This window comes from Nocardia sp. NPDC004151, from assembly GCF_042874235.1.
GTDB lineage: Bacteria > Actinomycetota > Actinomycetes > Mycobacteriales > Mycobacteriaceae > Nocardia.
In genome coordinates, this window is the sequence record NZ_JBIAMR010000014.1 from 1 (window position 1) to 56,230 (window position 56,230).

Consider the following 56,230-nt stretch of genomic DNA (forward strand, 5'->3'; position numbering starts at 1 on the left):
TCCCGGAGGACCAGGCGGCCATTCTCCTGGAGCCCTCGAGGGCAGAAACCCATCAGCCACACCCGGTCCTCCTGGACCGCCTAAATCTTAAGGAAACACATGAAGAACCAAATCCGTTACAGCGTCCTCGCTCTCGGCGTCCTGGCCATCGGCTACTACCTGTGGCACGGCCTCACCGCCGACGACGTCTTCGGCTGGGTGGGCCCGCAGATGGCCCTGCCGATCATCGCCCTGACCATCATCCCGATCGTCTTCGCCTTCACCGGTGACGGCATCATGTCGGCCTTCACCGGCACCAACAGCTCCCAGTTCCGCGACGGCCTGGTCGGTCTGGGCACCGTCGAGAGCGTCCGCCAGACCGGCGTGTACCTCAACGAGCAGCCGCAGGTGCGCATCGACTTCCGGGTCGAGGGCGCCGACGGCAAGGTGTTCGCCTCGCACGCCAAGCTGATCGTGCCGCTCACCCAGCTGGCCCTGCTGCGGCCGGGCGTAGTGCTGCCGGTCCGCTACCTGCCCGACAACCTGGACAAGGTGGAGGTGGACCTGTCCGGCGACACCTCGGCGGCCCAGGACGCCATGAACGCGGCCATGATTCGCAAGGGTTTCACCACGCCCGCCAAGCTCGATATCGCCCGGCGCGGCACCGCGGCGCAGGCGGTGGTCCGGTCGCTGTCGGTGCCCGGCGAGATCCGTGACGGCTACACCCGCCTGGACCTGGTCCTGGTGATCACCCGCCCGGACGGCACCACCTTCGAGACCCGCACCGAGAAGTTCCTGCCCCCGACGGCGGTCTCGCTGGTCCAGGTCGGCCGCATCGTGGGCGTCCACTACCTGCCGGAGAACGAACAGGAGGTGGTGCTGTCGCTGCCCGTCAACGCCGCCGGATGATGAACGACCGGATCGAATTCCCCAGAGCCGCAGGCCTTGCCGCCCGCGGCTCTCGTGCTGTGTCAGGAACGTTCGTAGAACCCGTCGATCCGTCCGCGCCCGCAGGCCCGCGCGGCGTCGAGCACCCGGTGCGGTGTGGCGGCGTCGAGCGCCCGGCCGCCGGGCAGGGTGATCGACTCGGCCAGCGCGAACACCTGGAAGACGTAGCGGTGCGGCCCGTGCCCGGGAATCGGCGCGGGCCCCAGGTATCCCCTGCCCCAGCTCGACCGCAGCAGCCGGACACCCTCGGTGTCGGAGCCGGAACCCAGTGCACCCGTCGCTAATTCGCCGATTCCCGGTTCGATCAGCGCGAGCGCGTGCACGAACGGCCCGCCGAACGGCGCGTCCTGGTCCTCGACGACCACCAGCAGCCCGGCATGTCCGGCCGGTAGTCCCGACCAGGCCAGCGCGGGCGAAAGATCCTGCCCTCCGACTCTTCTCATGGTGTGCCGGATGTCCAGCCGCGCCTCGTGCGCGAAGTCCGTGCTCGTCACCTCGAAGACGTCGCCCGCGGCCAGATTCGCCCGGCCCCAGGCCAGCTCCGCGGCCGTCGCGCGCCGATTCCGGAGTATCCTCCCGATGACCGCCATCGTCTTCTCCTAGCTCGGCCCGTCACGCCCCCATTGCCCAGCGATCACAATAGTCCGGAAACGAACTGACGGGTCTTATCTTCTGGTACCTATGAGTCAGCGACCAGGTTGCCTAATTGAATTCGAAATGCACTTCTACCAGCGCGGAAGAAGAAGCGATGAGAATCAGGCGATTTACCGCAACCGCCGTGCTCGCAGTCGGAGCAACGGGGTTGACGGTCGGCACCGCGGTGGCCGACCCGCCCGGACCGCCGTTGGGCTGCTGGCAGCCCGCGCCTCCGGCCTGACGGCCGCGGCGGTTCACCCCGGCGTCACCCAGGGGACGCCGGGGTCGCGCCCTGCTCACCGAGTTCGAGCCGGAACCCGGTGGGGGTGGTCGCGGTGTGGGCACGGAAGAACTTGGTGAAGTTGGCCGGGTCGTCGAAGCCGAGGTGACGGGCGCAGTCGGCAGTGGTGGCGGAACTCCGCGCGAGCAAGCGTTTCGCCTCCAGGGTGACGCGCGCGTTCACGTACTGCTTGGCGGTGACCCCGGTGGCGGCTTGCACGGCGCGTGAGAGGGTGCGCGGCGAGTAGCCGAGTTGCGCCGCGTACCAGGACACTTCGCGGGTGTCGGCGTGACAGCGTTCGACCAGGCGCGCGAACCGGCCGAAGAGGTCGGTGGATTCCGGCGGCGCCGGCAGAGCCGCCGACAGCCGCAGGGTGACCGCGCCGAGCAGGTGCCCGAGGATGGCGGCGTCGGGCGGATCGGCGGCGTATTCCCCGGCCAGGTGATCGAAGGCGCTGTCGGTCAGGGCATTCGCGGCCACGATCGGAGGTGTGGACGGCAGCCGTCCGAGCACCGCGGCCGGAACCAGGTCGGAGCGCACCAGCACGAGATCGCCCTTCAGGTCGGCGATGTCGTCCCAGCGGTGCGTCCAGCCGGGATGAATCCAGGCGATGGTGTCGGCGGTGAGCTCGTGTGCCGCGAAGTCGACGGTGAGCCGCCCGCTGCCCGCGGTGCACCGGGCCAGCACGTGGAAATCGCCGCGAATGGTCTCCCGGCCCAGGGCGACGGACATGCCGCGGAGCCGGTCGAAGTCCAGCAGTTCGAGGCCGGTGGGGGCACCGGCCCTCGGCGCGTACCGCGGTGTTCGGCTGGGTTTTCCGCTTTCGACCATGAGCGTTGCCGAATCTACCGGCCACCGATCCTATTTGATGGCGATCGGGCTGATCGGGGTCCCCACCGCGCCGGGAATTCGCAATGCGGGCGCGCAGAGCAGGAAGTCGTAGACGCCGTCCTCGGCGCAATCATGGGACAGCGCTTCGAGATCCCAGATCTCGCCGAGCGGCATGCCCATGTCCCGCAGCGCGATCATGTGCAGCGGCATCATGACCCCGTCCTCGGGCCGGATCACCTCGACGGCCGGGTTGTCGGCGGCGACGGCCGCGATGTCGTGTTCGTGGAACCACTCCGCGCACCGCCAGCTCAGGCCGGGGCTGCCCGCGAACCATTCGCCGTGCCTGCGGGTTTCGAGGAAGCGGGTCCACCAGCCGGTGCGCACCACCAGGATGTCGCCGGGCCGCAGCTCGACATCCTGGGCCTCGGCGACCGCGGCCAGCTCCTGCGGGCTGATGACGGCGGCCGGTTCGAGCCGGTCCACGTTCCGGTGCCGGGCCACGTCCAGCAGGACGCCGCGGCCGACCACGCCGCCGCCCTCGGCGATCCGCTCGATGCCCAGTTTCGTCGCACCGAAGCTGGTGACCGAACCGGCCGGGTACCCGTTGTAGAGCAGTCCGTCGTAGTACACGTGCGAGATGGCGTCCCATTGCGTGGACGATTGCAGCGGCATCATCAGGTAGTCGTCGTTGAAGCGCATCGGGCCGTGCCCGTACAGTCCGGCGACCTGGGCTTCGGTGGGTCCGCCCCAGCCTTCGAGGTAGCCCGCGAGCTCGGCGTCGCCGCCGTCGAGGGACATCAGGTGGATGGGGTTGCGCCGGTAGCCGCTGGAACCCTGCGGGCCGTAGGCGTCGATGGGGATGCCGAGCTGGATGGTGCGCCCTCGCAGCGCCCGGGTGGCGGCGTAGGCGATGCGGTCCGGCGTGAGGTGATTCAGCGCCCCGAGCTGGTCGTCGTCGCCCCAACGGCCCCAGTTCCGCACGCGGTCAGCGGCTTTGCGCCATTCCTCGGTCACCGGGCACCTCCATGTCGATCGGTCGCTCGATATCTACCTGGTGCGGCGGAACCTGTCGAGTGAGAGTCCCGGCCGGTCTGGTTGGATGGGCGCGGTGACCAGCGTTCCCTTCCGCCTCATCGGCGACCTGCGTATGGACCGGGTGATGCCGGCGTGGGCCGAGCAGTACCCGCCGTACGACACGGTGGTCGGCTACTCGGATCTGGGGCACGCGTTCCTGATGAGCACCCGCACCGGCGAGTACGGCATCTTCGATCCGTACAGTCCCGGCGTGAAGGATTACGGCGTCTTCACCGAGGTCACCGATTTCGTCAGCCGGGTCCTGTTCGATCCGAGCGTCGTCACCTATGTGCTGCAGCCGGGTCACGTCGCCGAGATCCGCCGACGCCTCGGCCCGCTCGACGACGGCGAGGTCTACATCGCCACCCCGTACCCGTTCCTCGGCGGTTCCGAGACGCCGGACGCCTATCAGAAGGGCGGCGTCTGGGTGTTCTTCGATCTGGTGGCGCAGGCGCACGAACAGGATTCGTGAGCGAACTCTCCGGCTAGCCGGGCCACACCTGTTCGCCGCGCTGCCAGACCGACCGGGTCAGCGGGACACCGGGGCGGTACGCGAGGTGGATGGCGGACGGGGCGTCGAGCATGTGGAGGTCGGCCGCGGAGTCCGGGCGCAGCACTCCCACCGCGCCGGGCGCCGACAGATCGTGGGCGAGCGCCTCGGCACCGCCCGCGGTCGCGGCCCGGATCGCCTCGGCGACAGTCAGATTCATCTGCAGGACCGCGGTGGCCACGCAGTAGGCCATGGAGGTCGTATAGGAACTGCCGGGGTTGGCGTTCGTGGCGAGCGCGATGCGGGCGCTGGCGTCCAGCAGGCGGCGAGCGGGGGCGAGCGGCTGGCGAGTGGAGAGGTCGCAGGCCGGCAGCAGGGTGGCGACGGTGGTGGAATCGGCCAGCGCGTCGATATCGGCGTCGGTCAGGTGGGTGCAGTGGTCGACACTGGCCGCGCCGTGCTCGACGGCCAGCCGGACACCCGGCCCGGGGCCCAGTTGATTGCCGTGGACGCGAAGACCGAGGCCGCGTGCGCGGCCCGCCGTCAGCACCCGGGCCGACTGATCGGCGTCGAAAGCGCCTGTCTCACAGAAGACGTCGGTCCAGCGGACATACGGCGTGACCGCGTCGAGCATGGGTCCGCAGACCAGGTCGAGGTACTCGTCGGCGGACAGTTCGGGCGGGACCACGTGCGCGCCCAGGAACGTGACCTCGTCCGCGATGTCGGCGGCCACCATGGCGCAGCGCTGTTCGTCGGCGACGGTCAGCCCGTAACCGGTCTTGGTCTCCAGGTAGGTGGTGCCCTGCCGCAGGGCTTCGGCCCGCAACCGGCGCAGGTTCGCGGCCAGGGCGGCATCGCTCACCGCTCGGGTGGCGTCGACCGTGGTGCGAATACCGCCCGCGGAGTAGGGGATTCCGCTCATCCGGGCCCCGAATTCGGCCGTGCGATCCCCCGCGAACACCAGGTGGGTGTGGCTGTCCACCCAGCCGGGCAGTACGGCCCGGCCTCCGGCGTCCACGTGACGATCGGCAGCCGGAGCCGACGCGGTGGGGCCGATCCAGCGCACGAGGTCGTACTCGATCACCAGGGCCGCGTCGCGCAGGACGCCGTACTCCGCCGTATTGGTGGTGAGTTCGCCGATGCCGGTGATGACCGTGGCCGCCGGGTTCATCGCCATAGTGCTCCGATCTCGGTGTCGAGGGCCGCGGCGACATCGCCGAGGGTGCCGTGGACGCGATCGCGGACCACCCAGCGGCCCGCGACCATGACATCGGTGACGTCGGATGCCGTGGCCGCGAACAGGATTCCGTCCCCGGTCACGCCCGCGGTGCGCGGCGACGCCGTGTCCACGCACACCAGGTCGGCATCGCGGCCGGGGGCGATCACGCCCGGGCCGGTCCACCCCGAGGCCGCGTGTGCGGTGGCGGCGGACAGCAGTTCGCCCGCCCCGAATCGTCCCCGCACGCCGCTGCGGAGCCGTTCGTGCATTTCCAGGGCCCGCGCCTCGAACCAGGGGTCGATGACCGACTGCCCGTCACTGCCGAGTGCCAGCCGCGCCCCGCCATCGGCCAGCGCCCGGGCGGGCCCGATGCCGTCGCCGAGATCGGCTTCCGTACCGGGGCACAGGCACGCCCAGCACTCCCCGAGGGCGGTGATATCCCCGGGCGTCAGGTGGGTGGCGTGCACGGCGACAGTGCGCGAGCCGAGCGCCCCGGCGGCCGCCAGCAGTTCGGTGGGCGTGCAGCCGTGGACGGCGAGGCATTCCTCGTTCTCCCGCGGCTGCTCGGACAGGTGGACGTGCAGGGGCCGGTCCCCCGCGCCGCGTACCACGGTGGGCAGCTGATCCGCGGGAACGGCCCGCACCGAGTGGATCGCCGCCCCGACCTGAACCAATCCCCGTGCCGGGGAGAAGGATTCGAGCCGCTGCGCCCACGCCTCCGCATCGCCGTCGTCGAACCGCTGCTGCGCTCCGGTCGTCAGCTGACCGAAACCCCCTGCCAGATAACACACGTCGAGCAGCGTCAGCCGGATCCCGGCATCGGTGGCCGCCGCGACCAGCGCGTGCGAGAACTCGTTGGAGTCGGCGTACCGCTGCCCGTGGGCCGCGTGATGCAGGTAGTGGAACTCCGCGACGCTGGTGTAACCCGCGAGCACCATCTCGGCGTACACCGCGCGCGCCAGCCGGTAATAGGAGTCCGGTTCCAGGCGTGCGGCGACCGCGTACATGCGGTCCCGCCAGGTCCAGAAGGTGCCCCGACCGGACTGCGCCCGTCCGCGCAGCGCCCGATGGAAGGCGTGTGAGTGCGCGTTGGCGAACCCCGGCACCACCATGCCGGGCAGCCGGGTCCCGCAGGGCTGTTCACCGCTGGCCACCGCCACGATGACGCCCTCGGCGACATCGATGCGCACCCGCTCCGCCACCCCTGACGGCAGCCACGCGTGTTCACACCAGTAGGTGGTCAATTCACTCCTCCCCCATCGGAATTCGGAGGCCCTTCGCCCGCGCGACGGCATCGGCCTCCGGGTATCCGGCGTCGACGTGCCGGAACACCCCCGTGGCCGGGTCATTGGTGAGCACCCGGTCGAGCTTCCGCGCGGCCAGCGGCGTCCCGTCCGCGACGGTCACCTGTCCGGCGTGGATGGAGCGCCCCATGCCGACCCCGCCGCCGTGGTGGATGGACACCCAGCTCGCCCCGGAGGCCGTATTGACGAGGGCGTTGAGCAGCGGCCAGTCGGCGATGGCGTCGGAACCGTCGGCCATGCCCTCGGTTTCGCGGTACGGCGAGGCGACCGACCCGCAGTCGAGGTGGTCGCGCCCGATCACCAGCGGCGCGCTGACCGTCCCGTCCGCGACCAGTTCGTTGAAGCGCAGTCCGGCGGCCTGCCGTTCGCCGTAGCCGAGCCAGCAGATGCGGGCGGGCAGGCCCTGGAAGGCGACCCGGTCGCGGGCCAGCCGGATCCAGCGGGCCAGGGATTCCTGTTCCGGGAACAGGTCGAGGACGGCCCGATCGGTGGCGGCGATATCGGCCGGGTCGCCGGAGAGCGCGACCCACCGGAACGGTCCCTTGCCCTCGCAGAACAGCGGGCGGATATAGGCGGGCACGAAGCCGGGGAAGTCGAAGGCCCGCTCGTACCCGGCCAGTTTCGCCTCGCCGCGAATCGAGTTGCCGTAGTCGAAGACCTCCGCGCCCCGGTCCAGGAACCCGACCATCGCCCCCACATGGATGGCCATGGATTCCCGTGCGCGGCGGGTGAATTCGTCGGGTTTGCGGCGCGCGTAGTCGTCCCAGTCCTCGACGGCGACGCCGATCGGCAGGTACGTCAGCGGATCGTGGGCGGAGGTCTGGTCGGTGACGATGTCCACCGGGACCTCCCGGCGCAGCAGTTCCGGCAGTACGTCGGCGGCATTGCCGATGAGCCCCACCGACAGTGGCCGCCGTGCGGCCTTGGCGGCGAGCACCCGGGTCAGGGCGTCATCGATGTCGTCGGCGATCTCGTCGAGGTAGCGGGTCTCGACCCGCCGCCGGGCATGGCGCGGATCGCATTCGACGCACAGCGCCACGCCGCCGTTCATGGTGACGGCCAGCGGTTGCGCCCCGCCCATGCCGCCCAGACCGGCGGTCAGGGTGAGGGTTCCGGCGAGGGTGCCGCCGAAGCGCTTGGCCGCCACCGCCGCGAAGGTCTCGTAGGTGCCCTGCAGGATGCCCTGGGTGCCGATGTAGATCCAGGATCCTGCGGTCATCTGCCCGTACATGGTCAGCCCAGCCGCCTCCAGCCGCCGGAATTCCGGCCAGTTCGCCCAGTCCGGCACCAGATTCGAGTTGGCGATCAGGACCCGGGGCGCCCAGTCATGGGTGCGCAGCACGCCGACCGGCTTGCCGGACTGCACCAGCAGCGTCTCGTCGGCGCGCAGGTCGACGAGGGTGCGGGCGATGGCGTCGAAGCAGCGCCAGTCGCGGGCGGCTTTGCCGGTCCCGCCGTAGACGACCAGGTCGCCGGGCCGTTCGGCCACGTCGGGATCGAGGTTGTTGTGCAGCATCCGCCAGGCGGCCTCGGTCTGCCAGGTGCGGGCGGTGAGGGCGCTGCCGCGTGCGGCGCGAACCGTTCTGGTCATGACGAAACCCCTTGCCCGAGGAAGTGGTCCATCGCCCCTGAATGCAGGAGGTCGGTGACGGCGGCGATATCGGGTGCGAGATGGCGATCGGGTCCGGGTCCGGGGACCCGCGTGCGGACGAGGTCCCGCAGGGCACCGGTCACCGGGGCGGGCCGCAGCGGCATGCGGAAGTCCAAGGCCCGTGCGGCGGTGAGCAGTTCGATGGTCAGCACGGTCGTCAGTCCGTCCACGGCACGGCGCAGTTTGCGGGCCGCCGACCACCCCATGGACACGTGGTCCTCCTGCATGGCGCTGGAGGGTATGGAGTCCACGGACGCCGGGACCGCGCATCGCTTCAGCTCCGACACCACCCCGGCCTGCGTGTACTGCACGATCATGTACCCGGAGTCGACACCCGGGTCGGCCGCCAGGAACGCGGGCAGCCCGTGCGAGCGGTGTACGTCGAGCATCCGGTCGGTGCGCCGTTCGGCGATCCCGGCCACGTCGGCGACGGCGATGGCCAGGAAGTCGAGCACATAGCCCACCGGCGCCCCGTGGAAGTTGCCGTTGGACTCCACCCGGCCGTCGGCCAGCACCACGGGATTGTCGATGGCGGAGGCCAATTCGCGTTCGGCGACGGTCTCGGCGTGGGTGAGGGTGTCGCGGGCCGCGCCGTGCACCTGCGGTGCGCACCGCAGCGAATAGGCGTCCTGGACGCGCGGGCAGTCCTCGCCGCGATGGCTGGCCACGATCTCCGATCCGGCCAGCGCCGTCCGCATGCGCTCGGCCGAGACCGCCTGCCCCGGATGCGGGCGCAGCGCCTGGAGGTCGGCGGCGAAGACGCGGTCGGTGCCGAGCAGCGCCTCCACGCTCATGGCGGCGGTGAGGTCGGCCAGGTCGAAGAGCCGGTGCAGGTCCTCGATGGCCAGCACCAGCATGCCGAGCATGCCTTCGGTGCCGTTGGTGAGGGCCAGACCTTCCTTCTCCGCCAATATGATCGGGGTCAGTCCGTGCTCGGCCAGCGCGGGCGCGATGGGTCGCGCGCCGTCGGGGCCGAGCACCGAGCCCTCCCCCATGAGCGCCAGCGCGACCGCGGCCAGCGGGGCCAGATCGCCCGAGCAGCCCAGCGAACCGTATTCCGGCACCACCGGAATCAGTCCGCTGTCCAGGAGCGCGGCCAGGGCGCGGGCGGTCTCGGGCCGGACGCCGGTGTGCCCGGACAACAAGGTGCGCAGCCGCAGCAGCATCATGGCGCGCACCACCTCGGGTTCGACGGGCGCTCCGGCCCCCGCGGCGTGCGAGCGAATCAGTGAGCGCTGCAAGTCGGTTCGCCGATCCGCCGGAATGTGCCGCAGGGCCAGCGCCCCGAATCCGGTGGACACCCCGTAGACGGGCCGGTCGCTGTGCGCCAGCTCGTCGATGTCGCGGCGCCGGCGTTCCAGGTCCGCCAGTGCCCGCGCGTCGACGTCCACCCACGCGTGGCGGCGGGCTACCGCCACCACCGCCGCCCGCGTCAGGGGCCCCGCTCCCACCGGTACCCGCTCGGTTCCGATTCGCGTCATGGGCACCATTCTGGCGGCTTGCGGGTAAGCTGCGCGTTTCCCTCTGGCGCGCGCCGCCGATTGTTACCATCGGCGTGGATCTCGAGGGAGGTGCGGTGTCTGAGAACAATCGAGCACCGATTGGCGTGGACCCGTTCCGGCCCAACCCTGCTCGGGTGTACAACTACATGCTCGGCGGCAAGGACAATTACGACGCCGATCGCGAATACGGCGATCGGATGCTCGAAGTCGCGCCCGATACCCGGGTGACCGCCTGGCACAGCCGGCGTTTCCTGCTGCATGCCGTCGAGCTGGCCGCCGACGCGGGTATCCGCCAGTTCGTGGATATCGGCGCGGGCATTCCGATCTCGCCGAATGTGCACGAGGTGGCGCAGGAGGTCGAGCCGACCTCGATCGTGGCGTCCATCGACTTCGATCCCGTGGTCTTCGCCCACAGCAATGCCTTGCTGACCGGTGCGCCGGGCGTGACGCCGATCCTCGCCGATATTCGCGAACCGGACAAAATTCTCGAATTAGCGCGTATCGAGGGCGGAATCGACTTCTCGCAGCCGGTCGCCTTCCTCATCGTCGGCGTCCTGCATTTCGTCATGGACGACGAGAAGCCGTTCGAAGCGGTGGCCCGCCTGCGCGAGGCCATGACCCCGGGCAGCCTGCTCGCCATCCAGCACGCCTCCACCAATACCCATCCGTTCTTCAAGAACACCGCCGCCACCAATGCCGCGAACAGCCCCGCCCAGCCCGACTTCCGCCCGCCGGAACGGGTGCGGGAGTTCTTCGACGGCTTGGAGATGCTGCCCCCGGGTCTGGTCCCCGCCAACGAGTGGCTCGCGGTCGACCCGGGCCCGACCAGTCTCGTCGTCCTCTGCGGTATCGGCCGGAAGAACTGAGCCGCAGCCCATCCCGATCGCCGGAAGGGAATTACCCACGTGCACACCAAGTTCCGGGCGCTGGCCGTGAGCGCCGCCGCGACGCTGTTGTGCTTCACCCCGGGCGTCGCCCAGGCCGACGACTCGACAGCCGGCCGGTGCCAGGACGTCAGCTTCCCGGTGTCGCAGGGCACGCTGGCGGGGACACTGTGCCGGCCCGACGGTCCCGCCGACGCGGTCATGGTCTTGATGTCTGGCTCCAACTACAACCACGTCTACTGGGACTTCCCGTACCAGTCGGAGACCTACAACTTCCGCCAGGCCATGAACAAGGCCGGATACGCGACACTGGTGGCCGACCGGCTCGGCAACGGCGCGAGCACCCGACCGCCCAGCCTCTCGCTGACGGCCACCGCCACCGCCGACGCCCTGCACGTCATGGTGCAGTCCCTGCGGGCCGGACTCGCGGGCAATGCCCCCTTCGCCAAGGTGGTCACGGTCGGGCACTCGCTCACCTCCAGTACCTCGGTCATGGAGGCCATCGGCTATCACGACGTGGACGGCGTCGTGCTCACCGGCTACTCGCACACGCTCAGCGTCCCCGACGTGCTAGGGGTGATCAGCAGCTACTATCCGGCCGCGGAGGATCCCGGATTCGCCGGGCACGGTTACGATTCCACGTATCTGGTCACCCGCCCCGGGGCCCGCGCCGCCGACTTCCACGGTCTGAACCCCGATCCGCAAGTGGTCGCCCTCGACGAGGCCACCAAGGAGACCTTCTCCCTCACCGAGTATCCCGACGGCCTGCTCGCCACCCTGCCCGGCGAGTCCAGTCTGATGACCGCCCCGGTGCTGTTGGTGGACGGGAGCCGCGACCGCATGGTGTGCGGTCCGGGCTTCAGTGTCTGCGCCGACAGCGCCACCCTCCAGGCCGCCGAGAGTCCCTACTTCCCACCGGCCGCGAAGTTGCGCGCCTACGTGCTGCCCGACAGTGGTCACGCCATCAACCTGGCCCCGAACACCCGCGACTATCACGCGGTCGTCGTCGATTGGATGAAGTCGGTCGTCGGCTGAGGCCGAATCAGCGTGGGCTGATGCCGAATCAGCCTGCGGCGGTGAGGAAGTCGGCGCGGGCGACCAGAGCATCGGCGATCGGGCGCGGTCGGCGGCCCAGGCCACACGCACTGGCCACCCCGTCGACCGGACGACCCAGCGCGTTCTCGACAATGCGCAGCGTCTCGATTTGCTCTGCCTCGGTCGGGCTTTCGTGGACCAGCCCGGCGTAGAAGCGGGTGCCGGCAGGCAGGTCCAGGCCCGCGAGAGGCGCGTAGAAGGCGGGAGCCACGGACGGCGGGATGTCTCCGGCCGCCAGCGGGCCGTGGATGAATTCCAGTGTTCTTCCCGACGGCCACTGCCGGGCAATGGAATTCGCCAATGCCACCAGCGGTCTGGTGTCCCGCAAGGTGGTCCGCGCTTTGTTGTTCATGCTGCCCAGGCACAAATGGACGCCGATGCGGGTCCCCGGCGGTGTCGCCGCGGCCATCTCGGCGATGCCGCGGCCCAGGCCGACCGCCGCGTCCACCTGCCGGTGCAGGGGTTGGGTCGTGGCCATCAGCACCATCTCGGCGGTCGCCTCGAACTGCACGACCACGTCGCCATCGGCCAGCGCGCGAATGGCCTCGATATCGCGAATACTGGCATCCTGGAATGCTTTCCGATGCTTGCGCACCCCGCACCGGCCCACGGCGATGAACGCCAGGGTGAAGGCGGTGGGCATCCCGATCTGCAGCGACAGTTCGGGCAGATCCCGTTCCGCGCGCAGGGCACGGAAGATCGGCAGCGCCTCCTCGGCCTCGGCCAGGTACCCCAGTTCCATCGTGTCGCCGGTCAGCTCGACGTCCCGGGCCGCACGGTGGATGGTGCGTTCGTGACTGGACAGCCAGGTGCCGCTCCTCTTCACCTCCAGCGCACCCTGGGCGACCAGGTCGTCGATGATGGGCTGGATGTACCACTCGTAGCGGCGGGTCTCCCCGGTGGGCAGGGTGCGTAGCCGCGAGCCCGCACCGTCCAGCATCGCCCGCATCGCATCGCCGGTGCTCTCGGCCGGAAAGCTCCCGACGAAGTGCACATTTCGCGCGCCCATACCGTGCATCGTAGATCTTCGATCGCGTTTCCCGATGGGAAGGTCGCGGATCTTGGTGTGGAGTATCGGCATTCGCCCGAGGCCACCACAGAGACCTTCTCGCCCGCCGCGCGACTGCGCACCCACGTGGTGCCCGACAGCGGCCACGCCGTCAATCTGGCCCCGAATACCGGCGGCTACGACGCCGTGGTCCTGGACTGGATGCGGTCGATCGCCGGCCGCTGAAACGGCGGCCGCGGAAATCAGCGATGAGATTCGCGGAGGCGATGGCTAGCATCGGCGTTCGTGCGTTCAGTTTCCGGGGGAAGTTTTCACATTCGACTGATCGCCCTCGTGGCGGGGGTGCTCGGTGTTCTGCTGGCGGTGCTGGTGCCGCTGCTGCCGGTCCGGCAGGATCGGGCGAGTATCGATTGGCAACCGGCGCAGGCGGTTCAGCTGACCGCGCCACTGGTGGACTATGTGCCGCTCACGCTCGATCTCCGGGTGCCGTGCGCGGCGCTGCGGGAGCTGCCCAGCGGCACGGTGCTGTCGACGGTGCCGGCCCAGGCCCCGGGCGGGTCCGCCACGGGGTTGATCGCGCGGATCGAGGAACTGCCGGGCAGCGGGCGCACCCTGTCGGTGACGCTGCGCAACAAGCCGCTGATCACGGCGTCGGTGTTCCAGATGACGGGCGTAGGAACAGCTTCCGAGACCGCGATCACCACGCCTTCGGGCGTCACGCCGCAAGCCGTGCCGCCCGCACCGGGTTCGACCCCGGCAGCGGTCCCGCCATCCACGACCAGCGCTCCGCCCGCCGGCGCCAAACTGCCCCAGGGCGGGACGACGCCCGCCGGCCCCATTCCATCCGACGGTCCGACGCCGCCCGCGGGCGCCACGCCGCCTGCCGGATCGACGCCGCCGCCGGGCCCCACGCCACCAGCGGGTCAGACGCCACCGGGAGGCGCGACTCCGCCTGCCGGACCCACACCCCCAACCGGGCCGACGCCGCCCGCGGGCACCACTCCCCCGGCCGGATCCACACCGGCCGCTGACGCACCGCTGCCGCCCGCCGGTTCCGGAAGCAGCACCGCGCCCGGACCCGGCATCGGCGCCGGCTCGACTCCGAATATCGTGCCGCACAATGGTTGCGACGCTCTGGTCGTGCACTCGACCGCGAGCGGGACGACCGCCGAGCTGACCGGACTCGGGACCCCGGAAGGTAAGCCGTTCCGGTCCATGGTGGCCGAGGATGTACGGCCGCAGATCGTGGGCGTGTACACCGATCTGGATCAGGCTCGGCTGGGCGATGCGACGCTGCACGCCGAGGTGGACGCGCGGTTCTCGTCACGGCCGAGCCTGTGGAAACTGGCGGCCATGGCGGGCGCGGGACTGTGCACGCTGGTGGCGCTGGTCTGCCTGTACTTCCTCGATGCCGCCGACGGGCGGCGCGGACGGCGGTTCCTGCCCGCGCGCTGGTGGCGGTTCACCGGCACCGACGCGGTGGTGCTCGCGACGCTGGGCGTCTGGCATGTGATCGGGGCCAATACCTCCGATGACGGCTACATCCTCACCATGGCCCGGGTGTCGAAGCACGCGGGCTACACCGCGAACTACTACCGCTGGTACGGGGTGGCCGAGGCACCGTTCGGGTGGCCGTACGAATTGCTGGCCCAGATGACCCGGATCAGTGACGCGAGCGTCTGGCTGCGATTGCCCGCGCTGCTGGCCGGGGTGCTGTGCTGGTGGGTGATCAGCCGGGAAGTGCTGCCGCGCTCGGGTTCCCGGGTGCGGTCGGCGGGACCGCGATGGACGGCGGCACTGGTGTTCCTCGCCGTGTGGTTGCCGTACGACAACGGCCTGCGTCCCGAACCGTTCATCGCCCTGGGCGCGCTCCTGACCTGGTGTTCCATCGAGCGCGCCATCGCGACGCGGCGCCTGCTGCCCGCCGCGGTGGCGGTCCTGATCGCGGCGTTCTCCCTGGCGGCCGGTCCGTCCGGATTGATCTGCCTGGCAGCGCTGTTCGCCGGTTCGCGGCGGGTGCTGTTCGTGCTGGCCGCCCAGGTTCGGGCCGCATCCGGCGGGGTGCTCGAACATCTCGCGCGCATCGCCCCGGTGCTCACGGCGGGCACCCTGGTGCTGACGGTCGTCTTCGCCGATCAGACCCTGGCGTCGGTCGCCGAGGCCACCCGGGTGCGGAAGCTCGTGGGCCCCGACTTCTCCTGGCCCGATGAGCCGACCCGCTGGATCTCACTGCTCTCGCTGACCCCGGACGGATCCCTGGCCCGCCGCTTCGGCGTGCTCGCCATGCTGCTGTGCCTGGCCGTCTGCCTGGCGGTGGCGCTGCGCAAGGGCGGACGGATTCCGGACACCGCGCGTGGCCCGGTGGCCCGGGTGCTCGGCATCGCCGTGATGTCGCCGCTGCTCATGGCCTTCACGCCGACCAAATGGACCCACCACTTCGGCGTCTATGCCGGTCTGGCGGGGGCGCTGGCCGCGGTGACCGCGGTCGCGGTGGGCGGCAACGGCATTCGACTACCGTACTTGCGCACCGCGTTCGCGGCGGCGGTCCTGTTCCTGGTGGCGTTCAGCTTCACCGGCTCCAACGGCTGGTGGTACGTCTCCGGCTACGGCGTGCGCTGGCCCGATCGCGCACCGCTGGCGGGTGGCGTCGGCGTCGCGTCGCTGATCTTCGGGCTGGGTGCGTTGTGCCTGGCCGTGGCCGCCTGGCAGTACTGGCGCGAACCCTATCGATCGGCCGGAAACAGCAGGGCTGCGGCGCCTTTCGACAGAATCGCCGTTCGACCGCTGACCATCGCCGCCGCCGCGCTCGTGGCCTTCGAAGTGGCGACCATGGCTTCCGCCGCCTGGTCGCAATATCCGGCGTACTCCGTGGCGCTGTCGAATATCCGCGCACTGGAGGGCAAACCGTGCGCGATGGCCGACGACGTCCTGGTGGAGACCGCGACGGCCGACTCGGTCCTACAGCCTTACACGGGCGCACCGGCGGATGGACTCGCCGCCGAAAACAGCGGATTCACCGCCAACGGGGTCGGCGACCTCGCTCCCGAAGGCGGTCCGGGCGGTGGCACCGGGAACGGCGGGAAGCAGTCCACTCCCCCGCCCGGCGGCGGCCGGGCCGGCAAACCCAAGTCCGATCCCGGCATCAATGGCAGCACCGTCGCCCTGCCCTACGGCCTGGATCCCGAACGCACACCGGTGCTGGGCAACTACACCGCCGATCACCCTCGGCCCAGTCGCCTGACGACCCAGTGGTATCGCCTGGATCCGGATGCGGCGCAACCGGACTCGGGTTTCAAGGCCCTGATCCTGACCGTCGCCGGTCACATCGCGGGCGAGCAGCAGGGCCACCGGGTCGACGGAGCCGCCCTGCGTGTGGAGTTCGCGTATCGCGCCGACGACGGCGCCCTCCAGCCCCGCGGCGAGCTGACCCCGCCCACGGTCGGCGGCGCACCGGGATGGCGCAACCTGCCCATCCCCTTGGACCGAATCCCTGTCGGCGCCAATGCCATTCGCCTGATAGCCACCGCGGACGACCCCACCGGTAAGCAGTGGCTGGCCGTCACACCGCCACGCCTGCCGCGCCTGGCCACCCTGGACGCGGTGGTCGGCCACGACGCCCCGGTGCTGACGGACTTCCATGTCGGCCTGGCCTTCCCGTGCCAGCGTCCCTTCGACCACCGCGACGGCGTCGCCCAGCTCCCGGCCTGGCGAATCCTGCCCGACAAGCTCAATGCCCAGGTCGCCACCACCTGGCAGGGCGATTCGGGCGGCGGCCCACTCGGCTGGTCGGATCTGCTGGTGCGTTCCGAGCCCGTCCCCGCCTACCTGGACCACGACTGGACCCGTGACTGGGGCGAACTGCGGCGCCTCACCCCGTACGTCGAAACCCCCGCCGCCCCGGTCACCGTGCGGGTGGAGAGCCGCTGGGGCTGGGCCGGGGACGACCCCATCCGTGCCGACCCGGCCCGGACCCCGTAGCCGGGCGGCGCGGGAAGCCTATAGTCGGTCGATATGACCTTTCGCAGCGAGAGCAGCACGGTGCCGTCGGTCGTCCTGAACGACGGACATGTGATTCCGACGCTCGGTTTCGGGGTGTTCCAGGTCGCCGACGCGGAGGCGTTCGACGTCGTGAGCGCCGCGCTCGGCGCGGGATACCGCAGTATCGACACGGCCGCGATCTACGGCAACGAGGTCGAGGTAGGCCGCGCGATCCGCGAGTCCGGCGTGCCGCGCGACGAGATCTATGTGACCACGAAGTTGTGGAACTCCGAGCAGGGCTACGACTCGACCCTGCGCGCCTTCGACGAGAGCGTGTCCCGGCTCGGCCTGGACTACCTGGACCTGTACCTCATCCACTGGCCGGTGGCCCAGGCGGACCGGTTCGTCGACACCTTCCGAGCCTTCCAGACGCTGAAGTCGCAGGGCCGGGTCGGTTCGATCGGCGTCTCGAACTTCACCCGCGACCATCTGTCCCGGGTGATGGCCGAGACCGGCGAGATCCCCGCGGTGAACCAGATCGAACTGCATCCGCATCTGGGGCAGGCGGACCTGCGCGCCTTCCACGCCGAGAACGGCATCACGACCGAGGCGTGGAGTCCGCTCGGGCGGGGCGCGGATCTGAAGGATCCGGTCGTGGTGGAGATCGCGGAGGAGACCGGCCGCACCCCGGCGCAGGTGATCATCCGCTGGCATCTGCAGCTGGGCAATGTCGTGATCCCGAAGTCGGTGACGCCGTCCCGCATCCGGGAGAACTTCGACGTCTTCGGTTTCGAGCTGACGGCCGACCAGATGCATCGCGTCACCGCCCTGGATCAGGGCACCCGGATCGGCCCCGACCCGGACGTCCTCACCTACGGATTGGACGTTTAGACGAAATTCCCGGCCGGAATCCGCTGAGCGGGACGATCTCTGGCCGACCGGCGTGACGGTTCGGACGCTTACCGGGAAGCAGCGCTTCCCCGTAACGAAAGGGCCTTCACGCCAATGAAGTTCGCACGCCCGAGCACTGTCGCCTGCGCCGTGACCGTGGGCCTCACCGCACCGCTGCTACCACTGGATTCGACGGCGGCGGGCCGGGCGGACACCGCGATCGGCATTCGCTAGGTCAACTCGGTGACGCTGTCGGACGACACCCAATCGGCGCGGACCTGGGCGAGTACATCTACCCGGTCGACATGGTCGCCCCCGGCGCGCTGCCGGTGGCCACCGGCGTCGGCCAAGCCGATGTCCAAGCGACTGCTGTTCGATTTCACCGCCAACGGCATCGACCCCCAGTGCGCCGAGGGCATGACCTGGGGCCCGGAGCTGCCCGGCGGTGGCCGCTCGTTGATCCTGTTCTCGGACAACAACTTCGGCCAGGCCGGGAAGACGGCCTTCCACCTGCTGGCCGTCGACAACGCCCGCTGACCAGCGCAAAGAAGATCCGCTGCCGGTCGGCAGCGGATCTTCGGTGTCACGACCCGCTAATTCTGCGGCGGTGGGCCGGCGGGACCGTTCGGCGGCTGCGCACCGCCCGGACCGTCCCCGGGCGGCGGGCCCGGCTGCGCCCCCGGGGGCAGCGGCTTGCCGATGTGCTGAGCCAGGTCCGGCAGCATGCGCGTCGCGACCTGCTCCCAGTTGCCCCAGTTGTGGACGCCGATGCTCGGGAAGTCGTAGCTGACATTGTCGTAGCCGAGCGCCTGCAGGCGGGACTGGAACGCCTTGGTGTTGGCCAGGGCGATGCCTTCCAGGGGCATGCCCTGGATGATCGCGTCCGCCGAGGACAGGTCCTGTTGGGCCGGGGTCCCGCTGCCCGCGGCGATGTAGAGCCGCGTGTTGTTCTCGATCAGCTTGGGCGCGAAGCCGTACGGGTCCATGCGCTGCCATTTGGCGCTGCCCGCGGCCGCCATGGAATCGATGTTGTAGCCGCCCGCGGCGAGCAGCGCCAGACGCAGCGCCTCCCGCATGCCGGGCGCCGCCAGGGACAGATAGCCCGACATCGAACCGGCGTAGACGAACTGGTCCGGATGGTAGGCGGCCATCAGCAGCGCCGCGCTGCCGCCACTGGACAGTCCGAAGATGCCGTTGCGAGAGTCGCTGAATCCCAGGCGATCCCGTAGCGCGTCCCGCAGATCGTGGGTGAGGAAGGTCTCCCACTGATAGGTGTAGGACTTGCCGGAGCTCTCGTCCCAGCCCGCGATGGCCGACCCGGAGTCGCGGCTCGGGAACAGCCCGGCGTCCGGATTCACGCCGCCGAAGCTGCTCGGGGCGTCCCAGTCCTGATAGAAGCTGGACTCGCCGCCGACCGGCAGCACCACATTGATATTGAATTTGGCCAGTGCGGCCGGGATTTCGGTGTGCAGCTCCCAGCCGTTGTAGTCGTTCTGGGCGCGTTCACCGTCGAGCAGGTACACCACCCGATCGGTATTGCCGTCCGCCGCCCGCACGATCCGGGTCTTGATCGACCCCATGCCCGAGTCGACGAAGAAGTCGAATGCCGTGGGATTCGGCTCCGCCGCTACCGGTCCGGCCGTCACCACCGCCGCCCACGGCACCACGGTCGCCAGCGCGGCTCCCACCAGGCCCCGTTTGGCCCATCCACCCCGCATATCCTGTTGTCTCCCCTCGATCCTCCCCGCTGCCCTGTTCCCGGCGCGGCGGTCCGCCAGGCAGCATATCCGGTGCGCTCGGGCGGGTCGCCCCGAATACCGTTGCCGCCCAGCCGGGATCGGCTCAGGCGGTGGCGACCGCGTCCCGCAGCATGCCGGGGTCGTGCGCGCACACCATCAGCAGATCCGGGCCGCTCGACCGGTACAGCTCGGCCAGACGCGCCTGATTGGCGTGCATCACCGCGCGGTCGTGGGCGAGGAGGTTCTCGGCGAGCGCGTGCATGCGCGGCACCGGCGACCCGTCCAGGCGGCCCGGGTGCAGGAAGGCGTCGCCGCAGTGCAGCACCCAGCGGTGACCGGCGTCGACCGCGACCGCCGCGTGGCCTCGGGTGTGACCGGGCATGGGGATCAACACGATTCCGGGGCTGATCTCGGTCAGCTCCTGCGCGGTCAACCCCCGCCAGCTCTCCCCCTCCGGCGCGTACTCGACGATCTTCGGCCCGTGCGCCCAGAGCCCCGGGCGAAAGCGGTTGCGCTCCTGCCAGTTCGGCTCGTGCATCGCACCCAGCGCCTCCGCGGCGGTGACATGCAATGTGGCGTGCGGAAAGTCGGCTATCCCGCCGATGTGGTCCCCGTCGAGGTGGGTGGCGACGATGTGGCGGACATCCTCGGGCGCGTACCCCAGGCCCGCGAGCTGACGCACCGCGGTCTCCGCCGGATCCAGGATCGGACGATTCATGAACCGAGCCGGCCCCAGCCGCCCCGCCGGATCGGCGATATCCGCCATGCCGAAGCCGCAATCCACCAGCACCAGACCGCCCGCGGTCTCGATCAGCAGCACATGACAGACGTACGTCGCGAACGGCAACCGCATGGTGCCGCAGTTCAGGTGGTGAACCTTCATCGCCCGATCGTGCCCCAAAGTTCTTGTTGAGCAAACCGGAAGATCACTCGCGAGATCTAACCTCCGAAGAAGAGAAGGGGGTCCTCGATGACATCGGATATGGCGTGGAGCATCGCCGGGTGGGTCGCTACGGCTGTTTCTCTCGGCGGTCCGGTGCTGCTATTGATCGTGGAGCGGATCAAGGCGTCGAAGGCCGGTGGAGGATCGGGCCGGGTCGAGGGTGAATTCCGGGCTGCGCCCGCGCGCGTCCAGCCGCCCGTCACCCCAGCTCGCGCTGCCGTAGGCGTCGACCTCGATCGCATACGTGCCCGCGGGCAGGTCGTCGGGCAGCTGGACCGAAGCGCGATCCAGCCGATCGATCAGACTCAGATAGGTTCGGGGCGAGGGGGATTCGACCGCGACCAGGAATACCCGCGCGGACTCGAAGCGCGGTGAGTCCGTGTCCGAGGACCAGCACACGCGCAGTGACCGATGCGCCCCATCGGCGAATTCCACGGTCACGCGCAGCACCGGCACCCCTCCAGGCTAGACCGCGTCGTCGAGCGTCACCCGCACGCTGACCCGCCCGTTGTCACGCTCGGTCACCGCGTGCCCGCTGCGATCCACGCCGTTCAGGTGCAGCGAGATCGGCCCGCCCTCCCCCAGGAAGTTCCGCCACCAGGTCTTCTTCTCCGGCATGGCGACCCCGATGACGATGTCCTTGCCCGACCGCATGTACCCGACCGGAATGGAGAACGTCTTCCCCGACCGCCGCCCGGTGTAGGTGATGACCACCAGCCCGCGCCCCACGAACGGCCCGATGACCGGAAGCTTGGTCAGCGCCACCATGCCCGCGTTGAACCCGCCCGCCAGCTGTGCCAGAACATTTTTCATAGCCCTGCCCTCCTTTGGGGGCACGGTAACACTCCCGAGCAGCGCTGACGATCACCCGCCGGCGATCACCGCCGAGCGGCACGCCTAATTCATGACCGTGGACTGGGCGATGATGGCCGACCCCATCCAGCGGCGCAGGTAGCGACGCAGTTCGGCGTCGGAGCGGGGTGGGTTGCCCGGGGAGATGAAGAAGGACTGCATGGTGCGGAGCAGGAATTCGACGAGTTCGGGCAGGGATTCGTCGTCGTAGCCGTAGTGCCGCCAGTCGACATCGAAGCGCTTGATCATGGTGAGGCCGAACGCCTGCGCCTCCTCGGAGGTGATCCCGGCGGGGTCGGCGTTGGAGGAGGTGGCGGCCAGCAGCAGGCCCAGGTGCGGGGTGCGGCGGACCTCGGCGAGGGTGTAGGCGATGCCATGGGTCATCGCCTCGACGGGATCGGTCATGCCGCTGACCTGCGCTTCGAGGCGATCCAGGAAGCCGGCGACCGAGGCGATGGCGGAGGCCCGCATGAGGGCGTCGGCGCTGGGGAAGTAGCGGTACACGGTCTGACGGATCACGCCGAGGGATTCCGCGACGTCGGCGATGCTGATCTCCGCGCCCGTGCGCGCGATCAATTCGACTGCGGCGGCGACGATTCGAGCCGCCGCCTCCTCGTCGTTCTCCGGCGGACTCCCGCCCCACCCGCGCCTGCGTGCCATGGCCAGACCGTAACACCCGGCTGGGTCGCATCCGGCGCGTGATCCCGCTGAGCAGGGATTTCATATCATACACTTGTACGTGGCTGTGTATGTTTGTATGTTCACAGCGGCATCGGAGCGCGCGACCGGGCCACCGGACCCCAGCCCTTCCGGAAGACGAGGAATCGCCCGATATGACTGACCTGATTGTGCGGAAGCTGACTTTCGCGTTCGAACAACACGACGTGCCGTTCCTCTGGAATCCGGAGAACCCGGCCTTCTCCAGCATGGCCAACGCGGTGTCGTTCCTGGCCATCGGTTTCGAGAAGATGATCGTGCAGATGATCACCCAGGCGAAGCCGCAGTTCACCGACCCCGAGGTGGCCGAGGAAGCCGACGCCTTCATGCGGCAGGAGGGCCAGCATTCGACCGCGCACCGCCAGCACGTGCGCGGCCTGATCCGCGCCTACCCGGGCCTGCAGGAGACCCTCGACGAGGTGGTCGGCGAATTCGACAAGCTCACCGCCGAGAAGCCGCTGAAGTATCGCCTGGCCTACACCGCCGACCTGGAGGCCACCTTCACCTCGGTGTTCAAGCTGATGCTCGACAACGAGTCCTCGCTCTTCCGGCCCGGCGACGACCGCGTCGCGTCGCTGTTCATCTGGCATTTCGTCGAGGAGGTCGAGCACCGCAGTTCCGCGCTGATCATCTTCGATTCGCTGGTGGGCAGCGACCTGTACCGGATGCGGGTGGCGCCGTCGATCTTCCGGCACGTGCTGCGCATGGTGCGGATCGCGTGCGCCGGATTCAACAAGCATGTGCCGCTGGAGGAGCGGAAGATCGACGCCATGTCGATGTTCGCGACCTACCGCTATCAGCAGCTGCTGAGCAAGGTGGTGCCCAGCCTCGCGCTGCCCTACGCGGGTCCGGGCCCGCGCGCCTTCGACGATCTGCCGCTGGGTGAGCAGCTCTCCGCGCTGCGCGGCGTCATCCGCAGCCAGCTGCCCAAGCACAATCCAGCGCACGAGAAGACGCCCGCTCTGGCCGATGTGTGGTTCAAGCGCTACCAGGAGGGCTACGACGTGACCCGCTGGTACACCGCCGAGACGTCCGGTGCGGGAGCGAACTGATGGCCGAGCATTGCGCACCCACCTTCGCCGGGCTGGCGAAGTCGCTCGGTTTCTCCTGCGAGGAGGCCGGCGGGCTGTTCGAGCTGAGAAGCCCTCTGGCACTGGAGAACTGGACCCTGCCGGTGCTGGAGGCGACGATCATCCTGGGCTCGATCCTCGCGCTGGTGTGGGCCGTCATCCGGTTGCGCCGCCACGGCGACCCGACCAATCTGGTGCTGTGGTTCGGCGCGACCGCGTACCTGTTCGTCATCGAGCCGCCGTTGTACTTCCCCGCCGCGTTCGGCATTTCGGGACACGTGGACACGATGTTCGCGCACAATGTGTTCACGGTGGACTTCCTGTGGGGCCGCCTGCCGCTCTACATCGTGGCGATCTACCCGTTCATGGCCACGATCGCCTACGAGATCGTGCGCATGCTGGGCGTTTTCCGCTACGGCGCGCTCGCGGGCGCGACCTGCGTCGGTTTCGTGCACCACGCGTTCTACGAGATCTTCGATCAGATCGGCCCGCAGCTGCGCTGGTGGGAGTGGACCACCGACAACCCGCTCAATCAGCCCATGTTCGATTCGGTGCCGCTGCCGAGCGTGGTGGTCTTCGCCGCCCTGTGGCCGATGTCGCTGGCGTTCTGCGTGTACCGGTTCGTGGGTCGCCGCGTGGATGCCGGCGAGCATTTCACCGGTCTCCAATTGGTGTGGCGCACACTGGTGATCGGCCTCGCGGCATCCGCGGGCACCTTCATCCTCCCGCTTCCGGCCACGGTCCTCGGCGCGGGCAGCACCACCGTGCGCGGCGTCATCTACGCGCTCGAACTGATCGTGCTCTCGGTGGCGGCCGTCTGGCTGATGTATCGCCAGTGGTCGCGCCTGCGGCAGCCGGGCAACACCGAACCGCGCTACGACAATGCCTTCGTCCGCGTCTACGCCGCGCTGTACCTCGTCGTCTTCGCGGTCCTGTGGGCGACGGCCCTCCCGGACTTCTTCGACGCGAAGAACGGCGTCACCGAGAACGGCGACCCCATCGGCAACCTCTGGTACACCCTCGCCTGCTTCGCCGTCGGGATCCTGTCCGTCGCGGCGGTTTCCTTCCGCGGCGCGGCGCGAACCGGGGACGAGACTCCCGCGCTGATCGCCGAGCGGAGCTGATCCGGCGAGCGGGACCCGTGCGGATTTCCATCGCCGGGTGTGCAAACATTCGGCCATGGCTGGTGGTACCCACATGTGGCCGGTCGTCGACCTGACGGACCTGCTCGATGTTCTCGATCTGACCGAGGCCGGGCCCGGGAAGTTCCGGGCCCGCAACGTCACCTCGACGCTGCCGACGACCCTGGGCAGTCAGACGCTCGCCCAGGCCGTCATCGCGGCCGAGCGCACGGTGCCGCACATGGCTGTCCAGTCGCTGCACGGGGTGTTTCCGCGCGGCGGGTACGCGGATCGCGATGTCGAGGTGGAGGTCGAGACCGTTCAGTCCGGCCGGGCGCTGGCGACCGTCCAGGTGTCGTTCCGGCAGGAAGGCCGCGAACACGCGCGCGTGCTGGCCATGCTGAGCGTCGTGGAGCCCGACTTCCTCGTCCACGGTGCCCGCCTGTCCGACGACGTGCCCGGTCCCGACGAGTGCGACGAACTGCCCTGCGCGCTGCTGCCCTGGGAGGTTCGCACGCTCGGCGGGGCCGACGCACTCGCTCTCGAACTGGCCGGGCCGCCGACCCTGGACGTGTGGATGCGCTGCGACAAGGCTCCGGACGAGCCCGGTCTCGCCCGCGCCCTGCTGGCCCACGGCAGCGAGGGCTTCCTGGGCCCGGTCGCCATGCGGCCCTATCCGCAGTCCGAGATCGCTCGTCTCGGTGGTCGCGGGGCCGCCGCGATGCTCGCCCAGACGGTCACCTTCCACCGCCCGTTCAGCCTGCACGACTGGCTGCTCATGCGGTGCGAGAGCAACTTCGCGGGCAGTGGGCGGATGCACGGCCGGATCCAGATCTTCACGCGGGCAGGCGATCTGGTGGCCTCGGTGGACACCCAGGGCCTGATGCGCAGCGCCACCTGAGAGCGGCCGTGCCGGCCGAGGGGGGCAAACCGGTCACGCACGGGTGTCCGGTCGGTCAAGGCGGCAAGTCCCGAGTCCACCGCCTCTACCTCCGGGTACGTTCTTGCGAAACCGGCCGGACACCCGCCGTGCAGTGTTCCCCCGAGGGGACGGCGGGACTCAGAGGAGCTCCCCATCCGCATGCGCAGATCAGTTCGCCGCCGCCGCGATCACGGTCGTTGGATTCGGTTCGGCGCGATCACGGCCACGACCGCCGTGCTCGCCCTGGGCGGGCCGTTCCCGGCCGCGACGGCCGAGGATCCGGCCGGGCCGCAGCCGATCGCCGACGCGACGGATCTGCTGGCGGCGATCCAGGGTGGCCGGTTGCTCGGGGTGCCGCCCCTGCCGGACGTGATCGCGGGCAGTGCCGCGAGCCTGTCGTCACCCGAATTCTGGTCGAACTACGTGCGCGAGATCGTCGTCGACAACAAGGTGCTGCTGCCGATCCCGATCGATGTGGTGAAACCCGATGTGGCCCTGCCGCACGCGCCGATCGCGGCCGGGACCGCCGCCGCACTGCCGCCGGCACCCGTCGATCTGCTCGGCGTGACCTACGAGTGGGCGGGCGGCACCAAGACGGTCGCCGATTTCCTCAACGACTCCGGCACCGACGTCATCGTATTCGCGCACAACGGGTCCCTGGTCGCGCAGTACTTCGCCAACGGCTGGTCCGGCGACACCGCGCATCAGGCGTGGTCGACCACCAAGTCCTTCGTCTCGACCCTGGTCGGCATCGCCGTCGACCAGCACCTGATCGCCTCGTTGGACGATCCGATCGAGCGCTACATCCCCGAGCTGACCGGCACCGCCTGGCAGGGCGCGACCGTCCGGAATCTGCTGGAGATGCGATCGGGCATCCGGTGGGACGAGCACACCGAGGACCTGTCGCAGAACACCCAGGTGACGCAGTGGATCGACATGTCCCTGGACTACTACACCGAGGGCGGGTCGGGGAAGACCCGAGACGAGTTCCTGAAGTCGCTTCCGGCGGATCGGGCGCCCGGCGTCGCCTTCAACTACAGCAGCGCCGATACCCAGGTGCTGGCGTGGATGCTGGAGAGCGTCTACCACCAGCCGTTCAACCAGGTTCTCTCCGAACAGTTGTGGCGGCCCGTAGGCATGGAAGCGCCGGCCGACATCATGACCGACCGGACCGGCGCGGCCATCGCCTCCGAAGCCCTGTTCGCCCGGCCCCGCGACTTCGTGCGGCTCGGTGAACTCATGCGCAATGGCGGCCGCACGCCCGAGGGCCGTCAGGTGGTGTCCCCGCAGTGGGTCACCGCCGCCACCACCGGTATGAAACCGGCCAGCGACGCCGGGGACGCCGCCGTCGGCGGCTACGGCTTCCAGTGGTGGAGCGGCGCGACGCCGGATGGCTTCCAAGCCAACGGTTTCCAGGGCCAGTACGTCACGGTCGCCCCGTCGGACTGCGTGACCGGTGTCCGGCTGGCGCACACTCTGCAGCTGAGTACGGATGGGGAGTTCGCGGGCCAGGGCAATGACGAATGGCACGCGCTGTATCGGGCGGTGCTGGCCCGGCTCGGCGGCTGTTGAACCCCGCCGTTTTCGAGGGGTAGCGGCCGGTGTCCGCTGGTGTAAACGATCTCGCGATCTTAGATTGGACGTGTGACCAAGTTTGGCGTCCGTCGGTGCGAGGCCCGGACGGAGTGAGTACGAGGCTGGATCTGCCCACGATCCCCCCGTCGATCCTGAGCGGATTGGTCGAGATCGGTGCGCGGGAGGCGCGCGACGTCGGGCAGTGGTTCACGGGGACCGGTCTGACCGCGCCGGATGTGCTGACCGCGGACTCGATCAAGGTGTCCTTCCGCCAGGCCGTCACCGTCCTGCGGCGCGCCATCGCGGATATGCCCGGGCGGCCGCTCGGTATGCAGGTGGGTGGGCGCGACATCCTGCTGTCGATGGGGATGCTCGGGGTGGCCATGCGCTCGGCCGCCACCGTGGGCGAGGCGATGTCGATCGGGCTGGAACTGCACCAGGCGTCGGGCACCCTGATGGACATCGAACTGGAGCGCGACCAGCACCACGCGGCGCTGCGCCTGCACGAACGCTGGCCCGAACCACAGCTGCTCAGCTTCCTGTGCGAGGAAATCTTGTGCAGCACCATGATTTTCGTGCGGTCCGTGGTCGGCTCGGACTGGTCGCCCACCCGGGTGGAGCTGAGCTATGCCCCGCCGCCGTACGCAGGTCACTACGAGCGGTTCTTCCGCTGCCCGGTCGAGTTCTCCGCCGAGACCAACCGGGCGGTCTTCCCCGCCGCCGACCTGGCCCTGCCCTTCGCCACGCACAGCGAGCCGACCCGGGTGATCGCGGTCGACGCGTGCCGCCGCCTGCTCGATATCGGGCGTCGGGAACCGGACGTGGTGCTGATCGTCGAAACCCTGCTCGAGCAGAATCTGCGGCGTCCCCTGACGATGGCCGAGGTCGCCGCGCGGCTGCACGTCACCGAACGCACGCTACGCCGCCAACTCGCCACCGCCGGTGAGAGTTTCAGCTCGGTCCGGGATCGGGTGCGGGAACGGCGCGCCACCTATCTGCTCCAGGATTCGGGGCTGCCGATCTCGGCGATCGCGCACCAGATCGGATACAGCGACATCCGTGAGTTCCGCCGCGCCTACATTCGCTGGACCGGGTCCGCGCCCAGCGTGGCGCGCCGCACGCTCGCATAGCCGGTCCTCGTCCCGGACAAGGGGATCCGGACCGGCCCGGCGGTCACAGCGGCAGGTGTTGCTCGTATCTGGGGGCGGCATCGAGGATCGCGGTGTCGATATCGCCCGAGTGGTAGCCGAGTTCGGCGGTGGCGCGGGCGCCGGTGACCAGGCACCTCATGGGCGGACATCCGACGCCGAACGGTCGGCCCGGATCGGTTCGAACAGGCCCGCGGTGAGGTTGCTCCAGCCGAATCGTTTGCGCAACACCGCGAGATAGCCGTGATAGGCGCGGGCGTCGACATAGGCGCGGTGACGGGCCGAGGCCAGGAATTTGATGCCGCCGTTCAGTTTCGGGCGATCGCCGGCGATGAGTCCGTCGAATGCCGCCGCCCGCGCGGGATTGTGCCGCTGATCGTGCAGATACTGGGCGACGACATTGCTGATGTGGTCGAACAGCGTGTACGCGCTGGAATTGATCTCGAGATAGCCGAGGCCGAACAGGTTGCGGTGTTCGCGGTTGAACACCGACAGGTACAGGTCGGGCCGGCCCTCGGTCCAGTCGAAGTACTTCTCCGCGTATGGAATCGACCAGTCGTAGCCGGTCGCGTGGAGGATCAGGTCGACCTCTTCACTGCTGCCGTTGGTGAACCGGACTCGGGAGCCTTCCAGCGCCGCGACATCGGGGCGAATGGCGACGTCACCGTGCTGCAGGTAATGGATCAGCTGACTGTTGAGCAGCGGATGCGACTCGAACAGTTTGTGATCCGGTTTCGGCAGACCGTATTTCGTCAGGTTCCCTTGGAGCAGCCGCAGCAGCGCCTGGAAGAACGGGCGCTCCAGCCACAGCGGCAATTGCGGTCCGCTATTGGCGATTTCGTCGCTGGGGATACCGAAGATGTGTTTCGGGATGACATGATAGCCGCGCCGGATGCTGACGAAGGCGGCCTCGGCGTTCGCGGCGGCGTCGCAGGCGATATCGGCGCCGGAGTTGCCCAGTCCGACGATCAGGACCCGCCGGCCGCGGAATTCGAGGGGACTGCGGTAGGTCGAGGAGTGCCGGATCTCGCCGTCGAACGAGCCCTGATGTTCGGGTGAGCGCGGCTGCCAGGTCACGCCGGTCGCGCAGATGACCGCGGCGTATCGGCGCTCGGCGCCGTCGTCCAGTGTGACCAGCCAGCCGAGGTCGTCCTCGAGCACATCGACGACGGCGCAATCGAATCGGATCGCCTCGCGCAGGCCGTAGGCCGCGGCGAAGGAGCGCGTGTACTCCAGGATCTGCCGGTTACCCGGATAGTCCGGGTAGTGCTCCGGCATCGGAAAGTCGAAGAATCCCGACGTCTTTCGCGACGAGATGAAATGCGCGGACTCGTACATCGGGGTGCCCGGGTTGTCGAGGTCCCAGATGCCGCCGACATCGGAATGCCGCTCGAACTGGTCGTACGGGATCCCGAGGCGTTTCAACGCCCGCGCCGCGGACAGTCCCGCCGGCCCGGCGCCGATGATACAAACCCGACCCGGCCCCTCGGCCGCGTGCGTTCCAGACATGAACCCTCCCGTTCGACGGTGACGATAACGGCATCAAACAGCCGCCGGGCCCTGCTGACGAGGGGTGATGCGGCTGGAAAGGGGGGATAAGCGGACACGCCGCGCACGCTGCTACGCTCGCGGTCCGCGGATCTTCCCGACGCACCGTCGGTAAGTTTGTCTCCGCAGAGAGGTGAAGGCACCGACGATGAACAACTTCCCCGGAGTCGACGGTTTCCTCGGCACGAGAGCGTCGTGGGCGATGGACACCATGGTGCTGGTCATGGCGATCGTGGTCGCCGTGCTGGCGTGGAGCGTCCACCAGGCCCGGGTCAATCGGAAATTCGGCCTGCACAAGGGAGTTCAGATCCTGCTGGCGGTGGGTCTGCTCGCCGCCGTGGTGCTCTTCGAGATGGATGTCCGCTTCAACGGCTGGCAGGAGCGGGCCGCGGGCGTCGTCGGCGGCACCGCCTCCACCGTGGTGTGGACCGCCCTGGCCGTCCACCTGGCCTGCGCGGTCTTCTCGGTCGTCCTGTGGCCCGTGGTGATCATCCGCGCGGCCCGTAACTTCGATTCACCCCCGCGCCCCGGGGGACACAGCGCCTGGCATCGCCGCTGGGCGCCGATCGCCGCCATCGGCATGACGCTGACCGCCGTGACCAGCTGGATCTTCTACGGTCTGGCCTTCGTCGCGTAACCCGGTGCGGCTCAGACCTTCTTGCCGACAGCCCCGTACAGCGACACGTTCTTGTCGTGACCGGGCGGGAATTCCTCGTCGGGGTTGCGCCACCGGTGGATCATCTCCACCCCCGGCTCCACCAGTTCCAACCCGTCGAACAGCCGCTCGACCGCGTCCCGGGTGCGCGGCTGCACCGGTATTCCGCGATCGATGTAGACCTGCAACAGCCGGGCCATGCCCTCGGGATCGTCGGGCCCGGCGTCGAAATCGGTCGTGACATGCGAGATCGCCAGATACGACCCCTTCGCCAGCGGCTCCATCAGGGTCCGCACGATCTCGTGCACATCCCCCGGCACGAAATGCAGCACCGCCATCAGCGACACCGCGACAGGCCGCGAAAGGTCCAGCGTCTCCATCAGTTCCGGAGCGTGGAGAATCTCCTCCGGCTTCCCCGCATCGGCCAGGACGAACGCCGTCCGCCCTTCCTCCGCACTCACCAGCAATGCCCGCGCGTGCGAGAACACCAACGGATCATTATCGACGTAAACCACTCTCGACTCAGGGGCCAACCCCTGCGCCACCTGATGCAGATTCGGCTCGGTGGGTATCCCCGTCCCGATATCCAGGAACTGCCGAACCCCCTCCCCCGCCAGATACCGGGTAGCGGTCCGCATGAACTCCCGATTGGTCTGCGCGGTCACCCGAACAGCGGGAAACTCCGCCAGCGCCTTGTCCCCCGCCTCCCGATCCGCCTCGTAATTGTCCTTCCCCCCGAGGAAGTAGTCATACATCCGAGCCGAATGCGGCACATCAGTACGTAGCTCACGCGAACTCGCCACAACGGCCCCCTACGACCCGTATCCGAAAACCCGTCCCTCGCCTGTATACCGCAGCGCCATGAGTCTCACCCCCGGATCGGGCAAGACCTCGAACCTCACAACCCACTCGAAACGCTGCGCCGGCAAGGACATCCCGCTTGCCCGGCATTCTCCACCGCGTGCCGGGAGTTGCGCGCTTCGGATATAGATCCGAGTGAATCACGCATTGGAACGCTCGCGGCAAGGCCATACCGTTGAGCCACGTACCAACCGCACAGAAAAGTGGAGGCCTCCGGTGGCTATTCAGATCGGCGTATTCCTGCCCACATCGGGACCGCACAGCACCGGGTCGGGGCCACGCGAGGTCCGGGAGAGTGCGCGGGTGGCGGAGGCCGCAGGGCTCGAATCCCTGTGGGCCACAGATCACCTCGTCGCCAGTCAGCCGATGCTCGACAGTACTGTCGCGCTGAGTACTGCGGCGGCGGTGACCGATCGCATCCGGGTCGGGTTCGGGGCCATGTTGCTGGCGATGCGGCCGGTTGCGTGGGCGGCCAAGGAGATCGCCACGTTGCAGCAGGTGTCGGAGGGCAGGCTGCTGGTGGGAGTCGGAACCGGCAACCCGGCGCACGGAGATGTCGGGTGGCGGGCGGCGGGTGTGCCGTTCGCGGAACGGGGGGTTCGCACCGATCGGGCCCTGGCGATGCTCCCGCGGCTGATCGGCGGCGAGCAGACCGCGCTGGACGGCGGGCTCGATGTCGCACTGTCGCCGGGTGCGCCGGTACCGCCGATCCTGATCGCGGGCAATAGCGCTCGTGCCCGGCGCCGGGCCGCCGCGCACGGGGATTCCTGGATGCCGATCAACCCGGGCCTCGACGATCTGCCCGGCTTGCTGACCGACCTGAAGCAGCTCGCTCAGCAGCATGGGCGGCAGACCCCCGCGGTGACCGTGGTCGCCCCGGCGCTCTCCGCGGAGCCTCGTGAGGCCGCGGACGAGTTGGTCGCCTACGAAGCCGCCGGTGTCGAGCGGGTCGTGCTGGCTCCCACCGGCCCGGATTGGCGAAGCGACTACGCCTTCGCCGCCGGTGTGCGCGCCGCGCAGTAGCCGAGGGTGCCCGAGCGGCGCGCCGCTGCTGGAGCAGCAGGCCGTCGCGTACGCCGCGGAGACGACCACGTTTCAGCTCCCATTGATGGAGGTTTCCCAATCATGGGGCGTCCCGGCATATTTCACGATCTTCATGACGGCCACCGTCGGCGACGAGCCGGGAGTCACCAGCTTCGGTGTCGCCAACCCGCCGGCGTACGACGGTGACCATGTTCTCGACTCGGCCGTCCGAATCCGGTGGGTGAACCTGTCCACCGGCGTCACCGGCATGATCGACATGCCGGTCCGGGAGACCGCGGAGCAGCCCTGCACCTGCGCCCCGGCGTCGATACCGGTGCGCACCGGAGCCGGCCGGATCGTCGCCCTGGCGACCGCCGACGGCGTTGCGGCCAACGTGTCCTCGGGGCTCGGCACCTTCACGGCTCCCTGATCCCCTCGGGCCCAGGAGCGCCACGCAGGCGATACCGAATACCGGCTGAGCGCGAAATAGCCACGGAAGCTGTCGGTTTGGGCATACATGAATCCCCTCGATGCCCAAACCGGCGGCTGCCGCCAGTTGATTGCCGCCTCAGCTCGTCGTCCCCGCCGCGCGCAGGGCCGCGTTCTCCCGCTCCAGATCGGCGATCCGCTCCCGCAGGTCGGCCACCGCCTCCAGCACCTCCTCCCGTGGATACAGCTCCGGAATATGCTGACTGCAATTCCAGTCGAACGCCTCGATCTCGATCAGCACCGCCCGCTCGACCTGCGCCCGATACTCCGGAACCGTCAGCGAGGCAACGAGTTCCGGCTGCTCCGCGGCCTCCACCACCCGCGCCCGCCCGAAGATCTTCAACCGGGTCCGGGCCGCGTAGTCCATCAGGAACAACGCCACCCGACCGTCATGGTCGAGATTCCCCCGACTGATGTACTGCTTGTTCCCCCGAAAGTCCGCGAACCCCACCGTCCGCGAGTCGATCACCTTCAAGAACCCCCGAGCCCCACCCCGATGCTGAATGTACGGCCACCCCGTCTCACTCACCGTCGACAGATAGAAACTGTCCCGCTCCCCGATGAACCACGCCTCGTTCTCCCCCAGCCGATCCGCCACTTCCGGCACCGCCGCCATCCGCTCATACCCCCGCAAACTCCCATGCGCCGCCTGATGAGCCCGAACCGCATCGGTGAACGCAACCTGCGCATAATGCCCGGTCATCCCCCAACCTCCCTCTCGATCGGCCCATGCGAGACGCGACCTTCTAACCGTTAATTATCAATTTAGCAGTTATATGGCCCGGATTGATTCCCTAGGACTGACCATTACGAACTCATCGACCGATCAACCAGCTACCCAGCGACGAATCGACCAGCCGGCGCGCGGAAACGAGCGATCGGGCAGGCATACCTCGGTGGGATCACACCCCCTGCCGATCAGATCAGCACGCAGGCAAGGAATTCAGCGTGAAGAACGACCCCGACCAGTGCCGACAGCCCCTGGATCCGAGATCTGGCGTGTCCCGGGCCGGGTGTCTGTAACGGAGCCGACCCAGTCACGACAGGGAGTGCAGGCCGTGGTTCTGCGGCCTGATCCGTGAATATGGCCGGAAGTGGGGTGGAGCTGGGTGACGCGGCGTCGGGGGTTCTTGGCTGAATTGCAGCATCAACAGCGGCTTGCACAACAGCGGCAAGCGCAGCTGCAGCGGGCTGCGATACGTGCGCACAACGAGGCCGTCCGGGAGGCGCAGCGCTTCGCGCGAGAACAAGAGCGTGCTGCTGCAGCTGCCATGCGCGCTTCGGCCGCTGAACGCGCAGCCGCGGAGCGTACGGCCAAACTGGCCCACATCGCGGCGCGAGAGGCGGAGGTCGAGGAGAGGAACGCACAGCTCGCCGTCTCCTACGACGAGATCGACAATCTCCTCAATGCCACTCTCGAGGTTGATGACTGGGTCGATCTGGAATTGCTCCGCGAACACTCCACGGAAATCCCGCTCAATCGGCCTGAGCTACTCACCCCGACTCGACCTCCCACCTACCAGGTGCCCCCGGATCGCCCGGTCTTCGTGCCGCCCCCGCCACCGTCGGGCCTCAGCGGCACACTCGGCGGCAATCGCAGACATGCCGCCCACGTGGAGTCGGCGCAGCAGGAGTACCTGAATCGCGTTCAGCATTGGCAGCTGGCGCTGTCTCATACCTGCGCGATGAACGCAGAGCTGCGCGATCGATGGCGGCAGCAGGAGTCAGCGAGGAAGGCAGCGCTGGCCGACGCGAAACATGAACTGGCCGAAGCGAACGCGGAACGTCGACGCCAGACTGAGGAATCGAATGCTCGTTTGGATAGTCTGATCATCGGGTTGCGGGAGCGCCGACCCGATGCGATGCATGAATACGTGTCAATCGTCATGGCGAACTCGATCTATCCAGAAGCGTTCGAGGTGTCGTACGAGCACTCCTTCGACGCGGGCGACCACGAACTGCACATCAGCGTGTTGGCTCCGCACCCCGACACTTTCCCGACGATAAGGGCGTTTCGCTACAACAAGACCAGCGACGAGATCACCTCCACCTCGGTGCCGGCGACCGAAACGAAACGGCGCTACGCGTCAGCGATCGCACAGACCGCGTTGCGAACAGCGCACGAAGTGTTCGAAGCCGACCGGGAGGAGGTCATCGAGAGCATCGCGCTCACTGTCGCAGTCAATACCGTCGACAGCGCGACAGGCCACGACGTCCGCATCGACCTCGTTCGGTTGGCGACTGATCGCGCGGATTTCCTTCCGCTGGAACTCTCCAAGGTGGAGCCGAGCGCCACGCTGGATTACCTGGCGGCCGCGGTGTCGAAGAACCCTTACGGACTGGCTCCTTTGGCAAACCATGGAGTACGAGGATGAGCGACCAGCAAGAAGTGATCGTGGGATTGCGAAAGATGTTGGTCGTCAAGGAACGTGAATCCGCTGACCTGCAAGACCGGATCCAGCAGCTCACCGCGCAACTCCAGTCCCACGCGGTTGCCGCTGTCGAGCCTCCGGCACCGGCCGATCCCCGACTCATCACCGTCGACGACGCCCTGGTGCTTCAGGAAGTCGGGATCTACGAATATCACCACCCTTTGGAGAACGCCGAGAACTACAAGCAGGCCCTCGCCCAGCTCCGCGCCGATGTTCGTGAGGCCGTGAAAGGCAGTGAGGCCATCGTCGTGGCCAAGAAGTTCAGCTTCAACAATTCGCTGGCGGAAGGCCGCCGGTTGACCACGGACCTTGCCAAGCTCATGTTGCGTGCTTACAACGCCGAGGCAGAGAACTGCGTCCGCACCATGCGCGCCGGCAACCTGGACACCGCCAAGCGACGGCTCGACAAGGCCGCCAAGGACATCGAAAAGCTCGGTGCGGCAATGCAGATGGGAGTGTCATCCAGCTATCACGCGATGCGCACCAAGGAACTCGAGCTCACCGCCGACTACATGATGAAGGTGCAGGAGGAACGCGAGATCGCTCGTGAGGAACGCGAGCGACTGCGCGAGGAACGCAAGGTCGAACAAGAGCTGGCCGCCGAACGCGAGCGACTCGACAAGGAACAAGCTCACTACCGTGCCGTGCTGCAGCGGCTCAGTGACACCGGACAGGACACCAGTGAAATCGAAGAACAGCTGGAACGGATCGCCGACGCCATCGCACAGAACGACTTCCGCGCAGCGAATATCCGCGCAGGCTATGTCTACGTCATCTCCAACATCGGTGCCTTCGGCCCGGGCGTGGTCAAGATCGGATTGACACGCCGACTCGAACCACTCGACCGAGTACGCGAACTCGGCGGTGCCTCCGTGCCGTTCCCATTCGACGTCCACGCGGTCTACTTCTCGGACGACGCGGTCACCCTCGAGAACGAACTCCACAAGGAGTTCGGCCGGCAACGGCTCAACCACGCCAACCCTCGTCGAGAGTTCTTCTTCGCCACCCCCGAGGAAGTACGGCAAGTACTCGCGAAGAAGGTCGGAAATCTCCTCGACTACAACGATTCCCCCGAGGCCACACAATACTTCCAGTCGCAGGGCTACTGGCCGGCGTCACGGTGAACCTGCCCGGACCGGGCATCCGACTGACTCGGGAACATTTGTCCTATATCCGGGAGGGGTGGGCGGCGGATGGTGGGGGCTCGTTCACAAGGAGGGCTAGGTGCGGATTCTTGTTTCGGGGGCCGGTATCGCGGGGCCGGTGTTGGCGTATTGGCTGAACTGGTATGGGTTTTCGGTCACCGTGGTGGAGCGGGCGGTGACGTTGCGCAAGACCGGGGGGCATGCGGTGGATCTGTTTCGGCCCGCGGTGGATATCTCGGAGAGGATGGGGGTGCTGGATCGGATCGAGGAGTGCGCTACCGGGACCGCGCGGTTGACGTTGCGGCCGGAAGGGTCGTCGCGGGCGGTTCGGGTGGACCTCGGCAAGATCTTCAGCGCCGCCTCCGACCGGCATGTCGAGATCATGCGGGACGACCTGAGGGAGATCTATTACGACGCAACGTGTGACGATGTCGAGTACCTGTTCGGGGACTCGATCACCGAGCTCTCACCCGACGGCGAGGTTCGATTCGAGCACGCGTCTCCGCGCCGATTCGACCTCGTCATCGGCGCGGACGGTCTGCACTCCACGGTCCGGCGGCTCGCCTTCGGCGACCGACCCGGTGACAGCACCTTCATCGGGGCCTACCTCGGCGTTCTGACCCTGCACGAGGCCGCCGCGCTGGACCGTGAGCTGCTCATTCATGTCGGCGTCGGTCGGACCGTGGGCATGTACGGCACCCGGCATTCCGGCGAGGCACGGGCGTTGTTCCTGTTCCACAGTGAGCAGGAGCTCGACTACCACTACCGCGATGCGCCCCGGCAGAAGGAACTGCTGCGCAACGCCTTCCAGGACATGCATCCGGACGTGGACCATTGGCTGGCCGAACTCGACACCACACCGGCCTTCTACTTCGACTCGATCACCCAACTCCACCTGGACACCTGGTCCGGCGGAAGGGTGACGCTGGTCGGCGACGCGGGCTACTGCCCCGGCCCGGCGGTGGGCGGCAGCACCACCCTGGCAGTCGTCGGCGCCTATGTCCTCGCGGGCGAACTGGCTCGAGCGCGCGGCGACCACGAACGCGCTTTCGCCGCTTACGAACGCGTGATGACACCCCACATCCAGGGCGGCCGAGCAGCCGCGCTCAGCGCCGCGAAGACTCTCATCCCCGCCTCCCGCCTCGGCATCACCGGACTGACCCAGGGCGCCCGCCTGATCTCGGCCCTGCCCACCCGTCCCCGCCGAGCCCTCCTACGCCTCGCCGGCAAGACCGGCCGCCTCTACAACTCGATGACCATCGCCGACTACGAGCGCCCGACCCGGAGTGGGCGGGCGACGACGAGAACCGAAGTCCATGAGGGGTGACGCCTGACCCCGGTCCGGTCGAGCAGCGACAGTTCCATTTCCACCCCGCGGGTGCAGTCGGGGCCGTTACCCCGTAGCTCCGGACGCGTCCGCCCGTCGTCGAAGAGTCACGGGGAGTGAGTCTTCCGGCAGCGGGGTGGCGCTCATGTCGAGGGGCATGATGTAGTCCTGTGGGACTTCCCATTCGAAGCTGCGGAGGAGCTGGTGGAGGACCATTTTGATCTCGAGGCCGGCGAAGTGCTGGCCTAGGCATTTGTGGGGGCCGCCGCCGAAGGGAGCCCAGGCCATGCGGTGGCGTTTGTGTTCGGCGCGGTCGTCGCTGAAGCGTTCCGGGTCGAACTCCTCGGGGTGGGACCAGATTTCGGGGCGGTGGTGGTTGGCCAGGGCGGGGACGATCACCATCGACCCTTCCGGGACGAAGTAGCCGCAGATCTCGGTGTCCTGCACGGCTACGCGCGGCTCGATCTGGATCGGCGTGCACAGGCGCGTCGTTTCCTTGAAGATCCAGTCCAGTTCGGTGAGGTCGGCGAGTTCGTCGTAGCCGAGTTCGTGGGGCATGTCGAGGGAGCGGGCGCGGGCGCGTTTCTGCCAGTCGGGGTACTTGGCCAGGTTGTAGACGATGTTGGCGAGGGTGCCGGTGGTGGTGTCGTGGGCGGCGGCCAGGAGGAAGACCATGTGGTTCACGACGTCCTCGTCGGTGAAGCGTTCACCGTCCTCGCCGGTGGCGTGGCACAACACCGACAGCAGGTCGGTGCCCTGCTGGTCGCGGGCGGCCGTGATCCGTTCGGCGAGGAACACTTCGAGGGTGCGGCGGGCGCGCAGGCCCTTGCGCCAGCGGCTGCCGGGCAGCGATATCCGCACCATCGCGCCGCCGGCGTGCAGGAGCGCCATGATGGCGCCGCTGATCCGGTCGGCCTCCGCGCGGGGCAGGCGCGCACCCATGAAGACCTCGAGGGCCACATCCAGGGTCAACTGCTCCAAACGCTTGTGCATGAGCACCGGGTTGCCCTCGGCCACGCTGCCTTCCGGCAGCTCCGCGATGTGGCGTTCCGCGATGGTGTGCAGGGCTTCCAGATAGGAATTGAGCGCCGATCGCCCGAAAGCCTGCTGCATGATCGCGCGGTGCGCCTTGTGCTCCTCGAAATCGAGCATCAGCAGGCCGCGGTCGAAGAACGGCCCGTTGAGCGGCTTCCACGCGGGGCCATTGGCGAACACCCCGTCCCGGTTCATCAGGACCTGCTGTGCCGCATCGGGACCGGCGGCGATGATCCACCGGCTGCCGAACATGTTCAGCACATGCACCGGGCCGTAGGTGTTCTCGTCCTGCTGCGCCGCGCCGTGCGGGTCGCGGCGCTGGCGCCGCAGCTGCGAGATCCAGTTGGTGGCCGGCCCGCTGATCTGCCGGAGCTCGCTGCCCGTCGGTGGTGCCGCGACGAATTGTGTTCTGGGCAAGGCAAACCCCTCCTGCGTAACTGACGACAAGGCCGAAAGTTACCCGCAGGGAAGGGGTCACACCAGGGTTCGGACAGATTTTGCCGAACCCTCCTGCGGTTTAATGCAGATTGGCCACGACGTCCGCCGCGATCGCCTTCGCCGCGGCTTCCGAGGCGGCCGCGCCGTTCCAGTCGTTGACGACGACATCCACCACGGCATTACCCGAACGCAAGATGAGTCGCGCGTCGGAACGACCCGGAATCGCCTTCGGGCTACCGCTGACCATGACGGCCGACTGCACCTCCGACCCGAGTTCGGCGGGAGTGATCTCGGTGGACTTCGACTCGTTGAGCTGCGGCTGATACACATCGGAGAGCGAGCTCTGCGCACGGCTGTACATCGCGGGCGAGCCGGCGGCCATGCGCAGGACCACCTGGACGCTGACCGGGTGCGTCACGGAATCGGCCGTCGTCCAGCTCGGTGTGTGGGTGACCTCGTCGGGGTTGAGCGTCATCGTCGGGGTGCGTTTGCACTGCGCCCCAGGGGTGTAGCGGCTCAGCAGTGCGGCGGAGACCAGCGTGCACTCGTCGCTCGTGTCGTGGTAGGTCGGCCCCGCGGCCGCGTCGTCGGAAGAGCCGGACTTGATCAGGAAGACCGCACCGGCCGCGATCGCGACTCCCAGCACCACCGCCCCGACGATCCACACCCGCTTGGACCGAGGCTGTCCCTGCCGCACCGGGGACATCACCGCACTCACCAACCCGCTCCGATCTAGAGAACTCAGCTGGTCAGAGACCCTACCGCACCGCAAGCCACCCGCTACACCCGGCAACCCGCACCCGGGCCGTGAAACAGATTGATGGCCAAGCGAATTGACACTCGGCCGAGGACGCTGCCGCTACCAGGGCGATCGCCATCGAGTGGAGCCGTCAGGGGCGCGGACTTCCGCGGTCCGGGACGCCTCTGAGCGGTCGGCCCGATGCCACCAAAAGATGCAAACAGTGCGTTGGTATCTTACCAACGGTGCGTCGGAAAAATGTCGGCGACCGGACCCGGAGGTAATGGCGAAATGTTTCTGGCATGGCGCGAACTATGGTTCGCGCGGGCGAGGTTCGGACTGATGGGCGGCGTGGTCGCCCTCATCGCCGTGCTGGTGGTGATGCTGTCGGGACTCTCGACAGGCCTGGTCAATGACGGTGTTTCCGGTTTGAAGGCGCTGCCTGTGGACGCCTTCGCCTTCGCGGGCGGAACCAAATCGGAGTCCGCGTTCACGCGCAGCATCGTCGATACCCGGCAGGTCGGCCAGTGGCGTGCACGCGGCGATGTCACCGAAGCCGCACCGTTCGGGCTCGCGCTGGCCAATACCCGGACCGCGGCCGGGGTGCCCCTCGACTTCGCACTGTTCGGCGTCGACCCGGGTTCGTTCCTGGCCCCTCCGGTGAGCATCGGGGCCGGGCTCGGCAGCCCGGACGGAATCGTGGTCAGCGCAACGGCATTGGACAAGGGCGTGCAGATCGGGGACACCGTCGTCGTGGACCGGCTCGGCGTCACCATGACCGTCGTCGGCGCGACGATCGGGCAGCAGACCTTCGGCCACGTCGACGTCGCGTATGTGCCGCTACCGCTGTGGCAGGCGATTCGCGCCGGGGTGAAACCGGGCGAACCGGCGCGGGCGGGGGCGTACACCGAGGCGAGCGCGGTCGCACTGCGCGGTCACGACATCGATCTCGCCGCCGGCGATCGCGGCATCGGCACCTCGAGCCGCGCCTTGGCGGCGACCTTCGGCTCCTCACCAGGCTACTCGGCGGAGATGTCGACGATGACGCTGATCAAGGTGTTCCTGTACGCCATCTCGGCCCTCGTGGTCGGCGCGTTCTTCACGGTGTGGACGATTCAACGCCGCCGCGAGATCGCCGTGCTGCGAGCTGTCGGAGCGTCGGTGGGCTATCTGCTGCGTGACGGCCTGATCCAGGCGCTGATCGTGCTCATCGGCGCGACCGGCGTCGGGGTGCTGGTCGGAGTGCTCGTGGGCGGGGCGATCCATGGCATGCCCTTCGCCTTGGAAGCCGGCGCGGTCGCGGCGGGCGCGAGCCTGCTGGTGACACTCGGCGCGCTGGGAGCTGTGGCGGCGATCGTTCGAATCGCCCGGGTCGATCCGCTGACCGCGTTGGGAGAGAACCGATGACAACGTCCACCACAACCCGGACATCGCTCGTGCTCGCCGACGTCTGCTTGACGGTCGGGGACGCGGACAACGCGGTGACGGCCCTCGATCACGTGAATCTCACTGTGTCGCGAGGAGAATTCGTTGCCATCGTCGGCCCATCGGGCTCGGGCAAATCGAGTCTTCTGGCGGTAGCTGGCGGCCTGACCAGCCCGGACTCGGGCACGGTGCAGGTCTCCGACCACGATCTCACGCAACTGAGCGCCACCCGGCGCGCCCGGTTCCGGATGGACACCATCGGATTCGTGTTCCAGTCCGGCAATCTCATTCCCGCGCTGTCGGCGGCCGATCAGCTGCGACTTGTCGGGCACGCCGGCGGACGGTCCGTGCGCCGCCGGGCGCGCGATCCCCTGGAACTATTGGCCGCGGTGGGGCTTTCCGCGAAGGCGAGAAGCCGTCCACATCAGCTCTCCGGCGGCGAACGCCAGCGGGTCGGAATCGCGCGGGCCCTGTACGCGCAACCCACGCTCCTGCTGGTCGACGAGCCGACCGCCGCACTGGATCGGGCACGCAGCCACGAGATCGTCCAGCTGCTGGCGACGGAAACGCGCGAACGCGGGGTCGCGACCGTGATGGTCACCCACGACCACGACGTCTTGGAACACTGCGATCGCGTCCTCGAGATGGTCGACGGGAGACTGTCCTAGCCGCACGATGGGCGGCGAGGGCGTTCTCCGCCACGGCGGAGTTCACGTTCTCGCCACCCTCGCCCGCACCGTAATCGGCACATCCATCGCGACCGCGACGGCCATGCCCGTCACGCGATCCTCGACGCGCCTCGGACATTCGCGGTACGGTGACCCGGCGCTGGACAGCGCGGTCAGGGTCGACGCGCTGAGACACCCGCATATCCACTGGTCAAGGGCACATAAGTCGGAACTTGCGGCAAACGGACCACTGCCCGGAGTAGCGCGCGGTCAATGAACGCATGCGAGGTTTGCGGTAACGATTAGGCTATGCCGATCGTCGTCGAAGCTCAGGGAGTGCGGCACACCTTCGACTGCTTCGAATGTGCGATCCACCGCATGGCACCCATCTGCGAGCACTGCAACGTCAAGATCATCGGTCACGGCGTGGAGTCGGAAGGCCGGTTCTTCTGCTGCGTGCACTGCGCGGTGTCCGAAGGTGCCATAGGCCTGGTCGACCACATCTGAAACCCCGATAACGACAACGGGACCGATACCGCACAACCTGCGGTACCGGCCCCGTCGAGAGTGTTTGCTGCAATGCAACTTTCGATGACCCTGACGGCGTCCGGTGGCCGTTGGGTCGATCACAGTGGCGGGACCTGGCTCAGAAGACCTGGTCGGCCTGGTCAGGGATGACCGCGCCGGTGGTGTCGTCCTTCGCGGGTGCACCCGATCCGTCCGGGTTGGTGTAGCCCTTGGTGGAGCACGGGTACAGCGAGGTCTTCTGCGCCTTGGGCTCGATGAACATGGGGTTGATCAGCCACTTGCCGTCGCCGTTGAAATACGCGGGGCACATCAGCTCGGTCTTGTTGCGGTTGATCACCAAGCGCAGCGCGGTCGCGTCGCGGACGAAGGTGGCGTCGGTGGTGGAGTCGCCCGCCGCGAAGACCTGGCGGTTGTCCTGGCGCTCCCACGCGGCCGCACCGGTGACGCCGAAGACCCGCTCGTTGATGAAGCAGCGCTTGCCATCGAGGTAGGTAATCGCCTGATCGTCACCGGAACCGCCGCAGCCGACGGTGTGGTAGCTGCGCACACCGTGATCCATGACGTTCTGGATTCCCACGATGTGATTGCGCTGCACACCCAGATGCGGCGCCCAGGCCTCGATCACGGCCTGCGGCGAGGCGGTGATCACCCAGACGTCGAAGCCTTCCTTCTGCAACGTGCGGTAGAGGTCGGCCATCTGGTCGTAGTAGCGGACCCAGGCCACGACCTTCTTGGTGCCCACCATCTGCGTGGCGCCGACCGGGTTGGCGAGGTTCTCCGCGCGGGCGGCCTCGGCGAATTTGGTCACGGTCTCGTCGTTGTAGCCGGAGAGCAGGTTGTTCACCCACGCGTAGGAGGCTTCCGTGCGGCGCTGATTCCAACCGGCGAACGCGGGCTTGCCGGTGGTCGTCGTGGTGTCGTTGTAGACCGTGTACAGCTCATCCGCGCATGCGGTGTTCGTGCTGGTCGGCAGGGGCTGACCGGCGGCGACGGTGGTGCCGCACGCCTGGGACAGCGCCGCGGCGGCATCCTGGGTCAGGTACGGGCTGGTCTGCGTCCAGTCCTTGTTCGGAGGCTGCAATACCTTGTCATTGCGCAGGATCCAGAACGTGGTGGCATCGCCCGCGTCGTTCTTGATCGTCGTGTTGTCCCAGTCGAAGGTGGCGACCGGGTGCTTGTTGCCGTGAACCGCCTTGTTGCACTTGCCGTACTCGTCGACCAGCTGCTGCAGCTTCGAGGCGTTGTCGCCGTACCACTGCAGTGAACGGTCGAGCTGCGCGCAGTTGTTGCTCGACGGGGCCGCGCTCGCCTGTGGCATCGCCAAGGAGGCGAGGCCCAGCATGACCGCCAGCGCGAGTAGATATCTCTTTGTCATGCGCGGCACGCTAGGCATCGCACCCCGCCACAAGCCGTCACCTACGTAAATAAAGGACTGGTGTCCGGCAAATTATTGGCATCGACTCCGCCGCACGAGATCGGGTGCGCGGCAGCCTGTTCCGAAAACGCAACAGAGCCGCAGACCATTGATCTGCGGCTATGCCGTTCGGTGGAGCTGGCGGACCAGCATGCGAACCGTGCTGCTGATCGACGGGCCGGACATCACTGGATCCGCGCGGCCGGCACCCGACCGCGGTTGTCAGCGGTTCAATCGCCCTGGAGCAAGAGCCGGAACGACGAATGAGCCGGGGTCAGCGGCCGCACGGCACGAAAGCCCTTCTCATCCAACGTCAGTACGTCGTTGGTGAGGTAACGCTCGGCGAGCACGACAGTCACCGCATCGGCCAGATCGAGCCGCAGGCCGCGATACTGCTCGATGATCTTCTGAGCAACCCGGAGGTCATCGCGGTCCACCGGAGGCACAAGCACCGCACCCTCCTCGGCGGAGGTGAGCAGATCGTCGAGGACGAGATCGGCTACATGGCGGTCTTTTCCGAATCGCGCGACCAGCAGATGATCGACCTCGTCCAGCACGAGCGGCGAGACAACCGCGACGGAGGTGGCGAGGAATTCACGGGCTCGCTCGTGCAGGTCCGCAGCGCGATCGTAGGCAGCGATGATGGCCGAAGTGTCAGCGACGAAGAAGCTCACTCGCCGTATGCCTCGCCGAGCAAATCCTCACTGTCAGAGGCAAACCCAGGATCGCCGGAATCGAACGACGGCCACGGACGGGTGCGCCGGACCCGGTGCGCCCGCATCAATACCAGGTCTATCCCCTCGCGGATCAAATCGGCTTCCGATCGCCCCGCTGCTTCGGCAGCCTCTTTGAGACGGGCAGCCTGCTCGGGATCCAGGTACACGCTCGTTTTGGCCTTCATAAAGGTAGGGTACTGCGTAGGGCACCTGCCGGGTTCGTGCATTACCGAAAAGCAGCAGAGCTCCAGGTCGATGACCTGCGGCTCTGCTGTGAAGTGGGGCTGGCGGACCAGCGTACGAACCGGGCGGTGTTGATGGACGGGTCGGACATCCTGATCCGGGCGGTGGGCGCCCGTTCGAACTCGTTGGGCGGTGTCCGGTGATCGCGATCGCTCCACTCGCCCGACCGGTACGAATCAACTGCGAATCAGGCCGACTCATCGACTACACGATGGCGAAGCAACTGTTCCAACCTCGGCCAATAAGCGCACGTTCGTAGCGGCAGAACGCGCACAAATCGTGCGGCAGAACGCGCATGTATAGCGTGGCAGGGATGGTCGACCAGCCGGCAGTTTTTACAGAATAGGTCCGAAATGGGACATTATCTGTCATGACCGAGAGGCACTTCATCAGCCTGGACGAAACAGCAGCAGCACTTGAAGTGTCCACTCGGCATGTGCGTCGCCTCGTGAATTCAGGAAGCTTGACCCAGGTCACCCGTGGGGTGCTCGAGCGAGATTCGGTGGATCGCTACCTGATGTCGCAGCGCCAAGGTCGAACTCGCTCGTGGGCCGAGCACACGGCGTGGGGAGCGATCGCGATCCTCTCCGACGGAGAGGCCGACTGGCTCGGCCCAACCCAGACCTCGCGGGTCCGACGCACGCTCCGGGACCTAGTCGATCCGAGTGAACTGATTTCACGGGTCCGCGACCGCGCTCATGTGCGTACATTCGCGGCCCACCGTGCCGCCATACCCCGGCTTCGCGCAATTGTCTTGCACCCCAATATGAATGCTCTCGGCATCGTTGACAGCGGAGAGGGCCGGATCGACGGTTACATCGCCGCACAAGAACTCGACGGCGTGATTCGGACCCTTGGCCTCCGGGCCGAGTCCTCTGGTGACATCACCCTGCGTGTCACCGAATTCGACTTCGACCAAGTCGGCAAGCTCGTCTCCACCAGCGCCGTCGTCGCGGCGCTCGATGCCGCGACCGCTCTCGATCCACGCATCCGGGGGGTCGGACAACGCGCTCTCGCCGAGACACTGGAGGCATACCGATGAGCGATCAGGCGCAGCGACCAACGATCGACATCGCATCCCCTGCCAGGCGGCTGGCCACCGCCGTGGCCCAACGTCGCCGAACTGGCCGAGGTTCTCCCACGCGACAAACTGGACTCTGGTCGGCGGGCTCATGACCCAGCAGCACACAATCCATCACGGCATCGGCATCGTTCGCCCGACCAACGACGTCGACATTGTGCTGCGCATCGAGACCGAGCGTGGCATTCCGAATACCTCGGCGACCGCATTCGAAATGCCTCGGTTATCAACTGCAGCCATCTATCGACCCACGCAATAACACCGCGCACTGGTTCGTTCGCGGAACGACAACCGTCGATCTCGTCGCAGGTTTGCCGACAGAGGACCACGCCGACGTCCTGATCTCCGACCATCCAACACCTAGGGTTGTCGAACGACTCCGCGGCCGTGAAATGGTTCGCCTCGAGGCAGGTACCCAAGCCCTGCGCCGAACCATCAACGCACGCATCGAGATAGCAGCAGGGCTGGTCGCCGACACTCCGTGCCGCGCCCGTTCGGGGCCGTGATTCTCGAGGCAGCGGCTTACACGGGCCTCACGACGGATCGCTTGGGCCAGTTTGGGCTGCTCCCGGACCAGGCGCTCGGAATTTCCAGTCGAGCCATCACTTCCGCGATCGCTCGCTGCCTTTCGAGATCTGGTAGGACGTGCGCAGCACTGCTGCGCAAAAGAGCGTTGCATCGACGTCGCTGGTCGCGCTTGTGGGCAGTACTCGACAGGTGGGCCATCGGGCGGTCAAGACCATGACGCAGATCACGTGATGGCGCCCGTCGGATGAAGCGAGGGGAACCCTCTGTGGGTTCGCGATCCACGCGCGGTACACGCCCGACTGGTAGATCACGATCACGCCACGTGGCATGTCGCACCTGGCGTATCGACGGCCACATGTACATCATGTACATGATGTACATCTGGCCGCAGCGGAAGAGATCGAGGGACCGATGACGACCACAGAGCGAATCACGTCTGTCGAGCGATACAGCTCCATGAACAGCGCTAGAGAACACTTCGCCCAAATGCTGACGGCCGCCGAAGAGGGCAACGTCGCCGTGGTGTCTCGTAAGGGTAAGGATTCCGCGCTCGTGGAGGTTGGGCGGCTCCGGTGGCTGCTTTCCCACATCATCCGTGTCCACGAACCGCAAGTAGTGCGGGAAAACAACAACTGGGTCGCATACCTGCCAGGTCTTCCACTGGCCGTGGAGGAGCCCGACCTCGATACGGCGATCACCGCCTTGATCGAAGCTATGCGCGAGTACACCGCTGACTGGCAGGACCATCTCCATGCCGCGCTCAATCATCAGAAGAACGTCGACTTCGTGCAGTTCGTGGAGCTATCCACGGACGAGCAGCTGAGAGAGTGGTTGACGGCGGCCGAACAATGACTCAGCACCCTCCGGGTAACAAGAAGGCTCACGAAACGTTCTGCCACCACGATGAATGGGTGCGCGTCCGCAACGCCACAGGTGGTGTGGTCAGGCACCACACCACATGGGAATTGCCGCTTTCGGACGGTCGTGTCTTGCGTACCCGGATCTCGCGGCCCATGGACAACACCGACTACGGATCCAAGCTGTGGTGCCAGATCCTGAAGGACCAACTCGAGGTCAGCGAAGCCCAGTTCTGGGCATGCGTAAACGATCGAGTTCGTCCAGCGCGCACCCCAGAATCTGTCATGATCCCCGACAAGGAGCCAATCCCTCTCGGTATCGTCGAGAAGCTCATACGCCTGGTTCACCTGACCCCAGGGGAAATCGAGGAGATGACCAAAGATCAGGCGGTAGCCCGGCTCAACCAATTCTGGGCTGAACAGTGAGCTCCGCCGACTCCTCATTTAGATGAAAGCCCGGAGAACCGTGGGGCTACCACCTTGGCACCAGCTCGGCGGTGATGCCCGATGAACGGCCGAGGCGACATCACAGCGGCGGACGGGGCAGCGATTGGGTGCGCGGATGGGTCGGCAGGTGCCCGGCGTCCTATAGCCGCCACCCCAAACGCCGAACACGCCAACGGTATCCGGGCTGCTCGGGCACACATTCGAGGTACCTGGGCGAAATCCAGAATGAATAGCAAAACTCATACGCATCTCGGTAGGGGCGTGCAGTGAACGCCGCGTGCACCGCCGCAGATGTCCGGACGCCGGCACCTGGTTTCACCTCCGCGACCGCGACGACGCCTCCACTCCCTCCTTCCACCGCAAAGTGCTTACCGCCAACCAGATCACAGCACTCGAATTCGTCTCTACCCAGCGCGTACAGGATCGGCTAAGCAAACTCGGTGAGTAGGCAGACCCTTCGCTTTCTGTGAATCCCTCGGTCCGGGGAGAACGACTTCTCTTGCCCGGCAGCGCCATCGAGTCAAAACGGTCGAGCCGCGGAGCCTTGGACCTTGCCACCTTCGTGCTCTCCGACCTGATCGGACCGGCTGCCGTCCCCACCTTCCGCATCCTCCAACCCGGAAACGACATTGGGGCTGGTACCGCCTCTGCGGTACCAGCCCCAATGGAGTCGGTTCGTGCAATGACACGATGAGTGGAGCTAAGGGGACTCGAACCCCTGACCCCCACACTGCCAGTGTGGTGCGCTACCAGCTGCGCCATAGCCCCTTGCGGTTGTCGCTGGGATTACCCGGCGACTGGACGAAGGTACACCATGGGGGTTGGGGGTGTGCAAATCGCCTGGTAAAGGTGGGTCTTTCGGGGGAAGTGGTGGGTTGGGTCGCACGGATGGCGGGGCACTCGGTGTTGAGGTCGGCGGCTGCGCCGGAGAGTGTGAGTTTCCCGCCTACTGTCGAGTTGCGGCATGGGACACAGGGATTCAACAGTTTCGCGGAGGTCGTGCTGCGGGACGGGTCGCTGTACACGCGGCCTCGGGAGTCAGGGGGTCCGTGGCGGAAGGTGCCGACACCGGGGTGTTTGGACGGGCAGGTCACCGCGGTGTCGGTGGACGGGGAACATGCTCGTGGCCGCGGATCGGAACGGGCGGATCACCGTCGCCCCGCTGGGCGCGACCCTGCACGGGGGCTGAGCACGACGGCTAGCTGGGGATCATCGCCCCAGGGTGGTACGTGACCGCGGGGTTCCACAGGAAGAACCCGTTGTACCCCGCCGCATAGGTGGCGTCGATCTGGGCCTTCACCTGCTCGTCCCCGTAGGAGACGCCCAGACTGAAGTCCTGCAGCCACGGAATCACCTGCGCACTGGTCCCCGCCGTGCGCGCCCGGAAGTCCTGCAGCGACCGGAACACGATGTCGTAGGGCTGCGAGTTCGGGCTCGCGACATCGTATTCCCCGGCATGCCAGTGCGACGGATACAGCATGGGCGCCAGGAAATCCGAGTAGCGCGCCATCGCCGGGATGTCCTGGGCGATCTCGTCGGGCCGGGTGGCGGCGATACCGAACACGGCGGCGCTCAACGACGCACCGGCCTGGTGGATCGGCTCCCGGCAGTCGCGCAGGAAGTTGGCGATCGAGTCCGACGGGGATTCGGTGAGCCCCGGGAACTGCATGCCGCCGAGCCCGCCGTCGGGGCGGCGGATGTAGTCGTACATGACGCCGTCGAAGCCGAGCTTCGCCGCCTCGACGGCGAGATCACGGTTGTAGGACCGGATTTCGGGACTCCCGAAGTTGGTGAACGCGATCGCGCCGTAACCGCTGGAGTACGGCTGACCACCCGCGTTCTGGATCACCCAGTCGGGATGGCCGTTGCGCCAGGCCCACACGGCGACGGTCGGATCGCGGAAGGCGACGATGCGGCCGATGACCTTCAACCCCATGTCGTGCAGTTGCTTCAGTGCGGCCGGGGCGTCGTAAATCGTGGTGGCGGCACCGGATTCGCGGGCCAGCGGCACCTGCGAGTCGTAGCCGATCATGCCGTCCTCGTCCTTGATGTCGAGCTGCACGGTGTCGATCCGGCCCTGACGGGCGAGATCCAGCACGGCCTCCCGCATCGGGTCGTAGGCCCACGCGTAGGCGGTGACGTGGACGGCGCGAATGCGCGGCAACGTCACCTCGACCTTCACCAGGCTGACGACGGTGTCCCCCGCCGCACCGGTGGCCACCACCGTCGCGTCGACCGGACCGTGCGGCAGCCGGATCTCGAAGGAGCCGTCCAGGCTGGGACGCACCGACTGGTCGCCGATCGCGACCTGGTTCGCGCCGATCGCCTTGCCGCGCACCAGCACCGGGTCCCGATAGGAGGTGGCTGCGGGGGTCGGTGCGAGTTCCAGGGTGGGCGGCTGGACGGCGGCCGAGGGGCGGCTGCGGCCGAAGACGAACACCACCGCGGCGAGCACCAGGCACAGCACCGCGCCGATCGCGAGCAGGGCGGACCGCCGACGGCGGATCGACCGGAGTCGCATGAGCAACCTAGACACCAACTTCCACAGACGGCTGTTGGGCATCACTATCTCGCCTGTATGCGAACAACGTCCGATTTTCGCGGAGATCACGTCAAAACCGTTGTCGCCGCGTAGCGTTGCGGCGATGAAGGCGTCGACCATGCTGCGAATGGTCACGGCGGCGCTGCTGTGCGCGACCGCCACCGCGTGCGGAGGATCCACCGCTCCGAGCCCGGCGGCCGCGCCCGCCCCGCCCCCGGCGGCGGCCAAGCCACCGGATCCGGCCGCGGTCGCCGCCAATGAGCTGGGCCGGATCCCGATCCTCATGTACCACCGCGTCGAAGCCGCACCCGGCGGCGAATACGACCAGACCCCGGCGAAATTCACCGCCGAACTGGAGCGGCTCCACGCCGAGGGCTACCGCCCGATCACCATCACCGAGTACCTGTCGGGCGTCATCGACCTACCCGCGGGCACCCATCCGGTGATCCTCACCTTCGACGACTCCACCGGCAGCCAGCTGACCCTCACCCCGGCCGGCGACCCCACCCCCGACTGCGCCGTCGGCCTGCTCGAGCAATTCCATTCCCGCCACCCGGATTTCGCGGCCACCGCCACCTTCTTCATCAACAACGAACCCTTCGGCGAGGACGCCCGCACCCTGCCCTGGCTGGTGCGCCACGGCTACGACATCGGCGCGCACACCGCCACCCACGCCAATCTGGGCCAGCTGCCGCCCGCCGACGTGCAACGCGAACTGGTCCAGAACATCCGCGCCATCACCACCGCCGCCCCCGGCACCACCATCCGGTCCATGGCCCTGCCGCTCGGCGTCTATCCCGCCGACCACGGCCTGGCCCGCGCGGGCAGCTGGGACGGCACGCCCTACCGGTTCGGCGGCGTCCTGCTGGTCGGCTCCAACCCGGCCGCCTCGCCTTTCACGGCGGCCCTGGACCCGGCGGGCATCCCCCGAATCCGGTCCGGCCGCAGCTCCGTCGCGTTCGACTCCGGCTACTGGCTCGACTGGCTGGCGGCCAACCCGGCCGAGCGCTACACCTCCGACGGCGACGCCACGCATGTCTCGTTCCCGCGCGCCGCCGCCGCAGAACTGTCCGTGAGCTGGAACTCGACCGCGCAGCCGTACTGACCGCGCGCAGCCTGGCGCTTTGGCTCCTGTTCCTCCGGACGCGCGCGATACTGTTCGGTGTGAGCGCAATTCGGCACAGCCCTGCCCCGGCGAGGTCGAGCGGACGGGTTCCGCGCAACGCCGAATTGCTACTGTGCGCGGCGGCGCTGGCGCTGACCGGGTTCGCGTATCTGGCCATGACCTCCACCACCGGCAGCGGGTTCGACGGGCAGAGCATTCGGGCGCTGGTCGTCTTCACCGTGTTCGTGTTGGTCACGCATCTGGCGGTGCGGTGGTGGGCGCCGGCGGCCGATCCGGTGTTATTGCCGTGCGTGGCGCTGCTCAACGGGATCGGGCTGGTTCTCATCGATCGGCTCGACCGGGCGGAGGTGACGCAGGCCGCGCACGCGGGCAAGCCGATCCCTTCGTCGGATTCGGCGCATCAGCTGATCTGGACCGGCTTGGGCATGGCCTTGTTCGTACTGGTGCTGGCCTTGGTGCCCGATCACACCAAACCCGCCCGATACGGCTACACCTGTGGACTTGCCGGGGTGATCCTGCTGCTCATCCCCGCGCTGCTGCCGTCCCGCTTCAGTGAGGTCAACGGCGGCAAGAGCTGGATTCTGATCAGCGGCTTCTCGATTCAGCCCGGTGAGTTCGCCAAGGTGCTGTTGATCATCTTCATCGCCGCCTTCCTGGTCGCCAACCGGGATCTGTTCACCACGGCGGGAAAACGCTTCCTGGGCATGACCTTCCCGCGCCTGCGCGATCTGGCCCCGCTGCTGCTCGTCACCTTCGTCGCGGTGCTGGTGCTGGTGTACGAGAAGAACCTGGGCTTCTCGCTGCTGGTGTTCGGGACCGTGCTGGCCATGATGTACATCGCGACCGGGCGGGCGTCGTGGCTGCTGATCGGGCTGGCCATGTTCTCGGTCGGCGCGATCATCGCCTACGGGCTGTTCGCGCATGTGCGGGTGCGCGTACAGGTGTGGCAGGACCCGCTGGCCACGTATTACACGACGGGATACCAGATCTCGCAGGGCCTGTTCGGCATGGGCACCGGCGGGCTGATCGGCACCGGCCTGGGCAATGGCCGGCCGCAGGACGTGCCGTTCGCCAAGACCGACTTCATCATCTCCACCATCGGCGAGGAACTCGGACTGGCCGGGCTGGCCGGGGTGCTGGCGCTGTTCCTGATCCTGTGCGTGCGCGGTTTCAGCGCCGCCCTCACCACCCGCGACGCGTTCGGCAAACTGCTGGGCGGCGGACTGGCGTTCTCCATCGGCTGGCAGTTGTTCGTGGTGGTCGGCGGTGTCACCAAACTGATTCCACTGACCGGCCTGACCACGCCGTTCATGTCCTATGGCGGTTCCTCGCTGCTCGCCAACTACATCATCCTGGCGCTGCTCATCCGGATCTCCGGCGACGCCCGGTCGGCCCCGCCGCCGCCCGCGCGCCCCACCGCCCCGGTGCCGCCGATCGCCGAGGACCTGACCGCCCACGTGTCCCGCCGCCTGCTGCCCCGCCGCCGCTGAACCGGAGGCCATCGATCCGATTGCGCTGCCGCACAGCCCGAACCGGGAGCATGCTGGACCGGTGACTTCCTCCAGCACCGGTCGGACCGCCCTCGACAATGTGCGCGTCTTCGACGGCCGAGGACTGACCGAACCGACCACGATCGTCATCGACGGCGCGATCATCGGCGCCGATGACACGGGGGCCGACCGCATCGACGCGGTGGGCGCGGTCCTGCTGCCCGGCCTCATCGACGCCCACGTCCACATCCGCGACCATGACACCCCGGCGCTGCTCGCCGCGCACGGCGTCACCACCGGCCTGGACATGGCCTGTGAGCCCGAGGTGGTCGCCGACCTCCGGAACACCGTCGGCACCAGCGATATTCGCAGCGCGGGCCGCGCCATCGTCGGACCCGACGGCATGCACGGCAAATTCCTCGGCGAACCCGCCATCATCCGCGACGCGGAGCAGGCCGAACCGGCTGTCGCCCAGCGCCATTCGACCGGGTCCGACTACATCAAGCTGGTGCTGGAGGCCCTCGGCGAGGGCGGCCCGGACGCCGCCTCCGCCAAGGCCGTCGTCGCCGAGGCCCATGCCCGCGGCCTGCTCGTCATCGCCCACGCGGCCACCCCCGGCGCGTACACCATGGCGCTGGACGCGGGCGCGGACGTCATCACCCACGTCCCCGCGGGCAATCCGCTCCCGGCCGCCACCATCGAACGCATCGCCGCCGAGGGCACGATCGTGGTCCCCACCCTCACCATGATGGAAGGGATGGCCGCGGTGCGGGGCTTTCCCGACGCGTTCGGCGCGTGCCTGGCGTCGGTTGCCGCCATGCACGCCGCGGGCATCCCGATCCTCGCGGGCACCGACGCCAACGCCAATCCCGGCGTCCCCATGAATCCCGCGTTCGGGTCGAGCCTGCACCATGAACTCGAACTGCTGGTCGCGGCCGGACTCTCCCCCGCCGAGGCCCTGCACGCCGCGACGGCGGGGCCCGCCGAACGGTTCGGTCTCGCGGATCGCGGGGCGATCACCCCGGGACTGCGCGCCGATCTCGTTCTGCTCGACGCGGATCCGCTCGCCGACATCACCGCGACGACGCGCATCCGTCAGATCTGGTCCGCCGGAATCCCGGTCCCCCGGTAGGTTTCAGTCGCGGACGGGCAGCCGATCGGTCACCAGGCGGGTCAGCGGGCTCAGGGTCAGGCAGATCGTGAGCCAGCACGCGCCCATCAGCCATCCGGCCAGCACGTCCGTCGGCCAGTGCACGCCCAGATAAAGACGCGACAAGCCGACGGCGAGCACGAACAGGGCGGCGAGCGCGGTCACCACGGCCCTGGCGACCGGCCGGAGCCAGGGCAGTGCGACGACGACCAGGATCCCGAGCACCACCGTCGAGCCGAGGGTGTGGCCGGAGGGATAGGAGTGGTTCGTCTCGGTGACGAGGTGATCGATGACCGGCGGACGGTCGCGCCCGATCAGGAGTTTGCCGAAGAAGACGATCAGTCCCGCCCCGGCCGAGGTCACGGCGACGAGCACGGCCCGGTCCCAATACCTGCGCCAGGCCAGGAACAGACAGGCCAGCGTCGAGTAGACCGTGACCGACGTGGTGTCGCCCGCCGCGCTGATCGCCTTAGCGACCGTGGTCCAGGTGTCGGTGCGGTGGTCGATGAACCACTGCAACCAGGCCGCGTCAGGTCCGGCGGGACCGTGCGCCCAGACCACCACGCAGGTGAGGGCGATGATGATCGCCGCCAGCACGGACGCGATGAACACACCGGTGAGCGTGTAGTCGGCCGGTGGTGTCGTCGGCGCTGTCTCCTTCGGCGTGGGCGGTGTGGACGGCATGTCATCGAGGTTGCCACGCCTTCGCTGAGAGAATCTCGAGAGTCGGGTCCCAGTGGTGGGTACGGGCCGTGACCATGGGGCACTGGCGGTGTAGCCGAAACAGTCGCATACTCGGATATGTAAGCATCGGCTGATTACTAAATGACCATCCAGCCTTCGGAAGAAGAGTGCTGACATGAACGATATTTCGATCGACACTCCCTATTTGTCCGGCGTCTCCCGGATCGGCATCGAAAATGCTCTGGTCACCGCGGGATACGACCTCCGCCGTGTGCGGCTCACCGATCTCACGCTGGTGGAGGACTTCCACACCATGGGCCGGATCGCCACGGGCGCGCTGGTGGAACTGGCGGGAATCACCGCGGATTCGCGGGTGCTGGATGCCGGCAGCGGGATCGGGGGGACCGCGCGATTCATCGCCGACAGCCGGAGATGCCGGGTCACGACCGTGGACCTGACCGAGGACTACTGCGAGACGGCGCGGTGGATCAACAAGCTTGTCGGACTGGATGATCGGATCACGGTGCGGCAGGGCGACGTCACCGATCTACCGTTCGCGGACAACAGCTTCGACACGATCGTCAGCCAGCACGTGCAGATGAACATCGCCGACAAGGACGGCCTCTACCGCGAGGCGCATCGGGTGCTGGATACCGGTGGCCTGCTGGCCATCTGGGATATCACCACCGCATCCGAGGGCGAGCCCGACTTCCCGCTCCCGTGGGCGGACCGCGCGGACCAGAGTCACCTGGTGACCGCCGGCGAACTGCGCGCGGCCGTCGAACGATCGGGCCTGACGGTGGAGCGGTGGGAGGACCTCACCGAGCAGGCGACCACCGTCATGCGGATGGTGCTGGCGAATCCGCCGAATCCCGTTGGCCTGCAATCCTTCGTCGCGAACTTTCCGGCCAAGATCGAGCACCTGACCGAGGCACTCGCGGACGGGCGCTTGCGGGCGATCCGGGGGATCGCCCGCAAGCCCTGATCAGCTCGACCCGGCTTGCTCGGCTCAGCGCAGCGTGACCGTGGTCGGCAGGGTGGCGAAGCCGCGGTTGTTGGAGGCGTGGATGCGCTTGCTGCCCGCGGTGTCCACCTCGAAATCGGCGACGCGGGAAGCGATTTCCTGCAGGGCCGTGCGCAGCTCCAGCAGCGCCAGGTTGGAGCCCAGACAATGGTGGCGGCCGCTGCCGAAGACCAGCGAGGCGGAAGTGTCGCGGTCCAGGTCGAAGGTGTCCGGGTCGGCGAAGACCTCCGGATCGCGGTTGGCGGCGCCGGTGAGCAGCAGCACGCGGGCATCGGCGGGGATGGTGACGCCGTGCAGTTCGACCGCCTCGGTGGTGGTGCGCAGCTGGGTCTGGGTGGCCGGATCCCAGCGCATGGCCTCGTCGATCCAGTCGTCGATCCGGCCGTCGAGCGCGGCGCGGCGGGCCTCGGGATGCAGGGCGGCGGCGTTCCAGGCATTGCCGAAGGTCAGCATGCTGGTCTCGATGCCCGCGCCGACCAGCAGGATCAGCACGCCCACGATCTCCTCGGGGGTGAGCCGGTCGTCGCCCTCGGCGGCGTCGAGCAGGCCGGACAGCAGGTCCTCCTGGCGGGACTTGCTGCGCTCGATGGTCAGCTCGGTGTAGTAGCCGACCAGCGCGCCGATCGCCTGCATGGCCTCGGGCCGCAGGTCGGTGGACTCCTCCTCGGTGTACATGATCTCCATGCCGAGCTTGCGCAGCATCTCCCGATCGCCCTCGGGCACGCCGACCAGCTCGGAGATCACCTCGGTCGGGAAC

Annotated in this window: 55 protein-coding genes and 1 tRNA gene (1 of these 56 cut by a window edge); 30 read left to right on the plus strand and 26 right to left on the minus strand. The window is 67.9% G+C overall.

From position 1 onward, the window contains the following. The first annotated feature begins 99 nt into the window (after positions 1–99). Positions 100–888, plus strand: coding sequence for a hypothetical protein (locus ACFYTS_RS26885; RefSeq protein ID WP_387308070.1), 789 nt, complete (start codon positions 100–102; stop codon positions 886–888). A 62-nt stretch (positions 889–950) separates the two neighbouring features. Here ACFYTS_RS26885 and ACFYTS_RS26890 read toward each other — a convergent pair whose 3' ends face one another. The 3 genes from ACFYTS_RS26890 to ACFYTS_RS26900 all read right to left on the minus strand — a co-directional run bounded on the left by ACFYTS_RS26890 (position 951) and on the right by ACFYTS_RS26900 (position 3,688). Continuing rightward, positions 951–1,517, minus strand: a complete 567-nt coding sequence (locus ACFYTS_RS26890) for a YbhB/YbcL family Raf kinase inhibitor-like protein (protein WP_387308073.1) — start codon at positions 1,515–1,517, stop codon at positions 951–953. 311 nt (positions 1,518–1,828) lie between these two features. Further along, positions 1,829–2,674, minus strand: coding sequence for an AraC family transcriptional regulator (locus ACFYTS_RS26895; protein WP_357278697.1), 846 nt, complete (start codon positions 2,672–2,674; stop codon positions 1,829–1,831). A gap of 30 nt (positions 2,675–2,704) precedes the next feature. Continuing rightward, positions 2,705–3,688, minus strand: a complete 984-nt coding sequence (locus ACFYTS_RS26900; RefSeq protein ID WP_357278699.1) for a cyclase family protein — start codon at positions 3,686–3,688, stop codon at positions 2,705–2,707. A 94-nt stretch (positions 3,689–3,782) separates the two neighbouring features. Between ACFYTS_RS26900 and ACFYTS_RS26905 the strand changes: the two genes are divergently transcribed. Next, the gene (locus ACFYTS_RS26905) at positions 3,783–4,220 is read left to right on the plus strand and encodes a T6SS immunity protein Tdi1 domain-containing protein (RefSeq protein WP_357278701.1); all 438 of its coding nucleotides are present in this window, start codon (positions 3,783–3,785) and stop codon (positions 4,218–4,220) included. Between the two features lie 13 nt (positions 4,221–4,233). On the opposite strand, the gene hutI is transcribed toward ACFYTS_RS26905, so the two are convergent. Genes hutI through hutH form a run of 4 tightly spaced genes read right to left on the minus strand, consistent with a single transcriptional unit; the run spans position 4,234 to position 9,893 of the window. Further along, the gene (hutI, locus tag ACFYTS_RS26910; protein WP_387308387.1) at positions 4,234–5,409 is read right to left on the minus strand and encodes an imidazolonepropionase; all 1,176 of its coding nucleotides are present in this window, start codon (positions 5,407–5,409) and stop codon (positions 4,234–4,236) included. Further along, positions 5,406–6,701 carry a formimidoylglutamate deiminase gene (locus tag ACFYTS_RS26915; protein ID WP_387308076.1) on the minus strand — a complete coding sequence of 432 codons (1,296 nt, stop codon included), beginning with the start codon at positions 6,699–6,701 and terminating at the stop codon, positions 5,406–5,408. The genes hutI and ACFYTS_RS26915 overlap by 4 nt, the downstream gene beginning before the upstream one ends. 1 nt (position 6,702) lies before the next feature. Next, positions 6,703–8,352 carry a urocanate hydratase gene (gene hutU, locus ACFYTS_RS26920; protein ID WP_387308078.1) on the minus strand — a complete coding sequence of 550 codons (1,650 nt, stop codon included), beginning with the start codon at positions 8,350–8,352 and terminating at the stop codon, positions 6,703–6,705. Beyond that, on the minus strand, positions 8,349–9,893 hold the full coding sequence (gene hutH, locus ACFYTS_RS26925; RefSeq protein WP_387308080.1) for a histidine ammonia-lyase: 1,545 nt from the start codon (positions 9,891–9,893) through the stop codon (positions 8,349–8,351). The genes hutU and hutH overlap by 4 nt, the downstream gene beginning before the upstream one ends. A gap of 95 nt (positions 9,894–9,988) precedes the next feature. On the opposite strand from hutH, the gene ACFYTS_RS26930 reads away from it, so the two are divergent. After that, positions 9,989–10,780 (plus strand): SAM-dependent methyltransferase, encoded by a 792-nt coding sequence (locus tag ACFYTS_RS26930; protein WP_387308082.1) that lies wholly within the window; start codon positions 9,989–9,991, stop codon positions 10,778–10,780. 39 nt (positions 10,781–10,819) lie between these two features. Further along, positions 10,820–11,833 (plus strand): alpha/beta hydrolase, encoded by a 1,014-nt coding sequence (locus ACFYTS_RS26935; RefSeq protein ID WP_387308084.1) that lies wholly within the window; start codon positions 10,820–10,822, stop codon positions 11,831–11,833. Positions 11,834–11,861: 28 nt separating this feature from the next. Here ACFYTS_RS26935 and ACFYTS_RS26940 read toward each other — a convergent pair whose 3' ends face one another. Further along, the gene (locus tag ACFYTS_RS26940) at positions 11,862–12,902 is read right to left on the minus strand and encodes a hypothetical protein (protein ID WP_387308086.1); all 1,041 of its coding nucleotides are present in this window, start codon (positions 12,900–12,902) and stop codon (positions 11,862–11,864) included. Between the two features lie 57 nt (positions 12,903–12,959). Between ACFYTS_RS26940 and ACFYTS_RS26945 the strand changes: the two genes are divergently transcribed. From ACFYTS_RS26945 to ACFYTS_RS26955, 3 genes are read left to right on the plus strand one after another with little or no spacing between them, the layout of a single operon-like run. Continuing rightward, the gene (locus tag ACFYTS_RS26945; RefSeq protein WP_387308088.1) at positions 12,960–13,127 is read left to right on the plus strand and encodes a hypothetical protein; all 168 of its coding nucleotides are present in this window, start codon (positions 12,960–12,962) and stop codon (positions 13,125–13,127) included. A 60-nt stretch (positions 13,128–13,187) separates the two neighbouring features. Next, a complete protein-coding gene (locus tag ACFYTS_RS26950) occupies positions 13,188–16,880 on the plus strand; it encodes an arabinosyltransferase domain-containing protein (protein WP_387308090.1) in 3,693 nt (1,230 codons plus the stop codon). 33 nt (positions 16,881–16,913) lie between these two features. After that, positions 16,914–17,771: an aldo/keto reductase gene (locus ACFYTS_RS26955; RefSeq protein WP_387308092.1), complete on the plus strand. Its 858-nt coding sequence runs from the start codon at positions 16,914–16,916 to the stop codon at positions 17,769–17,771. 230 nt (positions 17,772–18,001) lie between these two features. Here ACFYTS_RS26955 and ACFYTS_RS26960 read toward each other — a convergent pair whose 3' ends face one another. Continuing rightward, a complete protein-coding gene (locus tag ACFYTS_RS26960) occupies positions 18,002–18,133 on the minus strand; it encodes a hypothetical protein (RefSeq protein ID WP_387308094.1) in 132 nt (43 codons plus the stop codon). Between ACFYTS_RS26960 and ACFYTS_RS26965 the strand changes: the two genes are divergently transcribed. Then, positions 18,126–18,308, plus strand: coding sequence for an esterase-like activity of phytase family protein (locus ACFYTS_RS26965; protein ID WP_387308096.1), 183 nt, complete (start codon positions 18,126–18,128; stop codon positions 18,306–18,308). The two genes, ACFYTS_RS26960 and ACFYTS_RS26965, sit on opposite strands and share 8 nt — an antisense overlap. A gap of 56 nt (positions 18,309–18,364) precedes the next feature. On the opposite strand, the gene ACFYTS_RS26970 is transcribed toward ACFYTS_RS26965, so the two are convergent. The 5 genes from ACFYTS_RS26970 to ACFYTS_RS26990 form a co-directional block, all read right to left on the minus strand. After that, entirely contained in the window at positions 18,365–19,489 is a 1,125-nt protein-coding gene (locus ACFYTS_RS26970; protein WP_357278723.1) for an alpha/beta hydrolase family protein, read from the minus strand. A 124-nt stretch (positions 19,490–19,613) separates the two neighbouring features. Next, on the minus strand, positions 19,614–20,393 hold the full coding sequence (locus ACFYTS_RS26975; protein ID WP_387308098.1) for an MBL fold metallo-hydrolase: 780 nt from the start codon (positions 20,391–20,393) through the stop codon (positions 19,614–19,616). 159 nt (positions 20,394–20,552) lie between these two features. After that, positions 20,553–20,909, minus strand: coding sequence for a hypothetical protein (locus ACFYTS_RS26980; RefSeq protein WP_387308100.1), 357 nt, complete (start codon positions 20,907–20,909; stop codon positions 20,553–20,555). A gap of 9 nt (positions 20,910–20,918) precedes the next feature. Then, on the minus strand, positions 20,919–21,266 hold the full coding sequence (locus tag ACFYTS_RS26985) for a hypothetical protein (RefSeq protein ID WP_357278729.1): 348 nt from the start codon (positions 21,264–21,266) through the stop codon (positions 20,919–20,921). An 84-nt stretch (positions 21,267–21,350) separates the two neighbouring features. Continuing rightward, positions 21,351–21,965 (minus strand): TetR/AcrR family transcriptional regulator, encoded by a 615-nt coding sequence (locus ACFYTS_RS26990; protein WP_357278731.1) that lies wholly within the window; start codon positions 21,963–21,965, stop codon positions 21,351–21,353. 173 nt (positions 21,966–22,138) lie between these two features. Here ACFYTS_RS26990 and ACFYTS_RS26995 point away from each other — a divergent pair, with 173 nt between their 5' ends. The 5 genes from ACFYTS_RS26995 (at position 22,139) to ACFYTS_RS27015 (ending at position 27,840) form a co-directional block, all read left to right on the plus strand. Continuing rightward, entirely contained in the window at positions 22,139–23,074 is a 936-nt protein-coding gene (locus ACFYTS_RS26995; protein ID WP_387308103.1) for a metal-dependent hydrolase, read from the plus strand. Further along, positions 23,074–24,216, plus strand: coding sequence for a hypothetical protein (locus tag ACFYTS_RS27000; RefSeq protein WP_387308105.1), 1,143 nt, complete (start codon positions 23,074–23,076; stop codon positions 24,214–24,216). The genes ACFYTS_RS26995 and ACFYTS_RS27000 overlap by 1 nt, the downstream gene beginning before the upstream one ends. A 55-nt stretch (positions 24,217–24,271) precedes the next feature. After that, positions 24,272–25,114: an acyl-CoA thioesterase gene (locus ACFYTS_RS27005; RefSeq protein WP_387308107.1), complete on the plus strand. Its 843-nt coding sequence runs from the start codon at positions 24,272–24,274 to the stop codon at positions 25,112–25,114. A 180-nt stretch (positions 25,115–25,294) separates the two neighbouring features. Beyond that, entirely contained in the window at positions 25,295–26,707 is a 1,413-nt protein-coding gene (locus tag ACFYTS_RS27010; RefSeq protein ID WP_387308109.1) for a serine hydrolase domain-containing protein, read from the plus strand. A gap of 113 nt (positions 26,708–26,820) precedes the next feature. After that, on the plus strand, positions 26,821–27,840 hold the full coding sequence (locus ACFYTS_RS27015; protein ID WP_357278741.1) for an AraC family transcriptional regulator: 1,020 nt from the start codon (positions 26,821–26,823) through the stop codon (positions 27,838–27,840). Positions 27,841–27,996: 156 nt separating this feature from the next. Here ACFYTS_RS27015 and ACFYTS_RS27020 read toward each other — a convergent pair whose 3' ends face one another. Further along, positions 27,997–29,367, minus strand: a complete 1,371-nt coding sequence (locus tag ACFYTS_RS27020; protein WP_387308111.1) for a flavin-containing monooxygenase — start codon at positions 29,365–29,367, stop codon at positions 27,997–27,999. A gap of 187 nt (positions 29,368–29,554) precedes the next feature. Between ACFYTS_RS27020 and ACFYTS_RS27025 the strand changes: the two genes are divergently transcribed. Continuing rightward, a complete protein-coding gene (locus ACFYTS_RS27025) occupies positions 29,555–30,043 on the plus strand; it encodes a DUF420 domain-containing protein (protein WP_357278745.1) in 489 nt (162 codons plus the stop codon). 11 nt (positions 30,044–30,054) lie between these two features. On the opposite strand, the gene ACFYTS_RS27030 is transcribed toward ACFYTS_RS27025, so the two are convergent. Further along, positions 30,055–30,864, minus strand: coding sequence for an SAM-dependent methyltransferase (locus ACFYTS_RS27030; protein WP_387308114.1), 810 nt, complete (start codon positions 30,862–30,864; stop codon positions 30,055–30,057). 274 nt (positions 30,865–31,138) lie between these two features. On the opposite strand from ACFYTS_RS27030, the gene ACFYTS_RS27035 reads away from it, so the two are divergent. Both ACFYTS_RS27035 and ACFYTS_RS27040 read left to right on the plus strand, forming a co-directional pair. Further along, the gene (locus ACFYTS_RS27035; protein ID WP_387308116.1) at positions 31,139–31,945 is read left to right on the plus strand and encodes an LLM class flavin-dependent oxidoreductase; all 807 of its coding nucleotides are present in this window, start codon (positions 31,139–31,141) and stop codon (positions 31,943–31,945) included. Between the two features lie 133 nt (positions 31,946–32,078). Beyond that, positions 32,079–32,375 carry a hypothetical protein gene (locus tag ACFYTS_RS27040; RefSeq protein ID WP_387308118.1) on the plus strand — a complete coding sequence of 99 codons (297 nt, stop codon included), beginning with the start codon at positions 32,079–32,081 and terminating at the stop codon, positions 32,373–32,375. Between the two features lie 138 nt (positions 32,376–32,513). Here ACFYTS_RS27040 and ACFYTS_RS27045 read toward each other — a convergent pair whose 3' ends face one another. Then, positions 32,514–33,050: a pyridoxamine 5'-phosphate oxidase family protein gene (locus ACFYTS_RS27045; protein ID WP_387308389.1), complete on the minus strand. Its 537-nt coding sequence runs from the start codon at positions 33,048–33,050 to the stop codon at positions 32,514–32,516. A 514-nt stretch (positions 33,051–33,564) separates the two neighbouring features. Between ACFYTS_RS27045 and ACFYTS_RS27050 the strand changes: the two genes are divergently transcribed. From ACFYTS_RS27050 to ACFYTS_RS27060, 3 genes are all read left to right on the plus strand, one after another. Then, positions 33,565–34,809 (plus strand): hypothetical protein, encoded by a 1,245-nt coding sequence (locus ACFYTS_RS27050; RefSeq protein WP_387308120.1) that lies wholly within the window; start codon positions 33,565–33,567, stop codon positions 34,807–34,809. Beyond that, the gene (locus tag ACFYTS_RS27055) at positions 34,806–35,990 is read left to right on the plus strand and encodes a DUF4041 domain-containing protein (RefSeq protein WP_387308122.1); all 1,185 of its coding nucleotides are present in this window, start codon (positions 34,806–34,808) and stop codon (positions 35,988–35,990) included. The genes ACFYTS_RS27050 and ACFYTS_RS27055 overlap by 4 nt, the downstream gene beginning before the upstream one ends. 100 nt (positions 35,991–36,090) lie before the next feature. Then, positions 36,091–37,338, plus strand: coding sequence for an FAD-dependent monooxygenase (locus ACFYTS_RS27060; protein WP_387308124.1), 1,248 nt, complete (start codon positions 36,091–36,093; stop codon positions 37,336–37,338). A gap of 66 nt (positions 37,339–37,404) precedes the next feature. On the opposite strand, the gene ACFYTS_RS27065 is transcribed toward ACFYTS_RS27060, so the two are convergent. After that, positions 37,405–38,790 (minus strand): cytochrome P450, encoded by a 1,386-nt coding sequence (locus tag ACFYTS_RS27065; RefSeq protein WP_357278756.1) that lies wholly within the window; start codon positions 38,788–38,790, stop codon positions 37,405–37,407. A gap of 100 nt (positions 38,791–38,890) precedes the next feature. Then, a complete protein-coding gene (locus tag ACFYTS_RS27070) occupies positions 38,891–39,529 on the minus strand; it encodes a hypothetical protein (RefSeq protein WP_387308126.1) in 639 nt (212 codons plus the stop codon). 312 nt (positions 39,530–39,841) lie between these two features. Here ACFYTS_RS27070 and ACFYTS_RS27075 point away from each other — a divergent pair, with 312 nt between their 5' ends. From ACFYTS_RS27075 to ACFYTS_RS27085, 3 genes are all read left to right on the plus strand, one after another. Next, complete coding sequence (locus tag ACFYTS_RS27075; RefSeq protein ID WP_387308128.1) at positions 39,842–40,957, plus strand: ABC transporter permease; 1,116 nt, start codon at positions 39,842–39,844, stop codon at positions 40,955–40,957. Next, positions 40,954–41,643, plus strand: coding sequence for an ABC transporter ATP-binding protein (locus tag ACFYTS_RS27080; RefSeq protein ID WP_387308131.1), 690 nt, complete (start codon positions 40,954–40,956; stop codon positions 41,641–41,643). Before ACFYTS_RS27075 ends, ACFYTS_RS27080 begins: the two co-directional genes overlap by 4 nt. A gap of 309 nt (positions 41,644–41,952) precedes the next feature. Next, the gene (locus ACFYTS_RS27085; protein ID WP_387308133.1) at positions 41,953–42,150 is read left to right on the plus strand and encodes a hypothetical protein; all 198 of its coding nucleotides are present in this window, start codon (positions 41,953–41,955) and stop codon (positions 42,148–42,150) included. Positions 42,151–42,289: 139 nt separating this feature from the next. Here ACFYTS_RS27085 and ACFYTS_RS27090 read toward each other — a convergent pair whose 3' ends face one another. From ACFYTS_RS27090 to ACFYTS_RS27100, 3 genes are all read right to left on the minus strand, one after another. Beyond that, complete coding sequence (locus tag ACFYTS_RS27090; protein WP_387308136.1) at positions 42,290–43,546, minus strand: haloacid dehalogenase-like hydrolase; 1,257 nt, start codon at positions 43,544–43,546, stop codon at positions 42,290–42,292. A 269-nt stretch (positions 43,547–43,815) separates the two neighbouring features. Continuing rightward, positions 43,816–44,259 (minus strand): type II toxin-antitoxin system VapC family toxin, encoded by a 444-nt coding sequence (locus ACFYTS_RS27095; RefSeq protein ID WP_387308139.1) that lies wholly within the window; start codon positions 44,257–44,259, stop codon positions 43,816–43,818. Next, positions 44,256–44,486, minus strand: a complete 231-nt coding sequence (locus ACFYTS_RS27100) for a ribbon-helix-helix domain-containing protein (RefSeq protein ID WP_387308141.1) — start codon at positions 44,484–44,486, stop codon at positions 44,256–44,258. The genes ACFYTS_RS27095 and ACFYTS_RS27100 overlap by 4 nt, the downstream gene beginning before the upstream one ends. 428 nt (positions 44,487–44,914) lie before the next feature. Here ACFYTS_RS27100 and ACFYTS_RS27105 point away from each other — a divergent pair, with 428 nt between their 5' ends. The 4 genes from ACFYTS_RS27105 to ACFYTS_RS27120 all read left to right on the plus strand — a co-directional run bounded on the left by ACFYTS_RS27105 (position 44,915) and on the right by ACFYTS_RS27120 (position 47,436). Continuing rightward, positions 44,915–45,586 carry a hypothetical protein gene (locus ACFYTS_RS27105; protein WP_387308144.1) on the plus strand — a complete coding sequence of 224 codons (672 nt, stop codon included), beginning with the start codon at positions 44,915–44,917 and terminating at the stop codon, positions 45,584–45,586. A 130-nt stretch (positions 45,587–45,716) separates the two neighbouring features. Next, complete coding sequence (locus ACFYTS_RS27110) at positions 45,717–45,884, plus strand: hypothetical protein (protein WP_387308146.1); 168 nt, start codon at positions 45,717–45,719, stop codon at positions 45,882–45,884. 680 nt (positions 45,885–46,564) lie between these two features. After that, entirely contained in the window at positions 46,565–47,005 is a 441-nt protein-coding gene (locus ACFYTS_RS27115; RefSeq protein ID WP_357278772.1) for a prevent-host-death protein, read from the plus strand. A 59-nt stretch (positions 47,006–47,064) separates the two neighbouring features. Next, positions 47,065–47,436: a cytotoxic translational repressor of toxin-antitoxin stability system gene (locus ACFYTS_RS27120; RefSeq protein WP_387308149.1), complete on the plus strand. Its 372-nt coding sequence runs from the start codon at positions 47,065–47,067 to the stop codon at positions 47,434–47,436. 716 nt (positions 47,437–48,152) lie between these two features. Here the strand turns inward: ACFYTS_RS27120 and ACFYTS_RS27125 are convergent. Together ACFYTS_RS27125 and ACFYTS_RS27130 are read right to left on the minus strand one after the other, a co-directional pair. Further along, a tRNA-Ala gene (locus tag ACFYTS_RS27125) sits at positions 48,153–48,225 on the minus strand. A gap of 430 nt (positions 48,226–48,655) precedes the next feature. Next, positions 48,656–49,978: a putative glycoside hydrolase gene (locus ACFYTS_RS27130; protein WP_387308151.1), complete on the minus strand. Its 1,323-nt coding sequence runs from the start codon at positions 49,976–49,978 to the stop codon at positions 48,656–48,658. A gap of 124 nt (positions 49,979–50,102) precedes the next feature. Here ACFYTS_RS27130 and ACFYTS_RS27135 point away from each other — a divergent pair, with 124 nt between their 5' ends. The 3 genes from ACFYTS_RS27135 to ACFYTS_RS27145 all read left to right on the plus strand — a co-directional run bounded on the left by ACFYTS_RS27135 (position 50,103) and on the right by ACFYTS_RS27145 (position 53,747). Further along, on the plus strand, positions 50,103–51,104 hold the full coding sequence (locus ACFYTS_RS27135; RefSeq protein WP_387308153.1) for a polysaccharide deacetylase family protein: 1,002 nt from the start codon (positions 50,103–50,105) through the stop codon (positions 51,102–51,104). Between the two features lie 59 nt (positions 51,105–51,163). After that, positions 51,164–52,615, plus strand: coding sequence for an FtsW/RodA/SpoVE family cell cycle protein (locus ACFYTS_RS27140; protein WP_387308154.1), 1,452 nt, complete (start codon positions 51,164–51,166; stop codon positions 52,613–52,615). 61 nt (positions 52,616–52,676) lie between these two features. After that, complete coding sequence (locus ACFYTS_RS27145; protein ID WP_387308156.1) at positions 52,677–53,747, plus strand: amidohydrolase family protein; 1,071 nt, start codon at positions 52,677–52,679, stop codon at positions 53,745–53,747. 3 nt (positions 53,748–53,750) lie between these two features. Here the strand turns inward: ACFYTS_RS27145 and ACFYTS_RS27150 are convergent, their stop codons facing one another. After that, the gene (locus tag ACFYTS_RS27150; RefSeq protein WP_357278782.1) at positions 53,751–54,449 is read right to left on the minus strand and encodes a phosphatase PAP2 family protein; all 699 of its coding nucleotides are present in this window, start codon (positions 54,447–54,449) and stop codon (positions 53,751–53,753) included. A gap of 175 nt (positions 54,450–54,624) precedes the next feature. Between ACFYTS_RS27150 and ACFYTS_RS27155 the strand changes: the two genes are divergently transcribed. Then, positions 54,625–55,434 (plus strand): class I SAM-dependent methyltransferase, encoded by an 810-nt coding sequence (locus tag ACFYTS_RS27155; RefSeq protein WP_387308159.1) that lies wholly within the window; start codon positions 54,625–54,627, stop codon positions 55,432–55,434. 24 nt (positions 55,435–55,458) lie between these two features. On the opposite strand, the gene ACFYTS_RS27160 is transcribed toward ACFYTS_RS27155, so the two are convergent. After that, on the minus strand, positions 55,459–56,230 hold the 3' portion of the coding sequence (locus tag ACFYTS_RS27160) for a cytochrome P450 (protein ID WP_357278786.1). It continues 341 nt past the right edge of the window; only the last 772 of its 1,113 coding nucleotides appear in the window; the start codon falls outside the window, past its right edge; the stop codon is at positions 55,459–55,461.

What these genes read in the sequence shown, in the direction of transcription:
- ACFYTS_RS26885 (WP_387308070.1), top strand. Translation starts at nt 100, where the DNA reads ATGAAGAACCAAATCCGTTACAGCGTCCTCGCTCTCGGCGTCCTGGCC.
- ACFYTS_RS26890 (WP_387308073.1), bottom strand. Translation starts at nt 1,517, where the DNA reads ATGGCGGTCATCGGGAGGATACTCCGGAATCGGCGCGCGACGGCCGCG.
- ACFYTS_RS26895 (WP_357278697.1), bottom strand. Translation starts at nt 2,674, where the DNA reads ATGGTCGAAAGCGGAAAACCCAGCCGAACACCGCGGTACGCGCCGAGG.
- hutI (WP_387308387.1), bottom strand. Translation starts at nt 5,409, where the DNA reads ATGAACCCGGCGGCCACGGTCATCACCGGCATCGGCGAACTCACCACC.
- hutU (WP_387308078.1), bottom strand. Translation starts at nt 8,352, where the DNA reads ATGACCAGAACGGTTCGCGCCGCACGCGGCAGCGCCCTCACCGCCCGC.
- hutH (WP_387308080.1), bottom strand. Translation starts at nt 9,893, where the DNA reads ATGACGCGAATCGGAACCGAGCGGGTACCGGTGGGAGCGGGGCCCCTG.
- ACFYTS_RS26940 (WP_387308086.1), bottom strand. Translation starts at nt 12,902, where the DNA reads ATGGGCGCGCGAAATGTGCACTTCGTCGGGAGCTTTCCGGCCGAGAGC.
- ACFYTS_RS26955 (WP_387308092.1), top strand. Translation starts at nt 16,914, where the DNA reads ATGACCTTTCGCAGCGAGAGCAGCACGGTGCCGTCGGTCGTCCTGAAC.
- ACFYTS_RS26965 (WP_387308096.1), top strand. Translation starts at nt 18,126, where the DNA reads ATGTCCAAGCGACTGCTGTTCGATTTCACCGCCAACGGCATCGACCCC.
- ACFYTS_RS26970 (WP_357278723.1), bottom strand. Translation starts at nt 19,489, where the DNA reads ATGCGGGGTGGATGGGCCAAACGGGGCCTGGTGGGAGCCGCGCTGGCG.
- ACFYTS_RS26975 (WP_387308098.1), bottom strand. Translation starts at nt 20,393, where the DNA reads ATGAAGGTTCACCACCTGAACTGCGGCACCATGCGGTTGCCGTTCGCG.
- ACFYTS_RS26985 (WP_357278729.1), bottom strand. Translation starts at nt 21,266, where the DNA reads ATGAAAAATGTTCTGGCACAGCTGGCGGGCGGGTTCAACGCGGGCATG.
- ACFYTS_RS26990 (WP_357278731.1), bottom strand. Translation starts at nt 21,965, where the DNA reads ATGGCACGCAGGCGCGGGTGGGGCGGGAGTCCGCCGGAGAACGACGAG.
- ACFYTS_RS26995 (WP_387308103.1), top strand. Translation starts at nt 22,139, where the DNA reads ATGACTGACCTGATTGTGCGGAAGCTGACTTTCGCGTTCGAACAACAC.
- ACFYTS_RS27000 (WP_387308105.1), top strand. Translation starts at nt 23,074, where the DNA reads ATGGCCGAGCATTGCGCACCCACCTTCGCCGGGCTGGCGAAGTCGCTC.
- ACFYTS_RS27005 (WP_387308107.1), top strand. Translation starts at nt 24,272, where the DNA reads ATGGCTGGTGGTACCCACATGTGGCCGGTCGTCGACCTGACGGACCTG.
- ACFYTS_RS27010 (WP_387308109.1), top strand. Translation starts at nt 25,295, where the DNA reads ATGCGCAGATCAGTTCGCCGCCGCCGCGATCACGGTCGTTGGATTCGG.
- ACFYTS_RS27020 (WP_387308111.1), bottom strand. Translation starts at nt 29,367, where the DNA reads ATGTCTGGAACGCACGCGGCCGAGGGGCCGGGTCGGGTTTGTATCATC.
- ACFYTS_RS27025 (WP_357278745.1), top strand. Translation starts at nt 29,555, where the DNA reads ATGAACAACTTCCCCGGAGTCGACGGTTTCCTCGGCACGAGAGCGTCG.
- ACFYTS_RS27040 (WP_387308118.1), top strand. Translation starts at nt 32,079, where the DNA reads ATGACGGCCACCGTCGGCGACGAGCCGGGAGTCACCAGCTTCGGTGTC.
- ACFYTS_RS27045 (WP_387308389.1), bottom strand. Translation starts at nt 33,050, where the DNA reads ATGGCGGCGGTGCCGGAAGTGGCGGATCGGCTGGGGGAGAACGAGGCG.
- ACFYTS_RS27055 (WP_387308122.1), top strand. Translation starts at nt 34,806, where the DNA reads ATGAGCGACCAGCAAGAAGTGATCGTGGGATTGCGAAAGATGTTGGTC.
- ACFYTS_RS27075 (WP_387308128.1), top strand. Translation starts at nt 39,842, where the DNA reads ATGTTTCTGGCATGGCGCGAACTATGGTTCGCGCGGGCGAGGTTCGGA.
- ACFYTS_RS27080 (WP_387308131.1), top strand. Translation starts at nt 40,954, where the DNA reads ATGACAACGTCCACCACAACCCGGACATCGCTCGTGCTCGCCGACGTC.
- ACFYTS_RS27085 (WP_387308133.1), top strand. Translation starts at nt 41,953, where the DNA reads ATGCCGATCGTCGTCGAAGCTCAGGGAGTGCGGCACACCTTCGACTGC.
- ACFYTS_RS27090 (WP_387308136.1), bottom strand. Translation starts at nt 43,546, where the DNA reads ATGACAAAGAGATATCTACTCGCGCTGGCGGTCATGCTGGGCCTCGCC.
- ACFYTS_RS27100 (WP_387308141.1), bottom strand. Translation starts at nt 44,486, where the DNA reads ATGAAGGCCAAAACGAGCGTGTACCTGGATCCCGAGCAGGCTGCCCGT.
- ACFYTS_RS27105 (WP_387308144.1), top strand. Translation starts at nt 44,915, where the DNA reads ATGACCGAGAGGCACTTCATCAGCCTGGACGAAACAGCAGCAGCACTT.
- ACFYTS_RS27110 (WP_387308146.1), top strand. Translation starts at nt 45,717, where the DNA reads ATGACCCAGCAGCACACAATCCATCACGGCATCGGCATCGTTCGCCCG.
- ACFYTS_RS27115 (WP_357278772.1), top strand. Translation starts at nt 46,565, where the DNA reads ATGACGACCACAGAGCGAATCACGTCTGTCGAGCGATACAGCTCCATG.
- ACFYTS_RS27130 (WP_387308151.1), bottom strand. Translation starts at nt 49,978, where the DNA reads ATGCGACTCCGGTCGATCCGCCGTCGGCGGTCCGCCCTGCTCGCGATC.
- ACFYTS_RS27135 (WP_387308153.1), top strand. Translation starts at nt 50,103, where the DNA reads ATGAAGGCGTCGACCATGCTGCGAATGGTCACGGCGGCGCTGCTGTGC.
- ACFYTS_RS27150 (WP_357278782.1), bottom strand. Translation starts at nt 54,449, where the DNA reads ATGCCGTCCACACCGCCCACGCCGAAGGAGACAGCGCCGACGACACCA.
- ACFYTS_RS27155 (WP_387308159.1), top strand. Translation starts at nt 54,625, where the DNA reads ATGAACGATATTTCGATCGACACTCCCTATTTGTCCGGCGTCTCCCGG.